Origin of the sequence: Pseudomonas sp. CH235, assembly GCF_004368175.1 — a bacterium.
GTDB lineage: Bacteria > Pseudomonadota > Gammaproteobacteria > Pseudomonadales > Pseudomonadaceae > Aquipseudomonas > Aquipseudomonas paraglycinae.
The window spans coordinates 115,344-172,227 of record NZ_RRZJ01000007.1; the positions used below are offsets into that span (position 1 = coordinate 115,344).

At 61.4% G+C, this 56,884-nt stretch carries 51 protein-coding genes, 1 tRNA gene and 1 pseudogene (2 of these 53 only partly in view); 32 read left to right on the plus strand and 21 right to left on the minus strand.

From position 1 onward, the window contains the following. Positions 1–1,124: pseudogene (locus tag EIY71_RS10270) on the plus strand (methyl-accepting chemotaxis protein); it begins 809 nt to the left of the window's first position. A gap of 41 nt (positions 1,125–1,165) precedes the next feature. Here the strand turns inward: EIY71_RS10270 and EIY71_RS10275 are convergent. From EIY71_RS10275 to EIY71_RS10285, 3 genes are all read right to left on the minus strand, one after another. Beyond that, positions 1,166–2,731 (minus strand): iron ABC transporter permease, encoded by a 1,566-nt coding sequence (locus EIY71_RS10275; protein ID WP_134021619.1) that lies wholly within the window; start codon positions 2,729–2,731, stop codon positions 1,166–1,168. Beyond that, entirely contained in the window at positions 2,731–3,741 is a 1,011-nt protein-coding gene (locus EIY71_RS10280; RefSeq protein WP_085746511.1) for an extracellular solute-binding protein, read from the minus strand. Before EIY71_RS10280 ends, EIY71_RS10275 begins: the two co-directional genes overlap by 1 nt. A gap of 192 nt (positions 3,742–3,933) precedes the next feature. Beyond that, positions 3,934–4,020, minus strand: a tRNA-Leu gene (locus EIY71_RS10285). A 224-nt stretch (positions 4,021–4,244) separates the two neighbouring features. On the opposite strand from EIY71_RS10285, the gene rnr reads away from it, so the two are divergent. From rnr to EIY71_RS10340, 11 genes are all read left to right on the plus strand, one after another. Then, entirely contained in the window at positions 4,245–6,875 is a 2,631-nt protein-coding gene (gene rnr, locus EIY71_RS10290) for a ribonuclease R (protein WP_102716970.1), read from the plus strand. Then, positions 6,872–7,639, plus strand: coding sequence for a 23S rRNA (guanosine(2251)-2'-O)-methyltransferase RlmB (gene rlmB, locus EIY71_RS10295; RefSeq protein WP_007950704.1), 768 nt, complete (start codon positions 6,872–6,874; stop codon positions 7,637–7,639). Before rnr ends, rlmB begins: the two co-directional genes overlap by 4 nt. Positions 7,640–7,946: 307 nt before the next feature. Then, positions 7,947–8,375, plus strand: a complete 429-nt coding sequence (rpsF, locus tag EIY71_RS10300) for a 30S ribosomal protein S6 (protein ID WP_007950702.1) — start codon at positions 7,947–7,949, stop codon at positions 8,373–8,375. A 28-nt stretch (positions 8,376–8,403) separates the two neighbouring features. Then, on the plus strand, positions 8,404–8,634 hold the full coding sequence (gene rpsR / locus EIY71_RS10305) for a 30S ribosomal protein S18 (protein WP_002551829.1): 231 nt from the start codon (positions 8,404–8,406) through the stop codon (positions 8,632–8,634). A gap of 36 nt (positions 8,635–8,670) precedes the next feature. After that, complete coding sequence (locus EIY71_RS10310) at positions 8,671–9,561, plus strand: hypothetical protein (RefSeq protein WP_039766674.1); 891 nt, start codon at positions 8,671–8,673, stop codon at positions 9,559–9,561. 19 nt (positions 9,562–9,580) lie between these two features. Then, a complete protein-coding gene (rplI, locus tag EIY71_RS10315) occupies positions 9,581–10,027 on the plus strand; it encodes a 50S ribosomal protein L9 (protein ID WP_003186385.1) in 447 nt (148 codons plus the stop codon). 120 nt (positions 10,028–10,147) lie between these two features. Continuing rightward, positions 10,148–11,545, plus strand: a complete 1,398-nt coding sequence (gene dnaB, locus EIY71_RS10320) for a replicative DNA helicase (RefSeq protein WP_011332193.1) — start codon at positions 10,148–10,150, stop codon at positions 11,543–11,545. Between the two features lie 112 nt (positions 11,546–11,657). After that, complete coding sequence (locus EIY71_RS10325) at positions 11,658–13,961, plus strand: YgiQ family radical SAM protein (RefSeq protein ID WP_011332195.1); 2,304 nt, start codon at positions 11,658–11,660, stop codon at positions 13,959–13,961. A 311-nt stretch (positions 13,962–14,272) separates the two neighbouring features. Continuing rightward, positions 14,273–17,548 carry a DUF2126 domain-containing protein gene (locus tag EIY71_RS10330; protein ID WP_134021621.1) on the plus strand — a complete coding sequence of 1,092 codons (3,276 nt, stop codon included), beginning with the start codon at positions 14,273–14,275 and terminating at the stop codon, positions 17,546–17,548. Positions 17,549–17,651: 103 nt separating this feature from the next. Then, a complete protein-coding gene (locus tag EIY71_RS10335; RefSeq protein ID WP_134021622.1) occupies positions 17,652–20,138 on the plus strand; it encodes a circularly permuted type 2 ATP-grasp protein in 2,487 nt (828 codons plus the stop codon). Beyond that, positions 20,138–21,028 carry a transglutaminase family protein gene (locus tag EIY71_RS10340; protein ID WP_134021624.1) on the plus strand — a complete coding sequence of 297 codons (891 nt, stop codon included), beginning with the start codon at positions 20,138–20,140 and terminating at the stop codon, positions 21,026–21,028. Before EIY71_RS10335 ends, EIY71_RS10340 begins: the two co-directional genes overlap by 1 nt. A gap of 64 nt (positions 21,029–21,092) precedes the next feature. On the opposite strand, the gene EIY71_RS10345 is transcribed toward EIY71_RS10340, so the two are convergent. Together EIY71_RS10345 and EIY71_RS10350 are read right to left on the minus strand one after the other, a co-directional pair. Continuing rightward, complete coding sequence (locus tag EIY71_RS10345) at positions 21,093–21,272, minus strand: hypothetical protein (protein ID WP_007950694.1); 180 nt, start codon at positions 21,270–21,272, stop codon at positions 21,093–21,095. A gap of 68 nt (positions 21,273–21,340) precedes the next feature. Next, the gene (locus tag EIY71_RS10350; protein ID WP_039766689.1) at positions 21,341–21,928 is read right to left on the minus strand and encodes a TIGR00730 family Rossman fold protein; all 588 of its coding nucleotides are present in this window, start codon (positions 21,926–21,928) and stop codon (positions 21,341–21,343) included. Positions 21,929–22,269: 341 nt separating this feature from the next. On the opposite strand from EIY71_RS10350, the gene azu reads away from it, so the two are divergent. Further along, positions 22,270–22,716, plus strand: coding sequence for an azurin (azu, locus tag EIY71_RS10355; protein WP_134021626.1), 447 nt, complete (start codon positions 22,270–22,272; stop codon positions 22,714–22,716). 55 nt (positions 22,717–22,771) lie between these two features. Here azu and nadE read toward each other — a convergent pair whose 3' ends face one another. The 3 genes from nadE to EIY71_RS10370 all read right to left on the minus strand — a co-directional run bounded on the left by nadE (position 22,772) and on the right by EIY71_RS10370 (position 25,840). Continuing rightward, positions 22,772–23,599, minus strand: coding sequence for an ammonia-dependent NAD(+) synthetase (nadE, locus tag EIY71_RS10360; RefSeq protein ID WP_007950678.1), 828 nt, complete (start codon positions 23,597–23,599; stop codon positions 22,772–22,774). A 4-nt stretch (positions 23,600–23,603) separates the two neighbouring features. After that, positions 23,604–24,827 carry a nicotinate phosphoribosyltransferase gene (pncB, locus tag EIY71_RS10365; protein ID WP_085685119.1) on the minus strand — a complete coding sequence of 408 codons (1,224 nt, stop codon included), beginning with the start codon at positions 24,825–24,827 and terminating at the stop codon, positions 23,604–23,606. Positions 24,828–24,934: 107 nt separating this feature from the next. Beyond that, positions 24,935–25,840, minus strand: a complete 906-nt coding sequence (locus EIY71_RS10370) for a LysR family transcriptional regulator (protein WP_134021628.1) — start codon at positions 25,838–25,840, stop codon at positions 24,935–24,937. 161 nt (positions 25,841–26,001) lie between these two features. On the opposite strand from EIY71_RS10370, the gene EIY71_RS10375 reads away from it, so the two are divergent. The 7 genes from EIY71_RS10375 (at position 26,002) to EIY71_RS10405 (ending at position 34,471) form a co-directional block, all read left to right on the plus strand. After that, entirely contained in the window at positions 26,002–27,492 is a 1,491-nt protein-coding gene (locus EIY71_RS10375; RefSeq protein ID WP_007950668.1) for an aldehyde dehydrogenase family protein, read from the plus strand. Between the two features lie 166 nt (positions 27,493–27,658). After that, on the plus strand, positions 27,659–28,942 hold the full coding sequence (locus EIY71_RS10380) for an FAD-binding oxidoreductase (RefSeq protein WP_129973461.1): 1,284 nt from the start codon (positions 27,659–27,661) through the stop codon (positions 28,940–28,942). A gap of 364 nt (positions 28,943–29,306) precedes the next feature. After that, positions 29,307–30,440 carry an ABC transporter substrate-binding protein gene (locus EIY71_RS10385; RefSeq protein WP_011332206.1) on the plus strand — a complete coding sequence of 378 codons (1,134 nt, stop codon included), beginning with the start codon at positions 29,307–29,309 and terminating at the stop codon, positions 30,438–30,440. Positions 30,441–30,669: 229 nt separating this feature from the next. Then, a complete protein-coding gene (locus EIY71_RS10390; RefSeq protein ID WP_007915894.1) occupies positions 30,670–31,584 on the plus strand; it encodes a branched-chain amino acid ABC transporter permease in 915 nt (304 codons plus the stop codon). 3 nt (positions 31,585–31,587) lie between these two features. Next, complete coding sequence (gene livM / locus EIY71_RS10395; protein WP_085746519.1) at positions 31,588–32,889, plus strand: high-affinity branched-chain amino acid ABC transporter permease LivM; 1,302 nt, start codon at positions 31,588–31,590, stop codon at positions 32,887–32,889. Then, positions 32,886–33,758 carry an ATP-binding cassette domain-containing protein gene (locus EIY71_RS10400; RefSeq protein WP_007950657.1) on the plus strand — a complete coding sequence of 291 codons (873 nt, stop codon included), beginning with the start codon at positions 32,886–32,888 and terminating at the stop codon, positions 33,756–33,758. The genes livM and EIY71_RS10400 overlap by 4 nt, the downstream gene beginning before the upstream one ends. Then, entirely contained in the window at positions 33,755–34,471 is a 717-nt protein-coding gene (locus tag EIY71_RS10405) for an ABC transporter ATP-binding protein (protein ID WP_102716973.1), read from the plus strand. Before EIY71_RS10400 ends, EIY71_RS10405 begins: the two co-directional genes overlap by 4 nt. 61 nt (positions 34,472–34,532) lie before the next feature. Here the strand turns inward: EIY71_RS10405 and EIY71_RS28540 are convergent, their stop codons facing one another. Next, positions 34,533–34,901: a hypothetical protein gene (locus tag EIY71_RS28540; RefSeq protein ID WP_166673420.1), complete on the minus strand. Its 369-nt coding sequence runs from the start codon at positions 34,899–34,901 to the stop codon at positions 34,533–34,535. 312 nt (positions 34,902–35,213) lie between these two features. Here EIY71_RS28540 and EIY71_RS10415 point away from each other — a divergent pair, with 312 nt between their 5' ends. Then, the gene (locus tag EIY71_RS10415; RefSeq protein WP_134021635.1) at positions 35,214–35,978 is read left to right on the plus strand and encodes an SDR family oxidoreductase; all 765 of its coding nucleotides are present in this window, start codon (positions 35,214–35,216) and stop codon (positions 35,976–35,978) included. A 129-nt stretch (positions 35,979–36,107) separates the two neighbouring features. After that, positions 36,108–37,013: a cation diffusion facilitator family transporter gene (locus tag EIY71_RS10420; protein ID WP_134021637.1), complete on the plus strand. Its 906-nt coding sequence runs from the start codon at positions 36,108–36,110 to the stop codon at positions 37,011–37,013. 38 nt (positions 37,014–37,051) lie between these two features. On the opposite strand, the gene EIY71_RS10425 is transcribed toward EIY71_RS10420, so the two are convergent. The 7 genes from EIY71_RS10425 to EIY71_RS10455 form a co-directional block, all read right to left on the minus strand. After that, entirely contained in the window at positions 37,052–38,179 is a 1,128-nt protein-coding gene (locus EIY71_RS10425; protein WP_134021639.1) for an AGE family epimerase/isomerase, read from the minus strand. 100 nt (positions 38,180–38,279) lie between these two features. After that, the gene (locus EIY71_RS10430) at positions 38,280–38,852 is read right to left on the minus strand and encodes a HupE/UreJ family protein (protein ID WP_064379124.1); all 573 of its coding nucleotides are present in this window, start codon (positions 38,850–38,852) and stop codon (positions 38,280–38,282) included. 27 nt (positions 38,853–38,879) lie between these two features. Further along, positions 38,880–39,494, minus strand: a complete 615-nt coding sequence (ureG, locus tag EIY71_RS10435) for an urease accessory protein UreG (protein ID WP_007950645.1) — start codon at positions 39,492–39,494, stop codon at positions 38,880–38,882. 22 nt (positions 39,495–39,516) lie between these two features. Beyond that, on the minus strand, positions 39,517–40,191 hold the full coding sequence (locus tag EIY71_RS10440) for an urease accessory protein UreF (RefSeq protein ID WP_134021641.1): 675 nt from the start codon (positions 40,189–40,191) through the stop codon (positions 39,517–39,519). Further along, positions 40,188–40,688, minus strand: a complete 501-nt coding sequence (gene ureE / locus EIY71_RS10445; protein WP_129973467.1) for an urease accessory protein UreE — start codon at positions 40,686–40,688, stop codon at positions 40,188–40,190. The genes EIY71_RS10440 and ureE overlap by 4 nt, the downstream gene beginning before the upstream one ends. Positions 40,689–40,892: 204 nt before the next feature. Next, complete coding sequence (locus EIY71_RS10450) at positions 40,893–41,525, minus strand: TetR family transcriptional regulator (protein ID WP_007950628.1); 633 nt, start codon at positions 41,523–41,525, stop codon at positions 40,893–40,895. Positions 41,526–41,699: 174 nt separating this feature from the next. Then, positions 41,700–42,206: a hypothetical protein gene (locus EIY71_RS10455; protein ID WP_102688377.1), complete on the minus strand. Its 507-nt coding sequence runs from the start codon at positions 42,204–42,206 to the stop codon at positions 41,700–41,702. 382 nt (positions 42,207–42,588) lie between these two features. Here EIY71_RS10455 and EIY71_RS10460 point away from each other — a divergent pair, with 382 nt between their 5' ends. Further along, positions 42,589–44,664: an AsmA family protein gene (locus EIY71_RS10460; protein WP_102688376.1), complete on the plus strand. Its 2,076-nt coding sequence runs from the start codon at positions 42,589–42,591 to the stop codon at positions 44,662–44,664. A 155-nt stretch (positions 44,665–44,819) separates the two neighbouring features. On the opposite strand, the gene EIY71_RS10465 is transcribed toward EIY71_RS10460, so the two are convergent. Both EIY71_RS10465 and EIY71_RS10470 read right to left on the minus strand, forming a co-directional pair. After that, on the minus strand, positions 44,820–45,350 hold the full coding sequence (locus EIY71_RS10465; protein WP_085746527.1) for a bacterioferritin: 531 nt from the start codon (positions 45,348–45,350) through the stop codon (positions 44,820–44,822). 98 nt (positions 45,351–45,448) lie between these two features. Then, on the minus strand, positions 45,449–46,351 hold the full coding sequence (locus EIY71_RS10470; RefSeq protein WP_134021643.1) for a LysR substrate-binding domain-containing protein: 903 nt from the start codon (positions 46,349–46,351) through the stop codon (positions 45,449–45,451). 119 nt (positions 46,352–46,470) lie between these two features. Here EIY71_RS10470 and EIY71_RS10475 point away from each other — a divergent pair, with 119 nt between their 5' ends. The 3 genes from EIY71_RS10475 to EIY71_RS10485 all read left to right on the plus strand — a co-directional run bounded on the left by EIY71_RS10475 (position 46,471) and on the right by EIY71_RS10485 (position 48,397). Then, entirely contained in the window at positions 46,471–47,109 is a 639-nt protein-coding gene (locus tag EIY71_RS10475; protein WP_085746529.1) for an FMN-dependent NADH-azoreductase, read from the plus strand. After that, positions 47,110–47,415 (plus strand): multidrug efflux SMR transporter, encoded by a 306-nt coding sequence (locus EIY71_RS10480; RefSeq protein ID WP_011332220.1) that lies wholly within the window; start codon positions 47,110–47,112, stop codon positions 47,413–47,415. Positions 47,416–47,506: 91 nt separating this feature from the next. Further along, positions 47,507–48,397: a triacylglycerol lipase gene (locus tag EIY71_RS10485; protein WP_134021645.1), complete on the plus strand. Its 891-nt coding sequence runs from the start codon at positions 47,507–47,509 to the stop codon at positions 48,395–48,397. On the opposite strand, the gene EIY71_RS10490 is transcribed toward EIY71_RS10485, so the two are convergent. Then, on the minus strand, positions 48,394–49,287 hold the full coding sequence (locus EIY71_RS10490) for a DMT family transporter (RefSeq protein ID WP_134021647.1): 894 nt from the start codon (positions 49,285–49,287) through the stop codon (positions 48,394–48,396). The genes EIY71_RS10485 and EIY71_RS10490 overlap by 4 nt on opposite strands. Before the next feature lie 98 nt (positions 49,288–49,385). On the opposite strand from EIY71_RS10490, the gene EIY71_RS10495 reads away from it, so the two are divergent. From EIY71_RS10495 to EIY71_RS10505, 3 genes are all read left to right on the plus strand, one after another. Beyond that, entirely contained in the window at positions 49,386–50,180 is a 795-nt protein-coding gene (locus EIY71_RS10495; RefSeq protein ID WP_085746532.1) for a helix-turn-helix transcriptional regulator, read from the plus strand. Between the two features lie 63 nt (positions 50,181–50,243). Continuing rightward, entirely contained in the window at positions 50,244–50,549 is a 306-nt protein-coding gene (locus tag EIY71_RS10500) for a PsiF family protein (protein WP_085746533.1), read from the plus strand. Positions 50,550–50,881: 332 nt separating this feature from the next. Beyond that, entirely contained in the window at positions 50,882–51,895 is a 1,014-nt protein-coding gene (locus EIY71_RS10505) for an AI-2E family transporter (RefSeq protein ID WP_007950612.1), read from the plus strand. A gap of 108 nt (positions 51,896–52,003) precedes the next feature. On the opposite strand, the gene EIY71_RS10510 is transcribed toward EIY71_RS10505, so the two are convergent. Continuing rightward, the gene (locus EIY71_RS10510) at positions 52,004–53,272 is read right to left on the minus strand and encodes an Hsp70 family protein (RefSeq protein WP_129973473.1); all 1,269 of its coding nucleotides are present in this window, start codon (positions 53,270–53,272) and stop codon (positions 52,004–52,006) included. A 293-nt stretch (positions 53,273–53,565) separates the two neighbouring features. Here EIY71_RS10510 and EIY71_RS10515 point away from each other — a divergent pair, with 293 nt between their 5' ends. Together EIY71_RS10515 and EIY71_RS10520 are read left to right on the plus strand one after the other, a co-directional pair. Continuing rightward, positions 53,566–54,519 (plus strand): DnaJ C-terminal domain-containing protein, encoded by a 954-nt coding sequence (locus EIY71_RS10515; protein ID WP_102688381.1) that lies wholly within the window; start codon positions 53,566–53,568, stop codon positions 54,517–54,519. Positions 54,520–54,542: 23 nt separating this feature from the next. Further along, complete coding sequence (locus EIY71_RS10520; protein ID WP_134021649.1) at positions 54,543–54,848, plus strand: chaperone modulator CbpM; 306 nt, start codon at positions 54,543–54,545, stop codon at positions 54,846–54,848. A 4-nt stretch (positions 54,849–54,852) separates the two neighbouring features. On the opposite strand, the gene EIY71_RS10525 is transcribed toward EIY71_RS10520, so the two are convergent. Beyond that, on the minus strand, positions 54,853–55,980 hold the full coding sequence (locus tag EIY71_RS10525) for a sensor histidine kinase (RefSeq protein WP_085746537.1): 1,128 nt from the start codon (positions 55,978–55,980) through the stop codon (positions 54,853–54,855). Positions 55,981–56,158: 178 nt separating this feature from the next. Between EIY71_RS10525 and EIY71_RS10530 the strand changes: the two genes are divergently transcribed. Further along, on the plus strand, positions 56,159–56,884 hold the beginning of the coding sequence (locus tag EIY71_RS10530; protein ID WP_166673421.1) for an NEL-type E3 ubiquitin ligase domain-containing protein. The gene runs 6,327 nt beyond the window's last position; only the first 726 of its 7,053 coding nucleotides appear in the window; its start codon is at positions 56,159–56,161; its stop codon lies off the right edge, out of view.

Here is a 56,884-nt window from a genome sequence, read left to right on the forward strand (position 1 = left end):
CTGAAATGAAGGCCAACACCACCAGTACAGTGCAGGACGCAGCAGCAACTCTGCGCTGGCGTATCGGCATGGGCCTGGCGCTGGTCGGTGCCGGGGTGCTGTTGCTGCTGGCGGTGGTGCTCGGTCATCGAGTGGTCAATCGCCTGAAGATGCTCAACGCCGCCATGGATGATCTGGCAGCAGGTGAGGGCGATCTGACCAAACGCGTGCAGATCAACAGCAAGGACGAAATCGGCGACATGGCGTCGGCGGTCAACCGCTTTGTGGACAAGTTGCAGCCGATCGTGCGCGAGGCCGGGGATGTGGCTCAGCGTACCGGTGTGGAAATCGGTGCGATGACCTTGCGCAATGCCGGTGCCGATGCGGCGGCCGGGATGCAGCGTGATGAAGTGGCCGAAAGTCTGCGGGCACTGTCGCAAATGGCCGATGAAGCTCAATCGGAAAGCCATGCGATGCAGGCTGCGTTGAAGCAGGTGGTGGATATTCGCCAGGCCACCGACGAGAACACTCGCACTTCGGCCAAGGTCGGCAGCCTGATCGAGGCGCTGGCGGGGCAGGTCGATACCGGGGCGAAAGTCATCGAGCGGCTGGCGCAGCAGAGCGAGCAGATCGAAGTGGTGCTGACCGTGATTCACGGCATCGCCGAGCAGACCAACCTGCTGGCGCTCAACGCGGCCATCGAAGCGGCCCGGGCCGGCGAGACCGGTCGCGGGTTTGCAGTGGTGGCGGATGAAGTCCGCGCGTTGGCGAGCAAGACCCAAAGCTCCACGGGCGACATTCAGGCGCATATCGTGGCGCTGCAGCAGGGTGCCCGTGAGGCGGTCGAGGCGATCGGTCAGGCCGGGCGTCAGGCCAGCGAAGGTTTGCTGGTGCTGCGTGACAGCGCACGGTTGCAGCAATCGGTGCAGGCGTCGGTCGAGCAGGTGCATGCGGCGATTGGCCTTGCGACTCAGGCAGCGGCGCATCAGGCGCGAGGCGCGCAGGCCGTGCGTGGGCGGGTCGAGACGATTCATGCCCAGGCCGAGAAAGCCGCTCAGGCGGTGGTCGAGACCACGGCCAGCGGCAAGGTGCTGGATGGTCTGGCGGCGCAGCTCAAGGCGAGTCTGGGGCAGTTCCGGGCCTGATAGTCCGGGCAAAAAAAATCGCAGCCTCGGCTGCGATTTTTTTATCGGCTCAAATACATCCGGGTCGTCAGCAGGTACACCGGCAATCCCGACACCACAATCAACAACGCCGCATAAGGCGCCGCTGCTGCGAACTCGACATTCGCGGTGTACGCCCAGACTTCCGTCGCTAATGTGTTGAGCCCCGTCGGACTCAACAGCAGTGTCGCTGTCAGTTCTTTCATGGCATCCAGAAACACCAGAGCGAACGCCGCACCCAGTGCCGGGAAGATGATCGGCAAGGTCACTCGGCAGAACGCCGTGAACGAAGATGCACCCAGCGTGCGGGCGGCTTCTTCGAGTTGCGGTGCGGCCTTGTTCAGCGCCGTGCGGATCGGCGCCTGAGCGAGCGGCAGAAACAGCAGCGCATAAGCGATCAGCAACAGCGCGGAGGTCTGGTACAGCGCCGGCACGTAATGCAGGGCGAAATACACCAGCGTCAGGGCGATCACCAATCCCGGCAGGGCGTGCAGCAGATAGGGCAAGCGCTCGGCCCAGATCGCCAGTTGGCCTTTGTAGCGCACCACCAGCAGTCCGACCGGCACTGCCAGCACCAGACACAATCCCGCGCCACCCAGCGATAGCGCCAATGAAGACAGCAACGCTTCGGTGATCGCCGCAATCGGGAATGCCGCTGACGATCCCACTGCGAGCCAGTAAGCCAGCATGCCCAGCGGAACCCCGCTGCCGACAATTGCCAGCATCAGGCAGTACAGCTGGCCGGCGATCGACCAAGGCCCGAGTCGCACTTGTTCAGCCCGACGCGCCGCACCTTGGCCGGTGCGCACGTGACGGCCCTTGCCGCGAACGCGCAGCTCCAGCCACAACAGCATCAAGCACAGCGCCAGCAATACCGCTGACAGCATCGCCGCATTGGCATTGCTGAATTCCAGTTCGAACTGCTGGTAGATCGCGGTGGTGAAGGTTTGCAGGCCAATGATCGACAGTGCGCCGAATTCCACCAGCATGTGCAATGCAATCAGCAGCGATCCCGCCAGCAGCGAAGGCCAGAGCAGCGGCAGGGTGACGCGGAAAAACACGCCCCAGCGATTCTGTCCCAGTGTGCGAGCCGACTCTTCAAGGGAGGGATCAAGATTGCGCAGCGTGGCGGCCACCGGCAGAAAGATCAGCGGGTACTTCGACAGGCTCATCACAAGAATCGCCCCGCCGAGTCCTTCGAACTGCGCGCTGAGCGAAACCCAGGTGAAGCTGCTGACAAATGCCGGCACCGCGAACGGCAGGCAAAGAATCACGCCCCACAGCCGTCGGCCCGGCAGATTGCTGCGCTCCAGCAACCACGCCAGTGACAGGCCGATCACGCCACAGGTCACGGTTACGCCAACCATCAGCGCCAGCGTGTTGCGCAGCAGGCTGAACACATACGGGCGCCACAGCAAGTGCAGCGCCTCGGACCAGCCTGCTTGCCAGGCTTTGAGCCCGACGTAGGCCAGCGGCAACAGGCTCATGACCACCAGCAACAACACCGGCAGCACCAGCCAGATCGACGGCCGCTTGCGCCGTGGCACGTAACCCCCGCGTGTAGCGGGGGCGGATAACGATGCGGTCATCAGTTCAGGCCAACTTCGCGTTCCAGCTCCAAAGCTTCTTCGGCATTACCGAGATCGGCCGGCGTGACGTCCGGCGCTTCCAGTTCACTGAAAGGCTTGAGGCCGCGATCCGATTCCATGCCTTTATGCAGCGGGTATTCGGCGGTGGTCTGGGTGATCACGCGCTGGCCTTCTTCGCTGGCCATGTAGGCGAGGAATTGCTGGGCTTCTTTTGGATGTTTGCTGGATTTCAGCACGGCTGCGCTGGACACGGTGATCAGGCCGCCAACGTCACCGCCGGTGAAGTAATGCAGTTTCGAATCAAGCTGGCCTTTTTCCCGTTGCAGGGCGAACCAGTAATAGTTGTTCACCAGCACGGTGGCGACTTCGCCGTTTTCCACAGCCTTGAGGGCGACCATGTTGTTGCTGTAGGTCTTGCCGAAGGCGCGCAGACCGGTCAGCCATTCTTCGGCGGCTTCGCGGCCGTGTTTCTTGATGATGGCGACAGCCTGTTCCTGGAACGCGCCGCTGGTCGGTACGAAACCGACCTTGCCTTGCCACTGCGGGTCGGCGAAATCCAGTACCGATTTCGGCAGGTCCTTTTCATCGACCAGTTTCGGGTTGAAGGCCACTACACGAACCCTGGCGGTGACGCCGATCCAGGTGCCGTTACCGGCGACGTATTCTTTCGGCAGAACGGCGAGGGTCGCGTCGTCGGCCTTGGCCAGCAGGCCTTGCTCGCCGAGGTTGTTCAGCGGCGGGGATTCTTCGGTGTAGATGACGTCGGCGGGGGAGCGGTCGCCTTCTTCGATGATCTGGCTGGCCAGCTGATTGCTGCTGCCCTTGCGGACATTGACGTGAATGCCGGTCTTGGCTTCGAAGGCTTTGGCGATCGCGTCGCCGACTTCCTTGTGTTGACCGTTGTAGAGAGTCAGGGAAACCGCGTCGGCAGCCTGGGTGAGGGGAGTGGCGAGTGCCAGGCCGAGCAGGGTGAAGGTCAAGCCGCGGCGCAGGGTATTTCGAAACATCATTCGCAGGGTTCCTCACTGTCGCATTGCAAAAACTTGCAACAATGATAAACGATATTGTTTCTCAAGTGCGCCTTGCGGGGAGGGAGTTGGTCTGGTAGGCGTTGGGGCTCAGACTTTTCCAGCCCCCGAAAACGCAAAAACCCGCTTTCGCGGGTTTTTGTGAGATTCAAGATCGTGACCTTGAATTTGAATTGGTGCCCAGAAGAAGACTCGAACTTCCACGACCGTAAGGTCACCAGCACCTGAAGCTGGCGTGTCTACCAATTTCACCATCTGGGCTTCATCTTCAGCGTTGCCGCTGTTGATGTGGCGCACTATACGGAGCGCCTTTTGATCTGTAAACCCCTGCCAGCAAAAAAAATGATTTTTTTTACCAGCGGTGTTCAAAACGCCCTCCAAGCGTCGATACAAGGCTCCAGACGCGTCTTATATAGTCGGAAATTTCCCGTTTGATGGCGCCTATGCCAAACTAACCCGCATATAGACAAGGTGAAAACTCTCTAATGGCCGATTGGCAGTCCCTCGATCCCGAGGCCGCTCGTGAAGCGGAAAAATATGAAAACCCTATTCCCAGCCGCGAACTGATCCTTCAGCACCTTGCTGATCGGGGTTCGCCTGCTGCCCGCGAGCAACTGGTCGAAGAGTTTGGTCTGACCACAGAAGACCAGATCGAAGCCCTGCGCCGCCGCCTGCGCGCCATGGAGCGCGACGCTCAACTGATCTACACCCGCCGTGGCACGTATGCGCCGGTGGACAAGCTCGACCTGATCCTCGGTCGCATCAGCGGTCACCGTGACGGCTTTGGCTTCCTGGTGCCGGATGACGGTTCCGACGACCTGTTCATGAGCCCGGCGCAAATGCGTCTGGTGTTCGATGGCGACCGTGCCCTGGCCCGTGTGTCCGGCCTGGACCGTCGCGGTCGTCGCGAAGGCGTGATCGTCGAAGTGGTGTCCCGTGCCCACGAAAGCATCGTCGGCCGCTATTTCGAAGAAGGCGGTATCGGCTTTGTCGTCGCGGACAACCCGAAGATCCAGCAGGAAGTGCTGGTGACGCCGGGCCGTAACGCCAACGCCCAGATCGGTCAGTTCGTCGAGGTGAAAATCACCCACTGGCCGACCCCGCGCTTCCAGCCGCAAGGCGATGTGATCGAAGTCGTCGGCAACTACATGGCGCCGGGCATGGAAATCGATGTCGCCCTGCGCACCTACGACATTCCCCACGTCTGGCCTGAAGCCGTGCTGAAGGAAGCCGGCAAGCTCAAGCCGGAAGTCGAAGAGAAAGACAAAGAGAAGCGCGTCGACCTGCGCCATCTGCCGTTCGTCACCATCGACGGCGAAGATGCCCGCGACTTCGACGACGCGGTTTACTGCGAAGCCAAACCAGGCAAGCTGCGCCTGTTCTCCGGCGGCTGGAAGTTGTACGTGGCGATTGCCGACGTTTCCAGCTATGTGAAGATCGGTTCGGCTCTGGACAATGAAGCCCAGGTGCGCGGCAACTCGGTGTACTTCCCCGAGCGCGTGGTGCCGATGCTGCCGGAGCAGCTCTCCAACGGCCTGTGCTCGCTGAACCCGCACGTCGATCGTCTGGCCATGGTTTGCGAGATGACCATCTCCAAGTCCGGCGAAATGACCGACTACTGCTTCTATGAAGCGGTGATCCATTCCCACGCTCGTCTGACCTACAACAAGGTCAGCGCGATGCTGGAAACGCCGAAAGCCACCGAAGGTCGCAAGTTGCGCGGTGAATACACCGACGTCTTGCCGCATCTGAAGCAGCTCTACGCGCTGTACAAGGTATTGCTGGCTGCCCGTCACGTGCGTGGCGCGATCGATTTCGAAACTCAGGAAACCCGGATCATCTTCGGTTCCGAGCGCAAGATTGCCGAAATCCGTCCGACCACCCGTAACGATGCACACAAGCTGATCGAGGAATGCATGCTGGCGGCCAACGTGGCCACTGCCGAGTTCCTGAAAAAGCACGAAATCCCTGCGTTGTACCGCGTCCACGATGGCCCGCCACCGGAGCGTCTGGAAAAACTGCGCGCGTTCCTCGGTGAGCTCGGTCTGTCCCTGCACAAAGGCAAGGATGGTCCATCGCCGAAGGACTATCAGGCCCTGTTGGCCAGCATCAAGGACCGTCCGGATTTCCACCTGATCCAGACCGTGATGCTGCGTTCCCTGAGCCAGGCGGTGTACAGCGCCCAGAACGAAGGCCACTTCGGCCTGAATTACGAAGCCTATACCCACTTCACCTCGCCGATCCGTCGTTACCCGGACCTGCTCACGCACCGGGCGATCCGCAGCGTGATCCATTCGAAACAGGATACTCCGCACGTTCGTCGTGCCGGGGCGATGACCATTCCGAAGGCGCGCATCTATCCGTACGACGAAGCAGCGCTGGAGCAACTCGGCGAGCAGTGCTCGATGAGCGAGCGCCGTGCCGATGAAGCGACCCGCGACGTAGTGAACTGGCTCAAGTGCGAGTTCATGAAAGACCGCGTGGGCGAATCGTTCCCGGGCGTGATCACCGCCGTGACCGGTTTCGGCCTGTTCGTCGAGCTGACCGATATCTACGTCGAAGGTCTGGTGCACGTTACGGCGCTGCCGGGCGACTACTACCACTTCGACCCTGTGCATCACCGCCTGGCGGGCGAGCGCACCGGTCGCAGCTTCCGTCTTGGCGATACCGTTGAAGTGCGCGTGATGCGCGTCGATCTCGACGAGCGCAAGATCGACTTCGAGATGGCTGAAAAAACCATCAGCGCGCCGATCGGCCGCAAGAAGCGTGGCGCCGAAACGACTGCTCCTGCAGCCAAGGTTGTGGAAGAAAAAGCTCCGGCAAAATCCACCAGCCGTCGTCCGGCCAAGGAAAAGGTTGCCGAGGCTTATCGCCCGAGCGACGCCGTGGCGAAAAACGCCGAGCTGCGCAAAAGCCGTGAAATGAAGAAGGCCTTGCTGGCCGACGCCAAAAACGGTGGTAAAGCGGCGTCCGGGGGAAAGACCGGACGGTCGGCGCCTGAAAAGGCCTCCGGCGGCAAGCCAGCCAAACCGAGCAAACACCGTAAAGGCCCGCCGAAAGCGGGTTCCGCTCCAGCCAAAAGTGGCGGGGCGCGTAAACCGAAGGCGAAGTCATGAGTCAGTTGGAAAAAATCTACGGCGTTCACGCGGTAGAAGCGTTGCTGCGTCACCACCCTAAACGCGTCAAGCAGATCTGGCTGGCTGAAAGCCGCAACGATCCGCGCGTGCAGACGCTGATCGAGCTGGCCAACGAAAACCGGGTTCAGATCGGTCAGGCCGAGCGCCGTGAAATGGATGCCTGGGTCGAAGGCGTGCACCAGGGCGTGGTGGCGGACGTCAGTCCGAGCCAGGTCTGGGGCGAAGCGATGCTCGACGAGCTGCTCGATCGCACCGAAGGCGCACCGCTGTTGCTGGTGCTCGACGGCGTGACCGACCCGCACAACCTTGGCGCCTGCCTGCGTTCGGCGGATGCTGCCGGTGCGCTGGCGGTCATCGTGCCAAAAGACAAGTCGGCCACCCTGACCCCTGTGGTGCGTAAAGTGGCTTGCGGCGCGGCGGAAGTGATTCCGCTGGTGGCCGTCACCAACCTTGCGCGCACCCTGGAAAAGCTTCAGCAGCGTGGGTTGTGGATTGTCGGCACGGCGGGTGAGGCCGAGGTCAGCATCTATGACCAGGACCTGACCGGCCCGACCATCCTGATCATGGGCGCAGAAGGCAAAGGCATGCGTCGCCTGACCCGCGAGCATTGCGATTACCTGGTACACCTGCCGATGGCTGGTAGCGTCAGCAGTCTCAACGTCTCGGTTGCGACCGGCGTGTGCCTGTTCGAAGCCCAGCGCCAACGCGGTGCGAAGGCCAAGGCAGCTGCCAAAAAAGCTTAAGCATCACGCCTTTCAAAATGTGGGAGCGAGCCTGCTCGCGAAGCGGAGTTACATTCAGCATCATTGTTGGATGTTAAGCCGCCATCGCGAGCTGGCTCGCTCCCACAGTGCTTTGTGGGGTGACCCGGATTGGTGACTGTTCAAATAATCACCAATTGCCTTGCACCTCTTCAGTCCCTTCTCTACAATTGCGCCCCTTGCTGTGGCGGCAGGCATGCATGTGCCCCGCGCCAGCAAGTCCATAAGTGTCATTCACTCCTTGTCTGACCGTTTTTGAGCGGCAGGCTACAACCCGTAAGGAGCATTCATGCGTCATTACGAAATCATCTTTCTGGTCCACCCTGACCAGAGCGAGCAAGTCGGCGGCATGGTTGAGCGTTACACCAAGCTGATCGAAGAAGACGGCGGCAAAATCCACCGTCTGGAAGACTGGGGCCGTCGTCAACTGGCCTACGCAATCAACAATGTTCACAAGGCTCACTACGTGATGCTGAACGTTGAGTGCACCGGCAAGGCCCTGGCCGAGCTGGAAGACAACTTCCGCTACAACGATGCTGTGATCCGTAACCTGGTCATCCGTCGCGACGAAGCCGTTACCGGCCAGTCCGAGATGCTCAAGGCTGAAGAAAACCGCAGTGAGCGCCGTGAGCGTCGCGAACGTCCTGAGCACGATGGCAGCGCCGATGGCGATGACAGCGATAGCGACAGCGACAACAGCGATAACGCTGACGAGTAATCCACGGACCTTTTAAGGAGCCTATCAAATGGCACGTTTCTTCCGTCGTCGTAAATTCTGCCGCTTCACCGCTGAAGACGTGAAGGAGATCGATTACAAAGATCTCAACACTCTGAAAGCCTACGTATCCGAGACCGGCAAAATCGTTCCAAGCCGCATCACCGGTACCAAAGCTCGTTATCAGCGTCAGCTGGCCACCGCTATCAAGCGCGCCCGCTTCCTGGCCCTGCTGGCCTACACCGACAGCCACGGCCGCTGAGACCGGGCAGTCGACAAGTAGCAAAGGATTGAATGCATGCGTGCCTTAGCTGAGTTCATCATGCGCGGCCGTATGCAGGCCACTCTCGTAGTGGCCGGGTGTGCAACATTGCCGTTGTTGTATTGGTTGGGTGCTGCCGCCGGGAGCCTGGTGCTTCTGCGGCGCGGATTGACCGACGCCCTGGGCGTCGTGTCGCTGGGACTGCTGCCGGCATTGATATGGTGGTTGTATGCCGATGACCCACGGGCACTTCTGGTGCTGCTGGGGTCTTCGGGGCTTGCGCTGGTGTTGCGCGCAAGCGAGTCCTGGGTCCGCACGCTGCTGGTCAGCGTAGCCATGGGGCTGGTGTTTTCAGTGGTGCTCGGGGCGGCGTTTGCGCCCCAGATCGAGATGCTGGCGCAGGCCTTGGTAAAGGTCATGCCCGCGCTTCTCGGTGATGCCTACCAACAATTGTCGGTAGACGAGCAGGCGCGTTTCGCGTCGCTGATCGCACCGGTCCTGACCGGCCTGATTGCGGCCTTGTTGCAGATCGTCAGCGTGCTGAGCCTGATTGTCGGGCGTTACTGGCAGGCGTTGTTGTACAACCCGGGTGGTTTTGGTCGCGAGTTTCGCGCCATCCGGATCCCGCTGGGACCGGCGATGTTACTGCTGGCGTTGATGCTTCTGGGCCCGAATCTCGGTGCACAGATGGCCATGTTGACGCCGTTGTGCAGTGTACCGCTGGTGTTCGCCGGGCTGGCCCTGATTCACGGGCTGGTGGCGCAAAGGCGACTGGCCGGTTTCTGGCTGGTGGGGTTGTACGTGACGCTGTTGCTGTTCATGCAGCTGATCTATCCGTTGCTCGTGGTTCTGGCCATTGTCGACAGCCTGATTGATTTTCGCGGTCGGGTGTCGAAAGACACCGATAACGCGAACGGTGAAGGTTAAAAGTTAAGAGGATTTCCACATGCAACTGATCCTTCTGGAAAAAATCGCCAACCTGGGCAACCTGGGCGACAAAGTAAACGTTAAGGCCGGTTACGGCCGTAACTACCTGCTGCCTTTCGGCAAAGCCACCGCTGCGACCGCTGCCAACCTGGCTGCGTTCGAAGAGCGTCGCGCTGAGCTGGAAAAAGCCGCCGCAGACCGTAAAGCATCGGCTGAAAGCCGTGCTGCCCAACTGGCCGAGCTGGAAGTGACCATCACTGCCACCGCTGGCGACGAAGGCAAGCTGTTCGGTTCGATCGGTACTCACGACATCGCTGACGCACTGACCGCCTCCGGCGTTGAAGTTGCGAAAAGCGAAGTTCGTCTGCCGAACGGCACCATCCGCAACGTGGGTGAATTCGACGTGGCTGTGCACCTGCACGCCGAAGTTGAAGCCACCGTACGCGTTGTCGTGGTAGCAGCTTAAGCAACACCCTGATCGACTGGCGGCTTGTCCGTCAGACGGTTAACATCGGGCACGATCCTGTTTACAGGTCGTGCCCTTTGTCTTTCTGCACTCCCTGCTTTTCCTGATTAAAAAGTGGCCATGAACGAAATCTCCGCTCCCGAGCAATACGATCTGCAAACCGCCGCGCTGAAGGTGCCGCCGCATTCCATCGAGGCCGAACAGGCCGTGCTCGGTGGTCTGATGCTGGACAACAACGCATGGGAACGTGTGCTCGATCAAGTCTCCGACGGCGATTTCTACCGACATGACCACCGTCTGATTTTCCGTGCGATCGCCAAACTGGCCGATCAGAACCTGCCGATCGACGTCGTGACCCTTGCCGAGCAACTGGACAAGGAAGGTCAGACCTCGCAGGTCGGCGGCCTCGGTTACCTTGGCGAGCTGGCGAAAAACACGCCGTCCGTCGCCAACATCAAGGCCTATGCGCAGATCGTCCGCCAGCGTGCGACGTTGCGTCAGCTGATCGGTATCAGCACCGAAATTGCCGACAGCGCCTTCAACCCCGAAGGCCGCACCGCCGAGGAAATCCTCGACGAAGCCGAGCGGCAGATTTTCGCGATTGCCGAGGCCCGGCCAAAAACCGGCGGTCCGGTGGGCGTGAATGACCTGTTGACCAAGGCCATCGACCGCATCGACACCCTGTTCAACACCGCCGACTCGATCACCGGCCTGTCCACCGGCTACACCGACCTCGACGAGAAGACCAGCGGCCTGCAACCGGCCGACTTGATCATCGTCGCCGGCCGTCCGTCGATGGGTAAGACCACCTTCGCGATGAACCTGGTGGAAAACGCCGTACTGCGCAGCGACAAGGTGGTGCTGGTGTACTCCCTCGAGATGCCAGGTGAATCGCTGATCATGCGTATGCTGTCGTCCCTCGGTCGTATCGACCAGACCAAGGTGCGTTCCGGCCAGCTGGAAGACGACGACTGGCCGCGCCTGACCTCGGCGGTCAACCTGCTCAACGACCGCAAGCTGTTCATCGATGACACCGCCGGCATCAGCCCGTCGGAGATGCGTGCCCGGACCCGGCGTCTGGTGCGCGAGCACGGCGACATCGGCCTGATCATGATCGACTACCTGCAGCTGATGCAGATCCCCGGCTCCAGCGGTGACAACCGGACCAACGAGATTTCCGAGATCTCCCGATCCCTGAAAGCCCTGGCCAAGGAATTCAACTGCCCGGTAGTCGCCCTGTCACAGCTCAACCGTTCCCTGGAACAACGTCCCAACAAGCGTCCGGTGAACTCCGACTTGCGGGAATCCGGAGCGATCGAGCAGGACGCCGACGTGATCATGTTCGTGTACCGGGACGAGGTGTATCACCCGGAAACCGAACACAAGGGCATCGCCGAAATCATCATCGGCAAGCAGCGGAACGGCCCGATCGGCTTCATCCGCCTGGCCTTCATTGGCAAGTACACCCGCTTCGAAAACCTCGCGCCGGGCAGCTATAACTTCGACGACGACGAGTAAGTCTGTCGTCGTCTGAAAGCCCCTGATATTTCCGACCACAGCCGTCGGAATTGGTCATTTTTTGTGCTATATTCCGCGCCCGCGATTTTGCACCTCAACACCGGTCATCGACATGCAAGCAGCCAAGCCGTTATTTGACTATCCAAAATACTGGGCCGAATGTTTCGGGCCGGCGCCATTCCTGCCGATGAGCAGGGAGGAGATGGATCAGCTTGGCTGGGATTCCTGCGACATCATCATTGTTACGGGAGATGCCTACGTCGATCACCCGTCGTTCGGCATGGCGATCATCGGCCGGCTGCTGGAGTCGCAAGGCTTCCGCGTCGGGATCATCGCGCAGCCTAACTGGCAGTCCAAAGACGACTTCATGAAGCTCGGCGAGCCGAACCTGTTCTTCGGCGTCGCGGCCGGCAACATGGACTCGATGATCAACCGCTACACCGCGGACAAGAAAATCCGTTCCGACGACGCCTACACCCCGGGTGGCATGGCGGGCAAACGTCCGGATCGCGCGAGCCTGGTCTATAGCCAGCGCTGCAAGGAAGCCTACAAGCACGTGCCGATAGTGCTCGGCGGCATCGAAGCCTCCCTGCGCCGCATCGCCCACTACGACTACTGGCAGGATCGCGTGCGCAACTCGATCCTGATCGACGCCAGCGCCGACATCCTGCTGTACGGCAACGCCGAGCGCGCGATTGTCGAAGTCGCCCAGCGTCTGTCCTACGGTCACAAGATCGAAGACATCACCGATGTGCGCGGCACCGCGTTCATCCGTCGCGACACGCCGGCGGGCTGGTACGAAGTCGACTCCACGCGCATCGACCGTCCGGGCAAGATCGACAAGATCATCAACCCGTACGTCAACACCCAGGACACTCAGGCCTGCGCGATCGAGCAGGAGAAGGGTCCGGTTGAAGATCCGGAAGAAGCCAAGGTCGTGCAGATCCTGGCCAGCCCGAAAATGACCCGCGACAAGACCGTGATCCGCCTGCCGTCGATGGAAAAGGTGCGTAACGATCCGGTCCTGTACGCCCACGCCAATCGCGTGCTGCACCTGGAAACCAACCCGGGCAACGCCCGTGCGCTGGTACAGAAGCATGGCGAGATCGACGTCTGGTTCAACCCGCCTCCGATTCCGATGACCACCGAAGAAATGGACTACGTGTTCGGCATGCCTTACGCACGTGTTCCGCACCCTGCGTACGGCAAGGAAAAAATCCCGGCCTACGACATGATCCGCTTTTCGGTGAACATCATGCGTGGCTGCTTCGGTGGCTGCACCTTCTGCTCGATCACCGAGCACGAAGGCCGGATCATCCAGAACCGTTCCGAAGAGTCGATCATTCGCGAAATCGAAGAGATCCGCGACAAGGTGCCGGGTTTCACAGGCGTCATTTCCGACCTCGGCGGCCCGACCGCGAACATGTACCGCATCGCCTGCAAGAGCCCGGAAATCGAATCCGCGTGCCGCAAGCCGTCCTGCGTGTTCCCGGGCATCTGCCCGAACCTGAACACCGACCACTCGTCGCTGATTCAGCTGTACCGCAGCGCCCGTGCCTTGCCGGGTGTGAAGAAGATTTTGATCGCCTCCGGCCTGCGTTACGACCTCGCGGTCGAATCGCCGGAGTACGTCAAGGAGCTGGTGACCCACCACGTCGGTGGTTACCTGAAGATCGCCCCGGAACACACCGAGGAAGGTCCGCTCAACCAGATGATGAAACCGGGGATCGGCACCTACGATCGCTTCAAGCGCATGTTCGAGAAGTACACCAAGGAAGCCGGGAAAGAGCAGTACCTGATTCCGTACTTCATCGCCGCGCACCCGGGCACCACCGACGAAGACATGATGAACCTGGCCCTGTGGCTCAAGGGCAACGGCTTCCGTGCCGACCAGGTGCAGGCGTTCTACCCGTCGCCGATGGCCACCGCTACCGCGATGTACCACTCGGGCAAGAACCCGCTGCGCAAGGTCACCTACAAGAGCGACGGCGTGACCATCGTCAAGAGCGAGGAGCAGCGTCGTCTGCACAAGGCGTTCCTGCGTTATCACGACCCGAAAGGCTGGCCGATGCTGCGTGAAGCGCTGACCCGCATGGGCCGCGCCGACCTGATCGGGCCGGGCAAGCACCAGTTGATCCCGCTGCATCAGCCGGCCACCGACAGCTACCAGAGTGCCCGTCGCAAGAACTCGACGCCGGCCGGCAGCCACAAGGTCGCGAAAGAGAAGACCACCAAGATCCTCACCCAGCACACCGGTCTGCCTCCACGCGCCAGCGACGGCGGCAATCCTTGGGACAAGCGTGAACAGGCCAAGGCCGCGGCATTCGCCCGCAACCAGCAGGCCGCCAAGGAGCGCAAGGAAGCCGCGAAAGGCAAAGGGCCGAAACCGGCACGCAAGCCGGTCGTACCGCGCTAAAGAGAACGCCAACCTTCGGGTTGGCGTTTTGCATTTAGGAGCTAAATGATCGTTCCCACGTCGAACCGTCTGCGTGGGAATGCCTCCAGGGACGCAGAGCGTCACGGGCTGCATTCCTACGCGGGAGCGTGGGAACGATCAAGTATCCGGCCGCTTTCGCAACATTTGCGTGCAACTGTGCCAAACCATTTCAACGCATCGCCCGATTTTGGTGCTGTACTGCCCTAAGCATTCCGGGAAAGCGCCCAAGCCTCTGCATGGCATAAGTCTTGCGCGCTTTCGAATACGCTTGGGCTCGCAGGAGGCACGCCGTGTCGATTCATGTCGCATTGCATCACGTCACGCATTACCGCTACGACCGCGCTGTCGAACTCGGCCCGCAGATCGTGCGTTTGCGCCCGGCTGCCCACAGCCGCACGCGGATTCTGTCCTATTCACTGAAAGTCTCGCCCGAGCAGCACTTCATCAACTGGCAGCAGGACCCCCAGGGCAACTACCTCGCACGGCTGGTGTTCCCCGAGAAAACCGCCGAACTGCGGATCGAGGTCGATCTGCTGGCCGAGATGGCGGTGTTCAACCCGTTCGACTTTTTCCTCGAGCCCTACGCCGAGAAAATCCCCTTCGCCTACGCCGCCGATGAACGCAAGGAGCTGGCGCCGTACCTCGAAACCCTGCCGCTGACGCCGAAATTCAAGGCCTATCTGGATGCCATCGACCGCACGCCGTTGCCGGCCGTGGATTTTCTGGTGGCGCTCAATCAGCGCCTGAGCGAAGACATCAATTACCTGATCCGCATGGAGCCGGGGGTGCAAACCCCGGAACACACTCTTGAACACGCCTCCGGCTCCTGCCGGGATTCGGCGTGGCTGCTGGTGCAACTGCTGCGCAATCTCGGGCTGGCGGCGCGTTTCGTCTCCGGTTATCTGATTCAACTGACCGCCGACGTGAAAAGCCTCGACGGCCCGTCCGGCACCGAAGTGGATTTCACCGACCTGCACGCGTGGTGCGAGGTGTATCTGCCCGGCGCCGGCTGGATCGGCCTTGATGCGACCTCCGGACTATTCGCCGGAGAGGGGCATATCCCGCTGGCCTGCAGTCCCGATCCGTCCTCGGCGGCGCCGATCAGCGGTCTGGTGGAACCTTGCGAATGCGAGTTCAGCCACGAAATGTCCGTGCAGCGGATCTGGGAAGCGCCGCGGGTCACCAAGCCCTACACCGATGAGCAATGGCTGGCGATCCAGACGCTGGGCCGGCAGATCGATGCCGATCTGCTGGAAGGCGATGTGCGCCTGACCATGGGCGGCGAACCGACCTTCGTGTCGATCGACGACCCCGACGGCGCCGAGTGGAACACCGCCGCGCTGGGCCCGGACAAGCGCCGGCTCTCCGCCGAACTGTTCCAGCGCATGCGCAAACATTACGCGCCCAAGGGGCTGGTGCATTTCGGCCAGGGCAAGTGGTATCCGGGTGAGCAACTGCCGCGCTGGTCGCTGAATTGCTACTGGCGCCGCGACGGCGTGCCGATCTGGCATAACAATGCACTGATCGCCGATGAGCAGCAGGATTACGGCGCCACGGGTGAACTGGCCGGGCGCTTTCTGGCGAGCGTCGCCGAACGCCTGAAATTGCCGACACGCTTCGTCTTCCCGGCCTACGAAGACAATTTCTATTACCTCTGGCGCGAGGGCGCCTTGCCGAGCAACGTCAGCGCCGAAGACTCGCGCCTGGAGGAGCCACTGGAGCGTGCGCGGCTGCGCAAGGTGTTCAGTCAGGGGCTGGACAAGGTCATCGGCCAGGTGCTGCCGCTGGCGCGCACCGCCAAGGGCGATCAATGGCAGAGTGGGCGCTGGTATCTGCGTGATGAGCATTGCCGGTTGGTGCCGGGAGATTCGCCGCTCGGCTATCGCCTGCCATTGGGTTCGCAACCTTGGGTGAAGGCGGCAGAGTATCCGTTCATTCATCCGAACGATCCGAATCAGGACTTCCCCGGGCTGCCCGAAACATCGCAGCTCAACGATCACCGTGAGCCCGCTCCGGCAGACGAGCGTGTGCCGAAGATCGACGAGTCCGCCGACTGGCTGACCCGCACCGCGTTATGCGCGGAGGCCCGGGAAGGCCGGTTGTATCTGTTCATGCCGCCTCTGGAGCGGGTCGAGGATTATCTGGAGCTGGTGGCCGCCATCGAAGCCACCGCCGAGGAGCTGCATTGCCCGGTATTGCTGGAGGGCTACGAGCCACCGAGTGATCCGCGCCTGAGCAATTTCCGCATCACCCCGGATCCCGGCGTGATCGAGGTCAACGTGCAGCCGTCGGCGACCTGGGACGAGCTGGTCGAGCGCACCGAATTTCTGTACGAAGAGGCGCGCCAGACCCGACTGTCCACCGAGAAATTCATGGTCGACGGGCGACATACCGGAACCGGCGGCGGCAACCATTTCGTCCTCGGCGGCGCGACACCGGGCGATTCACCGTTTCTGCGCCGTCCGGATCTGCTGCGCAGCCTGATCAGTTACTGGCACAACCATCCGTCGCTGTCCTACCTGTTTTCCGGGCTGTTCATCGGCCCGACCTCTCAGGCGCCGCGGATCGACGAAGCGCGCAACGATGCGCTGTATGAACTGGAAATCGCTTTCGCGCAAATGCCAGCGCCGGGAGAAGACTGCCCGCCGTGGTTGGTCGACCGTTTGCTGCGCAATCTGCTGATCGACGTTACCGGCAACACCCATCGCGCCGAGTTCTGCATCGACAAGCTGTATTCACCGGATGGCGCCACCGGGCGCCTCGGGTTGCTGGAGTTGCGTGGTTTCGAGATGCCACCCCATGCGCGCATGAGCCTGGCGCAGCAGCTGTTGTTGCGAGCGCTGGTGGCGCGGTTCTGGCGCGAGCCCTATGCGCCACCGAAACTGGCGCGCTGGGGTACGGAGCTGCACGACCGCTTCATGCTGCCGCATTTCATCGAGCAGGACTTCGCCGACGTCATCGTCGAACTCAACAATGCCGGTTATCCACTGCGCGCCGAATGGTTCGCGGCGCACCTTGAATTTCGTTTCCCCAAGGTCGGCGATTACGCCGTCAACGGTATCGAGCTGGAATTGCGTCAGGCCCTTGAACCCTGGCATGTCTTGGGCGAGGAGGGCGCGGCGGGCGGTACGGTGCGCTACGTCGACTCATCGCTGGAGCGCTTGCAGGTCAAACTCACGGGGCTGCCGCCGCAGCGTTATCTGCTGACCTGCAATGGAATACCGGTGCCGCTGCAATCGACCGGCCGGGTGGGCGAGTTTGTCGCCGGTGTGCGTTTCCGCGCGTGGCAACCGGCCAACTGCCTGCAACCGACGATCCCGGTGCATGCGCCGCTGGTGTTCGACCTGCTCGATACCTGGATGCAGCGCTCGCTGGGCGGCTGCCAGTACCACGTCGCCCATCCGGGCGGGCGCAATTACGAAACGCTGCCGGTCAACGCCAACGAAGCGGAGAGCCGGCGCATGGCGCGTTTCTTCCGCATCGGACATACGCCGGGGAAACTTCCTATACCGAACCTGACAACCTCCGACGAACTACCGATGACACTCGATTTACGACGCTTCTAAATCGGCTGTTTTATTTAGGAGCGTGACGCCCGGATTTTTCGTATATCCGGGCGTCATGTGCCTGCGTTAGTCTGACCGTTCCTTGCCGGCTGCCGAGCTTTCCATGCCTGACCTGCTTGACCGCTACCCGCTGACGGCGGGCACCTATCACGAACTGCTCGACGACAGCGGGGCGGTGCGCCCGCACTGGCGGCGACTGGTCGACCAATTGCAGCGCAGCACCCCGGCGCAACTGGTGCAGCGTCAGGCGTTGCTGACCCGGCAGATTCAGGAAAACGGTGTCACCTACAACGTCTATGCCGACCCCAAGGGCGCGGATCGTCCGTGGGAACTGGATCTGCTGCCCCACGTGATCGCCGCTGACGAGTGGCAACAACTGTCCGCCGGAATCGCCCAGCGCGCGCGGCTGCTCAATGCGGTGCTGGCGGATCTGTACGGCCCGCAGCGGCTGATCAGCGAAGGGCTGCTGCCGGCAGAACTGGTGTTCGGCCATAACAACTTCCTCTGGCCCTGTCAGGGCATTGCGCCGCCGGACGGGGCCTTTCTGCATCTTTATGCCGTCGATCTGGCGCGCACGCCGGACGGGCGCTGGTGGGTGACGGCGGATCGTACCCAGGCGCCATCCGGCGCCGGTTACGCGCTGGAAAATCGCACCATCGTGTCCCGCGCCTTTCCCGAGTTGTACCGGGATCTGAAAGTGCAGCATCTGGCCGGCTTCTTCCGCACCTTGCAGGAAACCCTGGCCCGTCAGGCCCCCTGCGACGATGACGCGCCGCTGGTGGTGTTGCTGACCCCGGGGCGTTTCAACGAAAGCTATTTCGAGCATCTCTATCTCGCCCGCCAGCTCGGTTATCCGCTGGTGGAGGGTGGAGACCTGACGGTGCGTGATGCCACGGTCTACCTGAAAACCCTCAGCGGCCTGCGCCGGGTGCACGCGATCATGCGTCGGCTCGACGATGACTTCTGCGATCCGCTGGAATTGCGCACGGATTCGGCGCTCGGCGTTCCGGGATTGCTGGAGGCGGTGCGTCAGGGCCGGGTGCTGGTGGCCAACGCGCTGGGCAGTGGCGTGCTGGAGTCGCCGGGGTTGCTGGGTTTCCTGCCGAAGATCAATCAGTACCTGTTCGGCGAAGAGCTGATTTTGCCGTCCATTGCCACGTGGTGGTGCGGCGAAGCGCCGGTGCTGTCACAGGCCCTGGAGAAACTGCCTGAGCTGTTGATCAAACCGGCGTTTCCGTCGCAAAGTTTTGCGCCGGTGTTTGGTCGGGATCTGAGCGAAAAACAGCGTGAAAGTCTCGCCGCGCGCATGCAGGCCCGGCCTTATGCTTATGTCGCGCAAGAACTCGCCCAGTTGTCCCAGGCGCCGATCTGGCAGCCCGAGGACGGGCAACTGCAACCCCGGGCAATCGGCATGCGCATGTACGCAGTGGCGAGTCACGACGGTTATCGGGTGCTGCCCGGTGGCCTGACACGGGTCGCGGCAGAAGCCGATGCCGAAGTGGTGTCGATGCAGCGCGGTGGCGCGAGCAAGGACACCTGGGTGCTGGGGGATCGACCGCCCAGCGGTGAACAGTGGAAAGCCCAGCGGAACATCGGTGTGCCCGATCTGGTGCGACGCGATCCGTATCTGCCGTCGCGGGTGGTGGAAAACCTGTTCTGGTTCGGCCGTTACTGCGAGCGTTGCGACGACAGCGCGCGGCTGTTGCGCATCATGCTCGCGCGTTACGTCGACGGCGATGACCCGCAAGCCCTGCAGGCTGCGGTGGATCTGGGCGAGCGGCTGATGCTGCTACCGGACGAAGGCGAGCTGCCGGAGCGCTTGCTTGCGGCACTGCTCGGCGAGGACTGGTCGTTCAGCCTGCGCTCCAACCTGCAGCGCTTGCAGTGGGCGGCTTCGCAAGTGCGCGGCAAGTTGTCCCGGGAAAACTGGCAGGCGCTGGTGGAGCTGCAACGTGAGGCTGCGGAACTGGACACCGACGAACCGGACTTCGGCGAGCTGCTGGATTTTCTCAACCGGCTGGTGATGTCGCTGGCGGCGCTGTCCGGGTTTGCCCTTGATGACATGACCCGCGACGAAGGCTGGCGCTTCCTGATGATCGGGCGGCGGATCGAGCGCCTGCAATTTCTCAGCAGCAGCCTCGCGGGTTTCTTGCGCGGCGCTGGCGCGTTCGATCAGGCCGGGCTTGAGTGGTTGCTTGAGCTGGGCAACAGCAGCATCACCTATCGCTCGCGTTATCTGGCGGTGGCGCAGTTGATTCCGGTGCTCGACCTGTTGCTGCTGGATGAGCAGAACCCCCATGCGGTGCTGTTCCAGTTGAAGCTGGTGACTCGCACCTTGAAGCGGCTGAATGATGACTTCGGTGTGCCGAGGGAGGCAGGATTGCCGCCGCTGGTCGAGCGTCTGGCGCGCTTCGATCTGAGCTGTCTGGAGAATCCGCTGTTCGGCGAATCCAGCGTGCGCGCGGCCCTCGACGGTCTGGCGGACCTGCTGCAGGAAATCGCCGACGCCAGCAGTCAGGTGTCGGATCGACTGGCCCTGCGCCATTTCGCCCATGTCGATGATGTCAGCCAGCGCACGGTGTCCGTCTGATGAGTGCCCATTACCAGATCCTTCACGACACCTGCTATCGCTACGACAGCCCGGTGTCCCTGGCCCAGCAACTGGCGCATCTGTGGCCGCGCGAATGCGAGTGGCAGCGCTGCAGCGAGCAGCAATTGCTGATCAGTCCGGAGCCGACCGCCCGCCGTGACGAGCAGGATGTGTTCGGCAATCCGCTGACTCGCCTCGCCTTCGAACGACCCCACGATGAATTGCAGGTCAACGCACGGCTGACGGTGGAAGTGCTGGCGCGACCCGTGGTGGATTTCCAGCAGTCACCGGCCTGGGAACTGACGCGCAACGCGCTGACCTACAGCAGTCAACCGCTGTCCGCCTCGTTGCTGGAAGCCTGTCGCTATCGATTCCAGTCGCCCTACGTGCATCTGAAGCGCAGTTTCGTCGAGTTCTCGGAGAGCTGTTTCCCGGCCGGCAGACCGTTGATGCTGGGCGTGCAGGCCCTGATGCAGAAGATCTTCAGCGAATTCACCTTCGATGCCGAAGCGACACAGGTCGCGACGCCGCTGGTGGAAGTGCTGGAGCGCCGGCGCGGGGTCTGTCAGGACTTCGCGCACCTGATGCTCGCCTGTGTGCGCTCACGCGGGTTGGCGGCGCGTTACGTCAGCGGCTACCTGCTGACCCAGCCGCCACCGGGGCAGCCACGGTTGATCGGCGCCGATGCGTCCCATGCCTGGGTCTCCGTGTTTTGCCCGGTGCTGGGCTGGGTGGACTTCGATCCGACAAACAATGTGCAGCCGGCACTGGAGCACATCACCCTGGCCTGGGGCCGGGATTTCTCCGATGTCTCGCCATTGCGCGGGGTGATTCTGGGGGGAGGGAGCCATGATCCGGAGGTGCGGGTCACGGTGATGCCACTGGAGTAAGTGCGATCCATCGTGGGAGCCAGTCAGCTCCCACAATGGAGGGTGTTCAATTTCGCGATTCAGCTCAGGCGTCGGGTGCCTGGTCTTTCGGTGCCTCAACATCATCATCGGTCGCCACTTCACCGTCAGGGTTCAGTGCCGCTTCTTCAGCCATCTGTTTCTTGCGCTGAAGCTTTTCCTCTTTCTTCTGTTCCTTGGCCAGGTCACGTTGACGTTTGGCGAAGGAGTAATTGGGTTTGGCCATGGGCGATCCTCTGGGGTCGAAGGTGAGGTTGAGCGGCGCGTATTCTGCCCTGTATCGGTGCCCGGCGGTTAACCGGGTTTCTGGTCGACCCATTTTGGCGTGACGGTGGGCTTCCAGTTATCGAGGGCTTCGAGCAGCGTTTGCGGCGATTCGCTCACTTGCAGCATGTCACGGTGCGGCGCGCGAACGAAGCCTTCGCCGACGATGTGATCGAGAAATGCAGTGAGTTTGCTGTAGAAACCGTTCACTTCCAGCAGGCCCAGCGGCTTGCCGTGGTAGCCGAGCTGGCCCCAGGTCCAGACTTCGAACAACTCTTCCAGGGTGCCGAGGCCACCGGGCAGGGCGATGAACGCATCGCTGAGTTCGGCCATCCGCGCCTTGCGCGCGTGCATGCCGTCGACTACTTCCAGACGGGTCAGGCTCTTGTGACCGATTTCCTTGTCCATCAGGCTCTGCGGGATGATGCCGATCACTTCGCCACCGGCCGCCAGCGCGGCGTCAGCGACAATCCCCATCAGGCCGACGGCGCCACCGCCGTAGACCAGCGTCAGCTTACGCTCGGCGATAGCCGTGCCGAGGGCAATGGCGGCTTCGGTGTACGCCGGGGTGGTGCCGGCGTTGGCACCGCAAAATACACAAACGGATGTGAGAGACATGCCTTCCTCCTGGGTCAATCGGTCACAGGGTAATGGCTGGCACGCCTTGATCCAAGGGCTAGACTTCGCGTTTCGGGGTTTCATAGGTGCCGCTGGCACCACAGGCGTAAGCGGCGAGCAGACTGCACAACAGGCTGTTGAAGGACATGACGGATGCTCCAGATGAACGTTGAACCCTGAAGATACGGCCCGGCCAAACGTCTGGCTGTTAGATTGTTTCGATGAGTGTCATAGCCTGAAAGTTGTATACAATTTTTGACTCAAGTCATAGGAACTTGCGAAGATTTCAGGCAGTCTTCCAACCATTCGTGTTTTTGTTAACCCTGCCTTGGAGATTCACCATGTTTTCCAAAGTTGTTGCGGTATCCCTGCTGGCGCTGGCCAGCAGCCAATTGATGGCTGCCGAGTGCAAAACCACCGTTGATTCCACCGACCAGATGTCCTTCAACACCAAGGCCATCGAAATCGACAAGAGCTGCAAGACCTTCACCGTCGAACTGACCCACTCCGGCAGCCTGCCGAAGAACGTCATGGGCCATAACCTGGTGATCAGCAAAGAAGCCGACATGCAGCCGATCGCCACCGACGGCCTGGCCGCCGGCATCGACAAGAACTACCTGAAGGACGGTGACGAGCGCGTTATCGCTCACACCAAGATCATCGGCGCCAAGGAAACCGACTCGCTGACCTTCGACGTGTCCAAGCTCAAGGCTGACGAGAAGTACGGCTTCTTCTGCTCGTTCCCGGGCCACATCTCGATGATGAAAGGCACCGTGACCCTGAAGTAAGCAATACAAGGTCAAAAAAAAGCGTCCCGAAGGACGCTTTTTTTATGCCCTGGATTCAAGGCGCAAACGGCATGACCCGCTTGTGATGAGTCTTTTTGTAGGTGTTGACGATGATGTCGAACGCTTCCTGACGCACCGGCTCGCCGTGCAGGAACGCGTCGATCTCGGCGTAGGTCACGCCGTGGGACGCCTCGTCCGGCTTGCCTGGCGAAAGGTCTTCCAGATCCGCCGTCGGCACTTTTTCCACCAGCGATTCCGGTGCGCCGAAGCTGCGGGCGATGGCCCGGACCTGGTTTTTCACCAGACCGCTGAGCGGGGCCAGGTCGCAGGCGCCGTCACCGAACTTGGTGAAGAAACCCATCACAGCTTCCGCTGCGTGGTCGGTGCCGATCACCAGACCGTGGGCCGCGCCGGCGATGGTGTACTGGGCGACCATGCGCATCCGCGCCTTGGTGTTGCCGAGCACGAAATCCACCGACACCGCGTGCTTGCCTTCGAAGGCTGCGACTTCGCTGGCCAGGGATTTGACTGCCGGGCCGATGTTGACGGTGTGGCGCTCGTCCGGGGCGATGAAGTCCACCGAGGCCTGGGCATCGTGTTCATCGAACTGCACGTCGTACGGCAGGCGCACGGCGATGAACTTGTAAGCCTCGTCACCGGTGCGCTCGCGCAGTTCACGCATGGCGCGCTGGGCCAAAAGGCCTGCGGTCAGCGAATCGACGCCGCCACTGATGCCCAGCACCAGGGTCTTGAGTCCGGAACTGGTCAGGCAATCCTGGATGAAGGTGATGCGTCGGGCGACTTCCGCTTCGAGGGCCTGGTAATCGGCGAACGGCGGCTGAACGTTGAGCTGTTCAGCAATCTCACGCTGTACGGCTTGCATGAATTCACTCCTTGCTAGAAAGGCTGGAAACGGCAGGAACCTGGAAAACGTGTCGCAAATAGGCGACGAAATTCGGGTCTTTGCAGTGGGTCTTGCCCGGCTCGTCGGAGATCTTCGCCACCGGTTGGCCATTGCAGGCGGTCATTTTAAGCACGATGCTCATCGGTTCGACACCCGGAATGTCACAGGTCAGGTTGGTGCCGATGCCGAAGCTGACATTGATCCGGCCGCGCAGCGCCCGGAAGATCTCCAGCGACTTGGGCAGCGTCAGGCTGTCGGAGAACACCAGGGTCTTGCTCATCGGGTCGATGCCGAGCTTGTGATAGTGGGCGATGCATTTTTCGCCCCACTGCACCGGATCTCCGGAATCGTGACGCAAACCGTCGAACAGCTTGGCGAAGAACAGATCGAAGTCGCCGAGGAACGCGTCGGTGGTGATGCAGTCGGTCAGGGCGATCCCCAGCAGCCCGCGATACTCGCGAACCCAGCAATCGAGGGCGGCGATCTGGCTGTCGATCAGCCGTGGACCGAGTTGCTGGTGGGCCATGATCCACTCATGAGCCATGGTGCCCAGCGGTTTCATGTCCAGTTCGCGGGACAGGTGGACGTTGCTGGTGCCGACGAAACGCCCGGGGAAATCGTGCTTGAGCACGTTCACCACTTCCTCTTGCACGCGGTAGGAAAACCGCCGGCGTGTGCCGAAATCGGCGACCTGCAACTGCGACAATTCTTCCGCCGAGGCGTTGGCGGTCAGCCAGTCGAATTTGCGATACAGCTGTTCGCGGGCCTGTTCCAGCACCGTTTCACGGTAGCGATAGCGGTTGCGCACTTCGCTGACGATCGCCAGCAGCGGCACTTCAAACAGGATCACATGCAGCCACGGCCCGCGCAGGCGGATGAACAACTCGCCGTTCTCGATGCCGGTGTGCAGGTAGCGCAGGTTGAAGCGGAACAGGCCGAGGAAGCGCAGGAAATCCGGCTTGAGGAACGAGATGCGCTCGAGAAAGCTCAACTGATCGGCGCTCAGGCTCAACTCGGCCAGACGCTCGACCTGGAACCGGATCTCCGCCAGATACGGGCGCAGATCTTCACTGTTACGGCAACGGAACTCCCATTCGACTTCGACGTTGGGGTAGTTGTGCAGCACCGCCTGCATCATCGTCAGTTTGTAGAAGTCGGTGTCGAGCAGGTTCTGCACGATGCGATCGGCAAACACACTCTCGCTCATAACGGGGTCTCCAGGCGGGCCGCGCGTTGGCGCGGTATCAATCAATGGCGCTAGTGGCGCATATCCGGGGTGGGGATTGCCAGCGATTTTTATCCCGGCACAGCGCCTCAGACCGCATCGGGACTGTCGATCTGCTCCAGCATCCACTTCACGAAATCACGCACCTTGGGCACTTCTGCCGCGTGTTCCGGGTAGGCCAGGTAATAGGCATCGGTGCTGGGCATTGCATGCTGCCAGGGAATGACCAGTTTGCCGTCGGCCAATTCCTCTTCCACCAGAAACCTCGGCAGCAGGGCGACGCCGCAGCCGACCTGCGCGGCGCGGATGCACATATAAAAGGTTTCGAAACGCGGGCCATGGTAGCTGTGTTCGGTCTGGTAGCCCTGGCTGTCGAACCAGTCGTGCCACGCTTGCGGGCGCGAAGCATTCTGCAGCAGGACCAGATCGGTGAGTTGCGTTGGATCAGACAACGGAGTGTCCGGCAGGCTGCTCGGTGCGCAGACCGGCACCAGCTCTTCGCCGAACAGCTTCAGGCATTCGGTGCCGGGGCGTGAACCCTGGCCGAAATAGAACGCCAGGTCGCTGCGCCCTTGCAGCAGGTCATCGGCTTCCTGCTCGTTGCACAGGTCCAGATGAATCGCCGGATGACGCAGACGCCAGCCCTTGAGGCGCGGCACCAGCCAGCGGGCGCCGAAGGTCGAGGGTGTGGAGACGCGCAGGACTTCGGTTTCGCCGCCGTAGGAGCGCAGGTAATGGGTCGACATCTCGACCTGGGTCAGGATTTTTCTGACTTCCACCAGGTACAGATCGCCGGCGGGGGTCATCTGCAATCGGCGGCGCACCCGGCGGAACAACAAGTGCTGCAGCAATTCTTCGAGCTGCGCCACCTGCTTGCTGACAGCGCTCTGGGTCAGGTTCAATTCCTCGGCGGCCCGGGTGAAACTCAGGTGCCGGGTCACGGCCTCGAAGCACTGCAACGCGGTGATCGACGGCAAGTGGCGTTTGTTCAGCATGGGCGATCCTTTTCTTGTCTTTCTGCGCAGCATGAATAAACGGAATGATATCTCGCGTAAAGGTCGTTTGTTGCACAGCCTTCCTGACGCTACAACTAAAGGTCTGCCCGGTCGTGAAAACGCGCCCGCACACATTCAGTTTTTTGCTCGAGGAGTGACCCATGGTTGCCGCATTGCTTGATCGTCTAGGTGTGAACCCGGCCCTGTACCAGAACGGCAAAGTGCCGGTGCATTCGCCCATCGACGGCAGCCGCATCGGCGCCGTGAACTGGGAAGGCCCGGCCGAAGTCGAGCAGCACATCAGTCGCGCAGATCATGCGTTCGAACAATGGCGCAAGGTACCGGCCCCGCGTCGCGGCGAGCTGGTGCGTCAGTTCGGCGAAGTGCTGCGTGAATACAAGACCGAACTCGGTGAACTGGTGTCCTGGGAAGCGGGCAAGATCACCCAGGAAGGCCTCGGTGAAGTGCAGGAGATGATCGACATCTGCGATTTCGCCGTCGGGCTGTCCCGCCAGTTGTACGGTTTGACCATCGCCTCCGAGCGCCCGGGCCACCACATGCGTGAAACCTGGCACCCGCTGGGCGTGGTCGGCGTGATCAGTGCGTTCAACTTCCCGGTCGCGGTGTGGGCGTGGAACACCACGCTGGCGCTGGTCTGCGGCAACCCGGTGGTATGGAAGCCGTCGGAGAAAACCCCGCTGACCGCGCTGGCCTGTCAGGCGCTGTTCGAACGCGTACTGAAGAATTTCAGCGATGCCCCGGCGCACCTGAGCCAGGTGATCATCGGCGGTCGCGATGCCGGCGAAGCGCTGGTGGATGACCCGCGTGTCGCGCTGATCAGTGCCACCGGCAGCACCCGCATGGGCCGCGAAGTGGCGCCGAAAGTCGCCGCGCGCTTCGCCCGCAGCATCCTCGAACTGGGCGGCAACAACGCGATGATCCTCGGCCCGAGCGCCGATCTGGACATGGCCGTGCGCGCCATTCTGTTCAGCGCCGTCGGCACTGCCGGCCAGCGTTGCACCACGTTGCGGCGCCTGATCGCCCATGAATCGGTGAAAGAAGAAATCGTCACCCGACTGAAGGCCGCGTATTCCAAGGTCCGTATTGGCCATCCGCTGGAAGGTAACCTGATCGGCCCGCTGATCGACAAACACAGCTTCGAAAACATGCAGGACGCGCTGGAACAAGCGTTGAGCGAGGGCGGTCGGGTATTCGGCGGCAAGCGCCAACTGGAAGATCAATTCCCCAATGCTTACTACGTGGCGCCGGCCATTGTTGAAATGCCGGAGCAGAGCGACGTGGTGTGCAGCGAAACTTTCGCTCCGATCCTGTACGTGGTCGGCTACAGCGATTTTGAAGAGGCGCTGCGCCTGAACAACGCCGTGCCGCAAGGCCTGTCGTCGTGCATCTTCACCACTGATGTGCGCGAGGCCGAGAAATTCATGTCGGCGGTCGGCAGCGACTGCGGCATCGCCAACGTCAACATCGGCCCGAGCGGCGCGGAAATCGGCGGCGCGTTTGGCGGTGAAAAAGAAACCGGTGGTGGTCGTGAGTCGGGCTCGGATGCATGGCGCGCGTACATGCGCCGGCAGACCAACACCGTGAACTACTCGCTGGAGTTGCCGCTGGCGCAAGGCATTACTTTCGACTGACAGTTTTCTCAAAAGCTATTGATCGTTCCCACGCTCTGCGTGGGAATGCTGCACCGAACGCTCCGCGTTCGCTTTCGGGACGCAGAGCGTCCCTGACTGCGTTACCACGCAGAGCGTGGGAACGATCTTTTAGGTGTGTTTGGCAGGTTTCTGTTGGAGTCTGGCAATGCCGTTACGCGAAGAATGTCTGTGGGAAAAACTCACGCCGCAACGACCGGATAACACGGCGCTCAGGGGCGAGGTCGAAGTCGATGTCTGCGTGATCGGCGCCGGGTTCACCGGGTTGTCGGCGGCGCTGCATCTGCTGGAAAAGGGCAAGAGCGTTTGCGTGCTCGAAGCCCATCGCGCCGGGCATGGAGGCTCCGGGCGCAACGTCGGGCTGGTCAACGCCGGGATGTGGATTCCGCCGGACGAGATCGAAGCCGGCTTCGGCGAGGCGGTCGGCAGCCAGCTCAACCGCATGCTCGGTGCGGCGCCGGCGCTGGTGTTCAGCCTTGTGGATAAATACAACATCGATTGCCAGTTGCGCCGCGAAGGCACCCTGCACATGGCGCACAACGCCAAGGGTGAGGCGGATCTGCGCAGTCGCGAAGAACAATGGAAACGCCGGGGTGCGCCGGTCGAACTGCTGACCGGCAAGGCCTGTGAACAGGCGACCGGTACGCAGAAGATTGCCGCCGCACTACTCGACCGGCGCGCCGGTACGCTCAATCCGATGGCTTATGTCACCGGGCTGGCCAATGCGGTCATCAGTCTTGGCGGACAGATGTTCGATCACTCCCCGGTCGCGCGTCTTGAACGGCAAGGGCAGAAATGGTCGGTGCAGACCGAGCAGGGTTCGGTGCTGGCCGAACAAGTGGTGATCGCTTCCAACGCCTACACCGAAGGCGACTGGACCGAACTCAAGCGCAACTTCTTTCCCGGTTACTACTATCAGGTCGCTTCGGTGCCGCTCACCGAAGACGCTGCCCATGAAATCCTCCCGGGAGGGCAGGGCTCGTGGGATACCCGCCAGGTGCTGAGCAGCATCCGCCGCGACAAGGACGGCCGTCTGTTGCTGGGCAGCCTCGGCAACGGCAATCAGAAACCGACCTGGTTCCTCAAGGCCTGGGCCGACCGGGTGCAGCAGCATTACTTCCCCAACCTCAAACCCGTGGAGTGGGAATGCACCTGGACCGGGCGCATCGCTTTCACTCCCGATCACCTGATGCGCCTGTTCGAGCCGGCGCCCGGACTGGTGGCCGTCACCGGTTATAACGGCCGTGGCGTGACCACCGGCACCGTGGTCGGCAAGGCCTTCGCCGATTACCTGTGTAACGGAAATCCTCAGGCATTGCCGATTCCCTTCGCACCGATGCAGCCCCTGGCGGGTGTGGGCTTGCGCAGTTGTCTGTACGAGGCGGGGTTCTCGCTGTATCACGCGGGCCAGTGCCTGCGGATCGTCATTTGAGTGTTGAAATATGTTGCCGGAAGCGGCGCTTTTCGATGTAGCGACTAGCCTGTAATGGTGCGGGTTGTAGCAGTCCCGCACCAGCAGTGTGCAGTTCGGTGACGCGGGCTGTTACAGGCTGGTTGCACGTCGTTTGGCGCCGCGGTTGCAATGATGGCGCGTGCGGGTTGCGCCTGAAAAAATAAATGGTTTCACCTTCCGCGGTTTAGACGGTTGCACGCCCAATGAAAATGGGAACGAAACAGTCGAAATAACAAGAAAGCAGCGACTTTTTGAAGAATAAAAAACCGATGGCACGGCCCTTGCTCTGAGCATTCAAGTGAAGTCGCAGTGCCAACTAAAAAAAACCTTGGAGCACCACCTCATGTCCCAGACGTTTTACAAGAAAGGCTTTCTGGCCCTCGCAGTGGCTACTGCGCTGGGTGTTTCTGCGTTTGCACAAGCTGATGTGAAAATCGGTGTGGCGGGTCCGATGACGGGCGCCAACGCGGCATTTGGCGAACAGTACATGAAAGGGGCACAAGCGGCGGCCGACGCGGTCAACGCGGCGGGCGGCGTCAACGGGGAGAAGATCGTCCTGGTCAAGGGCGATGACGCTTGCGAGCCGAAACAGGCGGTGACGGTCGCCAAGGACCTCACCAACCAGAAGGTCGCCGGTGTGGTCGGCCACTTCTGCTCGTCCTCCACCATTCCTGCGTCCGAGATCTACGACGAAGCCGGGATCATCGCCATCACGCCGGGCTCCACCAACCCGCAAGTGACCGAGCGCGGCCTGAGCGCCATGTTCCGTATGTGCGGCCGTGACGACCAGCAAGGCATCGTCGCCGGCGATTACATCGTCGACGTGCTCAAGGGCAAGAAAGTCGTCGTGCTGCACGACAAGGACACCTACGGTCAGGGCCTGGCCGACGCGACCAAGGCTCAGCTGGAAAAACGCGGCGTGAAACCGGTGCTGTACGAAGGCCTGACCCGTGGCGAAAAAGACTTCAGCACCATCGTCACCAAGATCCGTGGCGCCGGCGCCGATGTCGTCTACTTCGGTGGCCTGCACCCGGAAGCCGGCCCGCTGGTTCGCCAACTGCGTGAACAAGGCCTGAAAGACGTCAAGTTCATGTCCGATGACGGCATCGTGACCGACGAGCTGGTGACCACCGCCGGTGGCCCGCAGTTCGTCGACGGCGTGCTGATGACCTTCGGTGCCGACCCACGCCTGCTGCCAGACAGCAAGACTGTGGTAGATGCGTTCCGCAAGGCTGGCACCGAGCCTGAAGGCTACACCCTGTACGCCTATGCATCGGTTCAGGCCCTGGCCGCCGCCTTCAACGGCGCCAAGTCGAACAAGGGCGAGGAGGCCGCTGCCTGGCTGAAGAAAAACCCGGTCAAGACCGTCATGGGTGAGAAGACCTGGGACTCCAAAGGCGACCTGAAGGTCTCCGACTACGTGGTCTACCAGTGGGACAAGGATGGCAAATATCACCAGCTGGAAAAACAGAAATAACGGCACCTGATCAACCGGACGCCACATTCCCTGTGGGAGCGTGCTTGCCCGCGATGACGGCCTGACAGTCGACAACTTTGTTGAATGTTCTACCGCTATCGCTGGCAAGCCAGCTCCCACAAGGGGGCTGCGGTTTCCTGTCTGACATTGCCCCGACGTAAATCTGTATTTTTCCTAGAAGAACCGCGCGCCCCAGGGTGTGCAGGTTCTCACTGCGTGAGATTGCGTTATGGATGGTATTTTCCTGCAGCAACTGGTCAACGGCCTGACCCTCGGGTCGGTCTACGGCCTGATCGCCATCGGCTACACAATGGTCTACGGCATCATCGGCATGATCAACTTCGCCCACGGCGAGGTTTACATGATTTCCGCTTACCTCGCGGCAATCAGTCTGGCTCTGCTGGCTTACTTCGGTATTGAATCCTTCCCGCTGCTGATGCTTGGCACCCTGATATTCACCATCGTGATCACGGCGGTGTATGGCTGGGTCATCGAGCGAGTCGCTTACAAACCCCTGCGCAACTCCACCCGACTGGCACCGTTGATCAGCGCCATCGGCATCTCCCTGATTCTGCAAAACTACGCACAGATCGCCCAAGGCGCCAAACAACAGGGCGTACCCACGCTGCTGACCGGTGCATGGCGTGTCGAAGTCGGTACCGGCTTCGTGCAGCTGACCTACACCAAAGTCTTCATCCTGGTGGCCGCATTCGTCGGCATGGGCCTGCTGACCTATGTCATCAAGTACACCAAACTCGGGCGCATGTGCCGTGCGACCCAGCAAGATCGCAAGATGGCTTCGATCCTCGGCATCAACACCGACCGGGTCATTTCCTACGTGTTCATCATCGGTGCGGCCATGGCGGCGTTGGCCGGCGTGCTGATCACCATGAACTACGGCACCTTCGACTTCTATGCCGGCTTCATCATCGGCATCAAGGCATTTACTGCGGCGGTACTGGGCGGGATCGGTTCGCTGCCTGGCGCCATGCTCGGCGGGATCATCCTCGGGATCTCCGAGTCGCTGTTCTCGGGCCTGGTCAACTCCGACTACAAAGACGTGTTCAGCTTCTCGCTGCTCGTACTTGTTCTGGTCTTCCGGCCTCAGGGCCTGCTGGGCCGTCCTCTTGTGTCGAAGGTGTAAGCGATGTCTTCAACCACTACAAAATCCATTGATGTCAAAAAAAGCCTGGTTGAGGCGATTCTCGCCGGTCTGATCGCCCTGATCGTGTTCGGGCCGATCGTCGGCGTGGTACTCGACGGCTACAGCTTCAACCTCGAACCGACCCGCGTGGCGTGGATCATTGCCATCGTCATGGCCGGCCGTTTTGCCCTCAGTCTGTTCCTGCAAACCCCGAAGGGCCTGCGCATTCTCGACGGATTCGAGAGCACCGGTTCCGGCGTGCATGTGCTGCCCCCGGACTACAAATCGCGCCTGCGCTGGATCATCCCGCTGATGATCGCCGTCGCCGTGGCGTTGCCGTTCTTCTCCAACTCCTACCTGCTGGGCGTGGTCATCCTCGGACTGATCTACGTGCTGCTGGGTCTGGGCCTGAACATCGTGGTCGGTCTGGCCGGCCTGCTCGACCTGGGTTACGTGGCGTTCTACGCCATCGGCGCCTACGGTCTGGCGCTCGGTTATCAGTACCTCGGCCTGGGCTTCTGGACCGTGCTGCCGCTGGCGGCGATCACTGCCGGGCTGGCCGGTTGCATCCTCGGTTTCCCGGTGCTGCGCCTGCACGGCGACTACCTGGCGATCGTGACCCTGGGCTTCGGTGAAATCATTCGTCTGGTGCTCAACAACTGGCTGTCCCTGACCGGCGGCCCGAACGGTATGCCGGCGCCACTGCCGACCTTCTTCGGTCTGGAGTTCGGCAAGCGTGCGAAGGATGGCGGGGTACCGTTTCACGAGTTCTTTGGCATCGCCTACAACCCGGACGTGAAGTATTACTTCATCTATGCGGTGCTGTTCCTGGTGGTACTGGCCGTGCTGTACATCAAGCATCGCCTGGTGAAGATGCCGGTCGGCCGCGCCTGGGAAGCCCTGCGTGAAGACGAAATCGCCTGCCGCTCGATGGGCCTCAACCACGTGCTGGTCAAGCTCTCGGCGTTCACCATCGGTGCGTCCACGGCGGGTCTGGCGGGTGTGTTCTTCGCCACCTATCAAGGTTTCGTCAACCCGACCTCGTTCACCTTCTTCGAATCGGCATTGATCCTCGCCATCGTGGTACTCGGCGGTATGGGCTCGACCATCGGTGTGGTGATCGCAGCGTTCGTGCTGACCGTCGCTCCGGAACTGCTGCGCGGCTTCGCCGAATACCGCGTGCTGCTGTTCGGGATCCTGATGGTGTTGATGATGATCTGGCGACCTCGCGGGCTGATCCGCATCAGCCGTACCGGGGTCACTCCACGCAAAGGTGCCATTCACTATGAGAGGACTGCGCCATGAGTGAAGTCGTACTCTCTGTTGAAAAACTGATGATGCACTTCGGTGGCATCAAGGCCTTGAGCGATGTCAGCCTGAAGGTCAAGCGCAACTCGATCTTCGCCCTGATCGGCCCCAACGGCGCCGGCAAGACCACGGTGTTCAACTGCCTGACCGGGTTCTACAAGGCTTCCGGCGGCAAGATCGAACTCAACGTGCGCGGCCAGCAGACCAACGTCATCCAGCTGCTGGGCGAGTCGTTCAAGCCGACCGACTTCGTCTCGCCGAAAAACTTCGCCAGCCGTCTGTATTACAAGATGTTCGGCGGCACCCACCTGGTGAACCGCGCGGGCCTGGCCCGGACGTTCCAGAACATTCGCCTGTTCAAGGAAATGTCGGTGCTGGAAAACCTGCTGGTGGCCCAGCACATGTGGGTCAACCGCAACATGCTGGCCGGCATCCTCAACACCAAGGGCTATCGCAAGGCTGAAAGCGACGCGCTGGACTGCGCGTTCTACTGGCTGGAAGTGGTGGATCTGGTGGACTGCGCCAACCGTCTGGCCGGTGAGCTTTCCTACGGCCAGCAACGCCGTCTGGAAATCGCCCGGGCCATGTGCACGCGGCCGCAGATCATCTGCCTCGACGAACCGGCCGCCGGCCTCAACCCTCAGGAAACCGAAGCGCTGAGCGCGATGATCCGGCTGCTGCGCGACGAGCACGATCTGACCGTGGTGCTGATCGAACACGACATGGGCATGGTAATGAGCATTTCCGATCACATCGTGGTGCTGGACCACGGCATCGTCATCGCCGAGGGCGGTCCGGATGCCATTCGAAACGATCCGAAAGTGATCGCTGCCTACCTGGGCGCCGACGAAGAGGAAGTCGTATGACGCAACCCATCCTCGAACTCAAGGATCTGGACGTGTTCTACGGCCCGATCCAGGCCCTCAAAGGCGTTTCACTGCAGATCAACGAAGGGGAAACCGTCAGCCTGATCGGCTCCAACGGGGCCGGCAAATCCACCCTGCTGATGTCGATCTTCGGCCAGCCACGGGCGGCGGGCGGGCAGATCCTCTATCAGGGCGTGGACATTACCCACAAGTCATCTCACTACATCGCTTCCAACGGCATTGCGCAATCGCCGGAAGGGCGGCGGGTGTTCCCCGACATGACCGTCGAGGAAAACCTGCTGATGGGCACCATTCCGATCGGCGACAAGTACGCCAAGGAAGACATGCAGCGCATGTTCGAGCTGTTCCCGCGGCTCGAAGAGCGCCGCACGCAGCGGGCGATGACCATGTCCGGAGGCGAGCAGCAAATGCTCGCCATCGCCCGGGCGCTGATGAGCCGGCCCAAGCTGTTGCTGCTGGATGAACCAAGCCTGGGGCTGGCGCCGATCGTGGTGAAACAGATCTTCGCCACCCTGCGGGAACTGGCGAAAACCGGCATGACCATTTTCCTCGTCGAGCAGAACGCCAACCATGCGTTGAAACTGTCCGACCGGGCGTACGTGATGGTCAACGGCGAGATCCGCCTGACGGGCACCGGCCAGGAATTGCTGGTGAACGAGGAAGTGCGCAACGCTTACCTCGGCGGTCACTGATCGTTTGAAGTTGTCCACAAGCCCCGATGCGTGAGTGTCGGGGTTTTTTTTCTGCGTCTGCTCATTCACTGAAAACCACGACTTTCGGGAAATTGTGGAAAACAAAATCGCCAACCTGCCAAAGCGCGACATAAAGCCGCTGCAAATGGCTGTTTTTCCACAGTTTTGACTTGTCCCCGTTTGCTGTGGAGCTGGCTGTGAATAACGTGGGTGTAGCTGGCTGGAAGCCTTTGAATCCGTGGCTTGCAGCGCTGTGGTTGTTTTTTGAACAGTGTGTTTTTGCTGAGGGGAAGGCCTGTTTGTCAACCTTTTTATGGGGGCGCAAAACAGCGCTGATGGCTGTGGTCAATCCTGTGGATAAGTCTGTGACTAAACTCTGGAAAGACTCGGCTAAGGGCCGTAATTGCTGGCCTCGCGCAATCATGGCCATGACCGGTCGGTCGTGCAAAATGCCCTGCCCGGCACAATTGGTTGTTCAGGGTCAAGCAAAAAACTTTCTGAATCGCTCGCAAAGCCTTGTGTGGCGCGGCTTTGCGCTTTTCCACTTGCCCCCGGAAACTGTGGAAGGGCTTGTGGATAACGTGCGTGCACATGGCTACAGGCCACGGCGCATATGGCGTAGCGGCCGTTGATCAATTAATGAGCAGGATTCGGTGGTTGCCGGTTAAAGCGGGGCCGGGCATGCTGCCCGCTGATTTTCTATTCCAATGGCTGCCCCGGCGGCCGAAGCAAGGAGAACACGATGTCCAACACCCTGTTTATCACCGGCGCGACCTCCGGTTTTGGTGAAGCCTGTGCCCGTCGTTTTGCCGAGGCCGGCTGGAAACTGGTGCTGACCGGTCGTCGTGAAGAACGCCTCAACGCGCTGTGCGCCGAACTGTCGAAGCAGACCGAAGTGCATGGCCTGGTGCTGGACGTGCGTGATCGCAAGGCGATGGAGGAGGCGATTGCCAACCTGCCGCCATCGTTCGCCAAGCTGCGCGGCCTGATCAACAACGCCGGCCTGGCGCTGGGCGTGGACCCTGCACCGAAGTGCGACCTCGACGATTGGGACACCATGGTCGACACCAACGTCAAAGGCCTGATGTACAGCACCCGTCTGCTGCTGCCACGCCTGATCGCCCACGGTCGCGGCGCCGGCATCGTCAACCTCGGCTCCATCGCCGGTAACTACCCGTACCCGGGCAGCCATGTCTATGGCGCTACCAAGGCGTTCGTCAAACAGTTCTCGCTGAACCTGCGCTGCGACCTGCAGGGCACCGGCGTGCGGGTCAGCAACATCGAGCCGGGCCTGTGCGAGAGCGAGTTCTCGCTGGTGCGTTTCGCCGGCGATCAGGCGCGTTACGACGCGACCTACGCCGGTGCCGATCCGATCCAGCCGCAGGACATCGCCGAGACGATCTTCTGGGTACTGAATGCGCCGGCGCACATCAACATCAACAGCCTTGAGCTGATGCCGGTGAGCCAGACCTGGGCCGGTTTTGCCATCGAGCGTAACAAGGCTTGATACGGTTTTGCCCTCTTTGCCAGTCTGCTGGCGAAGAGGGCAAATCGGCCAAATTCTGGCAGTAAGGTAGACTCACTCCTCAACGACCCCACCGCACCCTGCGGTTTTCAAGGTTTTCGAGGAGTCAAAGTGAGTAACCGAGGTGAGCAGTCGCTGCTCAAACAATCGACCATCCTGATGTTGGCCGTGTCGATCGCCGGGATCGCCACCGGTTTTGTTTCGGGTTCCCAATCCATCCTGTTCGATGGCTTTTTTTCGCTGATCGCAACCTTCATCAAAGTCCTGATGCTGATCACCGCGAAGCTGATCGCCAAGCAAAGCAACCAACGTTTCCAGTTCGGCTTCTGGCACCTGGAGCCGATGGTGCTGCTGATCGAGGGCAGTTTTCTGTTGTTGATCGCGATCTACGCGTTTCTCAACGGTGTGTTCGGCATCATCAACGGCGGTCGTGAGATCGAACTGGGGCTGGTGATCATCTACGCGGCGGTGTTCACCGTTGTCGAGTTCGCCTACTTCTTCTACGTGCGCCACCGTAATCGCAAGCTCAAGTCGAGCCTGATCCAGTTCGACAACATCAGCTGGCTGGTGGACGCGATGCTGTCGGTGGGCCTGTTGATCAGTTTCCTCGCGGCGCTGCTGCTCAAGTCTCAGGGGTATGGCGAGTGGGCGAAGTTCGTCGACCCGCTGATTCTCATCGTGCTGGCCCTGACCATGCTGCCGCCGGCCTTCAAGATCCTCGGCCCGGCGCTGCGGGACGTGCTCGGCATTGCGCCGGACACGCTGGACGATCAGGTGCGCCAGGTGATGGACGCGGCCAAGATTGAGCATGGTTTCGACGATTACGTGTCCTACGTGCAGAAACACGGGCGGGCGCGGTTCATCGAAATTCATGTGGTATTGCCGGCGGATTACCGGCTGCAGAGCGTCGGTCAGCTGGACGTGCTGCGTGAGGAGATTTCCGCGAAGCTGGGCAAGCCGGACGCGGCGCGCTGGCTGACCATCAGTTTCACTGGCGACCGGAAGTGGATTGCCTGATGTTTGCGGCGAGGGAGCCTGCTCCCTCGCCACAGCTGTCAGCTCAGATAGTCGGCGATGCCGCGATAGCAGGTCGCCAGGTGATACGGCGTGGTCGACGGCATGTCCTTGCGGCTGACCTCGCCCTGATCGTCACGGCATTCGTGCCAGCCGCCGGCATGCAGGAAGCGCTGTTGCAGCGCCTGCAACTGGCGCAGCACCGCGCTTTCACTGCCCGGACGCAAGGTCAGGGCGCGCAGGTATTCGGCCTGTGCCCAGATGCGCTGGGTCGAATCCTTCCCGTGTCCTTGCGGATCGAGCATGGCCAGCACCGCACCGGTGTCGGCTTCTACGCCCTGTTGTTCGGTGAAGGCAACCGCACGATCCAGTGCCGCGTGCAGCTTCGACCCGCGCAACAGCGGTGAGGATTCGAGCAGGAAATACCATTCGAACTGATGCCCCGGTTCAAACCAGTTATCCACAGCCCCCAGCGGCTTTTCCATCAACACGCCTTGTTGCGGTTCGATGAAGCACCTGTGCATGGCTGTGCATAACTCGCTCAGCGCCTGCCGGGTCTGGGGATCTTCGCGCACGGCCAACGTGGCCAGGAAGGCTTCGGCCAGGTGCATCAGCGGGTTTTGCAACGGGCCGGTTTCCAGCGTGACCCAGTCGCGGTCGAGGCAGGCTTCGTAGAGGCCGTCACCGGTGGCGAAACGTCGGCCGATGACTTCCAGCGCGGCATTCAGGGTCGATTCGACCAAGGGCTCGCGGGACTTTTCCCAGTAATGCGCGCAGGCAAACAGGATGAAGGCGTGGGTGTAGAGATCCTTGCGCTTATCCAGCGGTTTGCCCTGCGGATCGATGCTGTAGAACCAGCCGCCGTGCTCGGCATCGTGGAAGTGCCGTTGCAGGGAACGGAACAACGCAGCCGCGCGGACTTCGGCGTTATCCACAACCCCGATCAGGCTTGAGAACAAGTACAGCTGCCGTGCGCAGGCCATCGCCCGGTAGCGCTGTGGTGGCAGCGGCTGATGTGCAGCGTCCAGCGCCTCATAAGGCAACGCCATGTCGGCGTTCCAGCCCGGCCCTTGCCAGAGGGGCACGATCACGTCGAGAAAGTGCTGTTGCACTTCACCGAACAGGGCGGTCAGTTCAGGCAGGGAGGTGGAGCGGGAGGCGTGGGGCATGGGCGGACGTCGTCACGGCAGGGGCGATTGCGCGACATGGTAGCAGAGAGTGGCGATCGATCGTTCCCGCGCCATACGCGGGAACGATCAGAGGTACAATTCAGCCGGCCAGCAACCACGCGCCCGTCACCGCCGAAGCGGCGCCGGCCAGTCGCACCAGCGGCGCGGCCGCCTGAGGCAGAAAACGCACGACCGCATAACCCGCCGCATGCAGCGCAGCCGTTGCGACCACGAATCCGGCGGCATACGCCCATGGGCTCGACATGTCCGGCAACTCCAGACCATGGGCCACGCCATGGAACAGCGCAAACAGTGCCGTCGCCGCCACCGCCATCACCAACGGCGGACGCACCGCCAGTGCCACCGCCAGGCCCAGCGCCAGCACCGAGGCGGCAATCCCGCTTTCCAGCGCCGGCAGCTCCAGCCCTTCAAAACCGAGCAAACCGCCGATCAGCATGGTGCCGACAAAGGTGCACGGCAGCGCCCAGCGCGCGGCGCCTTGCTGCTGCGCAGCCCACAGACCGACGGCCACCATCGCCAGCAAATGGTCGAGACCGCCGATCGGGTGGCTGATGCCGGCCACCAGGCCAGAGTCGCCGTGGCCAGGGTGAGCGAAGGCCAGGGCCGGGGTCAGCAGCAGCGCGACGGCGCCGAGAATGCGTTTGAGTGTCATGGATAAGCTTCCTTGTTGATCAGTGAATCAGGCTGCGGTCAGCAGGCCCTGGCGTTCGATGAAGGCAATTATGTCTTCCAGGCCCTGACCGGTTTTCTGGTTGCTGAACACGAACGGCTTGCCGTTGCGCATGCGTTGGGTGTCGCTGTTCATCATCTCCAGCGAGGCGCCGACCAGCGGCGCAAGGTCGATCTTGTTGATCACCAGCAGGTCGGATTTGCAAATGCCGGGCCCGCCCTTGCGCGGCAGCTTGTCGCCGGCCGACACGTCGATCACGTAGATGGTCAGGTCAGACAGTTCCGGGCTAAAGGTCGCGGACAGGTTGTCGCCGCCGGACTCCACCAGAATCAGGTCCAGCCCCGGAAAACGCCGGTTCAGTTGATCCACCGCTTCGAGGTTGATCGAAGCGTCTTCGCGGATCGCGGTGTGCGGGCAGCCGCCGGTTTCCACGCCGATGATGCGTTCTGGCGCCAGCGCTTCGTTGCGCACCAGAAAGTCGGCGTCTTCGCGGGTGTAGATGTCGTTGGTGACTACGGCCAGGTTGTAGCGTTCGCGCAGCGCCAGGCACAGGGCCAGGGTCAACGCGGTTTTCCCGGAACCGACCGGGCCGCCGATGCCGACGCGCAGGGGTTGTGTGTTCATGTGATTCTCCAGATAAAAGGCCCTAGGAACGGAACAGGCGGCTGTACTGGCGCTCATGGGCCATGCACGCCAGGGACAGACCGAACACGGCGCTGCCGAGGTGTTCGGGATTGATTCGGGTGGCATCCTGCTGCGCCTGTTGCAGCAGCGGCAGCAGTTCGCTGGTCAGGCGCTGGGCGGCTTGCTGGCCCAGCGGCAAGGTTTTCATCAGCACCGCGAGCTGGTTTTCCAGCCAGCTCCACAGCCACGCGGCGAGGGCGTCCTGCGGGCTGATCTGCCAGGCGCGCGCGGCCAGTGCCCAGCACAGGGCCAGATGCGGCTCGGCGCATTGTTCGAGAAAATCCCGCGCGGGCTGATCGAGTTCGGGCAGGCCGTTGAGCAATTGCTGCAACGAATAGCCCATCTGCCGGCTCTCTAGATGCAGCTCGCGGGTTTCGCGGCTGGCGCGATGGCTTTCGCAGAGCTTGCGCAATTCATCCCAGTTTTCATCCGCTGCGGCTTGGCAATGGGCAAGCAACATGGGCGCCTCGAACCGCGCTAGGTTGAGCAGCAATTGATCGCTGATCCAGCGGCGGGCGCTGTCCGGGCTGTCGACGCGACCGTTATCCACCGCCATTTCCAGGCCCTGGGAATAGCTGTAGCCGCCAATCGGCAATTGCGGACTGGCCAGGCGCAGCAGCGCCCAGGCCGGGTTCACAGACGGACGCCGAACTGATGGAGTTTCGGCGCGTAGTTGAAGTCTTCGTCACCGTGCCGCGAATGATGATGGCCGCCCCCGTAGGCGCCGTGTTCCGGCTGGAACGGCGCTTCGATCGATTCCACGGCGGCGCCGAGCTGTTCGAGCATCGCCTTGAGCACGTAATCGTCGAGCAGTCGCAACCAGCCGTCACCGACTTGCAGCGCCACATGGCGGTTGCCCAGGTGATAGGCCGCACGGGTCAGTTCAAAGGCGTTGGCGCAGGTGACGTGCAGCAATTGTTCGGGGCGGGCGCAGACTCGGACGATCCGGCCATCTTCGGCTTGCAGGCATTCGCCGTCATATAGCGGCGGTTGACCGCGCTCCAGAAACAGTCCGACGTCCTCGCCTTCGGCACTGAAACAGCGCAAGCGGCTTTTGCTCCTGGCTTCAAAGGTCAGGTGCAACTCGGCGGCCCAGACGGGGTGGGGCTCGATTCTGCGATGAATCACCAGCATCGGAAAGCTTCCAGCAATGGACAATGCTCAGGCTAGAGCAAGGGGCTTGCCAATCGGACGAAGCGTAGGAAAACCCTGTCGGAGCCTAGTGGATGTTTCAAGATGTTGCAGGATTGTGGGGTGTTTTGGTGCATGAAGTTTTTTTCATGCACCAATTTGCAGCGCAAAAAAAATCGCAGCTCCAGGCTGCGATTTTTTGCTTTCTCACTCGGTACTGCCGAGCCCTTGCCAGTGCTTCAACCCGATAAAGATGAAGCGCAACTGCTGGGTGATCTTCGCCTGGGGCGTCAGATGCTCGGGCAGGGCTTCGGCGGGCGGGTCGATGATGTCCGGCAGGGTGGCGAACACCGATTTGACAATCAGGTCGGCCATTACGCTCAGGCCTTCGCGATTGAGGTGCTGGAGCTTGGGCATCAAGGCCAGATCCGCCGCCAGGTCGGAGCTGATGTCCTCCCGCAAACGGCCAATGGCCTGACGCACCGGCAACGATCCACCGTACTGCTCGCGGGCCAGAAACAGGAATTGCGAACGGTTGGCGCTGACCACGTCGAGGAAAATCCGCACCGACGCATCGATGATGCCGCCCATGACGAATTCGTTGTGGCGTACCAGGCGGATGGTTTCGCGGAAGGTCTGGCCGACTTCGCTGACCAGTACCAGGCCGAGTTCGTCCATGTCGGCGAAATGCCGGTAGAAACCGGTGGGCACGATGCCGGCGGTTTTCGTCACTTCACGCAGGCTCAGGCTGCCGAATCCTCGGCCGCTTTCCATCAAGTGGCGGGCAGCGTCCATCAGGGCGTTGCGGGTCTGTTGTTTCTGTTCGGCGCGGGGCAGCATCGCAAGGGTGTGTTCTTAGGCAAGACAAGCGCCGCACTCTAGCAAATCGGCTTTGTCGGCGTCGAACGGCAGCGGGGGAGATGGAGCAGGGAAATCGCGACTTCTTTATACAGGCTGCTGAAAAGTCAAAAGCCCAATCCGGGGATTGGGCTTTTTTTCCAGGCCGCCATGGGCTTAGCTCAAAGCGCTGTTGCGTTCGATCACACGGTCACCACCACCTTCGGCCAGCGTTTGACCTTGTGGGGTGCGATCGGAACCGTCGGCTGCCAGGGTTTGGCCCTGTGGAGTGCGATCGGAACCGTCAGATGCCAGGGTTTGGCCTTGTGGGGTGCGTTCAGAACCGTCAGATGCCAGGGTTTGACCTTGTGGAGTGCGGTCCGAACCGTCTTGAACCAGACCTTTCTGTTCCAGACGATCACGGCCGCCTTCAGCTACGGTTTGACCTTGTGGGGTTTTGTCATAGCCATCTTGAACCAGACCTTTTTCTTCCAGACGGTTACGACCGTTTTCAGCCAGGGTCTGGCCTTGTGGAGTGCGGTCCGAGCCATCAGCGGCAACAGTCTGGCTGAACACCGAGTGGCTGGTTTTGACTTGCGGAGTCGCTTGATCGGCAGCTGGCAGGGCGAAAGCGGTGCTGGCCAGCATCGAGAGGGTAAGACTGAACAGAAGTTGGCGTTTCATGATGGGTTGCTCCTTGGGAGGGCGATAAAGTGGGTACGAGGGCAATGCTACTCTCGATAAGTCGATATAAAAGTTCATAAACACAATGGTAATAATCAACAGAATTGATTGTTCGCTTGAGAGGCTCTAGCTCGGGCGTTTCAGGCGGGCGGTTTTGCACTGCGGTGGGTATTTTCCACCCACTCGCGCCCCGCAAAAGTGCGGGTCCGGTAACGCCAATTCGACCGATCGGTCAGAATGGCGACCGTTTTTTCCCCTCGCTGGGGCTTTGGATTAAACCTGCGGGCTGTTTGTCAGTCACAGATTTCATGAGGGCCATCACGGCCCGTCGTTTCAGCTGCGTCGTGCCAATGGATGCAGTCGTCTTCAGGAGCTTTGTGCAATGACGCGCACGCGTAAAATCTTCGCCTGGACCTTCGCCACCCTCGTGCTGTTACTGGCAGTGCTGGTATTGATCATCGTGTTCTTCGACTGGAACCGCATCAAACCGCCGCTCAACGCCAAAGTCTCGGAAGAACTGCATCGACCGTTCGCCATCAACGGCAACCTGTCGGTGGTCTGGCGGCGTGAGCTCGACGAGGGCGGCTGGCGCGCCTGGGTGCCGTGGCCGCATGTGGTTGCCGAAGACCTGACGCTGGGCAATCCCGACTGGTCGAAGCAACCGCAGATGGTCACCCTCAAACGGGTCGAGCTGCGCATTTCGCCACTGGCCTTGCTGGCGCAACGGGTCGCGATCCCGCGCATCGACCTGACCGAACCCAACGCGCAACTGCAGCGTTTGGCCGACGGCCGCGCCAACTGGACCTTCAAGTTCGATCCCAAGGACCCGAATGCCGAGCCCTCGAACTGGGTGGTCGACATCGGCGCCATCGGTTTCGACAAGGGCCACGTCACCCTCGATGATCAGACCCTCAAGACCAACCTCGACCTGTTGATCGATCCGCTGGGCAAGCCGATTCCGTTCAGCGACATCGTCGGCGACAAAGCCGCAAAAACCGCGCAGGACAAGGGCGGCGCACCGCAGGATTACGCCTTCGGCCTGAAAGTCACCGGCCAGTATCACGGCCAGAAACTCGCCGGCCAGGGCAAGATCGGTGGCTTGCTGGCTCTGCAGGACGCGAGCAAACCGTTCCCGTTGCAGGCCCAGGCGAAGATCGGCGATACCAGCGTCGAACTCGCCGGCACCCTGACCGATCCGCTGAATCTCGGCGCCCTCGATCTGCGCCTGAAACTGGCCGGCGCCAGCCTCGGCAACCTGTATCCGCTGACCGGCGTGACCCTGCCGGACACCCCGCCGTACGCCACCGACGGCCATTTGATCGCCAAGCTGCATGAGCCGGGCGGCGCGCAGTTCCGCTACGAACAGTTCAACGGCAAGATCGGCAGCAGCGACATCCATGGCGATTTGGCCTACGTCGCCAGTCAGCCACGGCCCAAGCTGAGTGGCGCGCTGCTGTCCAATCAATTGTTGTTTGCCGACCTCGCGCCGCTGATCGGTGCCGATTCCAATGCCAAGCAGAAGGCCCGTGGCGGCGAGAGCAAGCAGCCGGCGGACAAGGTGTTGCCGGTGGAAGAGTTCAAGACCGAGCGCTGGCGCGACATGGACGCCGACGTCGAATTCACCGGCAAACGCATCGTCCACAGCGAAGAACTGCCGTTCACCGACCTCTATACCCACCTCAAACTCAACGACGGCGAGCTGAGTCTGGAGCCGCTGCGCTTCGGCGTGGCCGGTGGCAACCTCGATGCGCAGATTCGCCTCAACGGTCGCACCGAACCGCTGGAGGGCCGGGCCAAATTGACCGCGCGCAAGTTCAAGCTCAAACAGCTGTTCCCGACCTTCGAACCGATGAAGACCAGTTTCGGCGAGCTCAACGGTGATGCCGATATCGCCGGTCGCGGCAACTCGGTGGCCAAACTGTTGGGCGGTGCCAACGGCAACCTGAAGATGCTGATCAACGACGGCGCGATCAGTCGCGAGTTGATGGAGCTGGCCGGGCTCAACGTCGGCAACTACGTGGTCGGCAAGATCTTTGGCGACAAGGAAGTGAAGATCAACTGCGCGGCGGCGGACTTCGACATCAAGACTGGCCTGGCGAACACGCGGCTGTTTGTGTTCGATACCGAGAACGCAATCATCTACATCGACGGCACGGCGAACATGGCCACCGAGCAACTGGACCTGACGGTGACGCCGGAATCCAAGGGCTGGCGCCTGATTTCCCTGCGCTCGCCGTTGTATGTACGGGGCAAGTTCATCAAGCCGGATGCCGGGGTGAAAGCGGTGCCGCTGATGTTGCGCGGGGCGGGGATGGTGGCCTTGGGCGTGATCGCTGCGCCGGCGGCAGGGTTGCTGGCGCTGGTGGCGCCGAGTGGTGGCGAGCCTAACCAGTGCGCGCCGCTGCTGGAGCAGATGAAGGCGGGCAAGGCGCCGGTGACTGTCAAACCTACCAAGTAATCGCAGCAACCCGATCATTCCCACGTCGAGGCGTCGAACCGTCTGCGTGGGAACGTCGCCATGGTCGCTCTGCGTCCGCTCTTGGGACGCGGAGCGTCCCGGGATGCATTCCCACGCGGAGCGTGGGAACGATCGGTCAGCGGGGGGAGCGGGGATTAGAGGTCCTTCAGAATATCCGCCATGTCATCCGCATGCTCTTCTTCCTGAGCCAGGATGTCTTCAAAGATCCGGCGGGTGGTCGGATCCTTGTCACCGATGTACTGGATGATCTCGCGGTAGCTGTCGATGGCGATCCGCTCGGCCACCAGGTCTTCGTAGACCATTTCCTTCAAGGTGTTGCCGGCCACGTATTGCGCGTGGGACATCTTCGACAGCAGGTCAGGGTTGAACTCGGGCTCGCCGCCCAGTTGCACGATGCGCTCGGCCAGACGGTCGGCGTGTTCGGCTTCCTGAGTGGCGTGCTCGAGAAACTCGTCGGCGGCGACGTTGGCTTTCAGGCCGTTGGCCATGAAGTAGTGGCGCTTGTAGCGCAAGACGCAGACCAGTTCGGTGGCCAGCGATTCGTTGAGCAGGCGCAGCACTTCTTCACGGTTGGCGCTGTAGCTTTCGGTCACTGCGCCGTTTTCCACGTGCTGGCGTGCGCGCTCGCGCAGGGTTTGAACATCAGACAATTGCAGGTCACTCATTTCAGTCTCCTGGAGGCTAATCCGATTGGCGTCACGTTCTGCTGACGTGATCGTTACCTGGTTGTGAGTGATGAACGTTGCAAAAAGTTTTGTCGGATTCAGCGCGGGGCATGCCCGGAGAGCTGCGCCTCTTCGCGCAGCCAGGCAAAAAACGCCTTTACCGGCGTATGCCGCTCGCGGCCCGGTACACAAAGCGCGCTGTAACCGGCGCCGTCGACCTGGACTTCGTCCTTGTACGGCACCAGCAGACCGCTGGCGACGCTTTGCGACACCAGGATGTTGCTCGCCAGCACCAGCCCCTGTCCGGCAATGGCCGCTTGCAGGGCGTAATGCTCTTCGTCGTATTCGCGGACGGCCGGGTGCTGATTCAGCCAGTTCTCGCCTGACTGCGCGCACCAAGCCTCCCAGCCGTGGGCGTAGAGCTTCGAATTGTGCCAATGCACGCTGATCAGTGCCGGGGTGCGACGGGCGGCCAGCGCCACCTGCTCCGGCGAGCCGTACACGCCGAACGATTCATCGAACAGGCACAACCCATAGAGGTTCGGGTAATCGTCGAGGCTGTAGCGCAACACCAGATCGACGCTGGCGTCCTGGTGCAGATCGATCACCTCGCAGTGGGTGTCCAGACGCACATTTATGTTCGGATGCTTCGCGTAAAAACGCCCCAGGCGCGGCACCAGCCACAGCGCGGCAAATGCAGCGGTGGTCGACAGCGTCAGGCTGCTGCCACTGCGTTGCGGGCGCAGGGTGTCGACGCTTTGCGCCACCTCCAGAAATGCGCCGTGCAAGCTGCGAAACAGCCGCTCGCCACCCTCGGTCAGGCGCACCTGACGCGGCAGGCGTTCGAACAGCGCCACGCCGAGCCAGTCCTCCAGCGAGCGGATCTGATGGGAAATCGCCGTCGGCGTCACCGCCAGTTCTTCAGCGGCCGCCTTGAAACTCAGCAGGCGGGAGGCGGATTCGAACGCGCGCAGGGCGGTCAGCGGCAATGAAGCGAACATGGAAACTCCACGGATGAAATCAATTCATCCCGACTGATTTTTGCTCATTTGAGGCGATGACGTGGGTGCTGCAATCTGGCGCCACACCGTCACTCAAGTCTAGTCCCAAGGAGATTCAGATGAGCAAGATTCTTGTGATCCATGCCAGCCCTCGCGGTGAGCGTTCCCATTCGCGGCGTCTGGCAGAAACCTTTCTCAGTGCCTGGCAAGTCCGTCATCCACAGGCTCAGGTCACTCGCCGTGAAGTCGGCCGGGCGTTGATTCCGGCGGTGAACGAGGCGTTTGTCGCGGCGGCGTTTTATCCGGATCCCGAGGCTCGGCCGCTGACGATGCAGGCCGATCTGGCGCTCAGCGATCAACTGGTGGGCGAGTTGTTCGATCACGACCTGCTGCTGATTTCCACGCCGATGTACAACTTCAACGTGCCCAGCGGCCTCAAGGCCTGGGTCGATCAGATCGTGCGGTTGGGTCTGACGTTCGACCATACGCTGGACAACGGCATCGCCCAATACACGCCGCTGCTGCACGGCAAAAAGGCGCTGATCGTCACCAGTCGCGGCGGTTTCGGTTTCGGCCCGGGCGGTGAGCTGGAGGCGCTTAACCACGCCGACCCTTGGTTGCGCACCGCGCTTGGCTTCATCGGCATCAACGATGTCACGGTGGTCGCCGCCGAGGGCGAGGAATCCGCCGAGCGCACCTTCGCGGTGTCGGTGGCCGAGGCCGAGCAGCGCTTGCTCGACCTCGCCCGGGAGCTCTAGGTGGCCTGGCTGTTTCTGCTGATCGCAGCGGGGTTCGAGGTCACCTTCGCCATGGGCATGAAGTACGCCGAGGGTTTCACCCGGCTCTGGCCGTCGCTGATTACCGTGGTCGCGGCGGTGGGCGGGGTGTACTTCCTGACCTTGGCGATGCGCGAGTTGCCGGTGAGCATCGCCTACCCGATCTGGACCGCCATCGGTTCGCTTGGCACGGTGTTTCTCGGATTCGCCCTGCTGGGCGAGAGCCTGACGCTGGTGAAGTTGCTGTCCGTGGGGCTGATTGTGGCGGGGGTGGTGGGGCTGAAGTAGGCTGGTCGTGGAGTTGTCATCATCGAGGCGGATGCTTGGCGGGCGTTTTGCACGCCCTGCATCCACTCACCGACCACAAGGATGTTTGCCCATGTCGCAAGATTCGGCCACACGTTATCCACTGGTGCTGGTGCCGGGAATGCTCGGTTTCATCCGTCTGGTGCTGTACCCGTACTGGTACGGAATCATCAAAGCGTTGCGCCGGGGTGGTGCGACGGTGATTGCGGTGCAGGTGTCGCCGCTCAACTCCACCGAAGTGCGCGGCGAGCAGTTGCTGACGCGCATCAATGAAATCCTGCGCGAGACCGGCGCCGCCAAGGTCAATCTGTTCGGCCATAGCCAGGGTTCGCTGACGGCACGTTACGCGGCGGCCAAGCGACCGGATCTGGTGGCGTCGGTGACGTCGGTTGCCGGGCCCAATCACGGTTCGGAACTGGCCGACTATCTGGCGAAACACTATCCGGCGGACAGCGCCAAGGGCCGAATCCTCGAGGCGCTGTTGCGTTTTGTCGGCTGGCTGATGGCGCTGCTGGAGACCGGCTACCACGGGCCGAAACTGCCGGTGGATATCCACGCTTCGCACCATTCCCTGACCACTGAAGGCGTGGCACTGTTCAACCAGCGTTATCCACAGGGCCTGCCCGAAACCTGGGGCGGGCACGGGCCGGAAGAGGTCAATGGCGTGCGTTATTACTCGTGGTCCGGCACCTTGCAGCCGGGCAAGACCGATCGCGGCGGCAACCTGTTCGACGGCACCAACCGCAGTTGCCGGTTGTTTGCCAAAACCTTCGTGCGCGAGCCGGGGCAGTGCGACGGCATGGTCGGACGCTACAGCTCGCACCTGGGCACGGTCATCGGCGATGACTACCCGATGGATCACTTCGACATCGTCAACCAGTCACTGGGACTGGTCGGCAAAGGGGCGGATCCGGTGCGGCTGTTCGTCGAGCATGCGGCGCGATTGAAAGCCGCCGGGGTCTAGGCGGCGCTCGGGGTGCGGGAGCGACCGAGGGCGGTGGTCCAGCGCTCGGAAAGAATCACCCCGCCCAGCGTCAGCAAGCCACCGACCAGGTGATACATCGCCAGTTGTTCCTTCAGTACCACTGCGGCAATCAGCGCGGTGATCAGCGGCAGCAGGTTGAAGAACAGCGTGGTCCGGCTCGGGCCCAGACGCTGCACGGCCTGCATCCACGCCAGCGGCGCAAGCATCGAGGCCAGCAGGCACGCGTACAGCACCAGCGGAATGTTCTGCAGGGTCAGGCCGATTTTCGGTGAAGTCGCGTACAGCGGAAACAACACCACCACCGCCACCAGCACCTGCAAGTACAGCAACACCAATGGCGGCAGGCGCAGCTGCCATTTTTTCAGCAGGGTGCTGTAGATCGCGTAGGCGAGGGTGGCGATCAGCATCATTGCGTCACCCAGGTTCACCCCGTGTTGCAGCAGCGCGCCTAGGCTGCCGGACGACACCACCACCAGCACGCCGGCGAACGATAGCACCGCACCGACCAGCGCACCGGCGGTCAGGCGCTGGCCGAGGCTGATGATCGCCATGGCCAGCGACATCAGCGGCATCAACGACAGGATGATGCCCATGTTGGTGGCGCTGGTCATGGTTGCGGCGAAGTAGGCCAGGCTCTGATAGACCGCCATGCCGAGCACGCCGAGGATGAAAATCTTGCCCAGATTCGGGCGGATCTGCGGCCAGTGCGCGATCACCTTTTTGAGCATGAACGGCGTGAACAGCAGGCCGGCGAGCAGCCAGCGGTAGAAGCCGATCTCGGCGGGAAAGATCGCACCGACCGCAAGCTTGTTGATCACGGTGTTGCCGGCCCAGATGAAAATCGCCAGCAGGGGAAACGCGTATTGCATGGGAGGAGAAACCAGTACGTTGATGAACGGTGATTATCCCCTGTCTGGATGCAGGCCTATACTGCGAACCGGACAACCCGCCCCTGATTCCGGACAGCATGAACAGTAAACACATCGATCTGCTGGATTTCAGCGAACTGCCGTCGGCGGTGTATTTCCGCTATGCCGACTTCAACGCCCACGAATACGCCGCGCCGCACCGCCATCCGTGGGGCACGCTGGAGTACGCGGCCCACGGCGTGCTGCACATGGATGTCGACGGCAGCCGCTTCATGTCGCCGCCGCAATACGCGGTGTGGGTGCCGCCGCAGGTCGAGCACAGTTTCTACAGTCATCAGCCGGTCAACTATCGGGCTGTGTGTCTGGCGCCGGATGTCTGTTCCGATTTGCCGACGCAGGCCTGCACTCTGGCGATCAGCGACATTCTCAAGGCGATCCTCAAGGACTTTGCCGCCCGTGATGTGAAGATCCCGGCGTTCGAAGCCGACCAGCGCCTGGCCCAGGTGCTGGTGGATCAATTGCGCCAGGCGCCGGTTCACCAATGCTATTTGCCTTACGCCAGCAGCCCCGGTTTGCTGACCATTCTCGAAACCCTGCAGGCCGAGCCCGGCAACAATCAGCCGCTGGCGCACTGGGCGGCGCAGGTGCATGTCAGCGAGCGCACTCTGGCCCGGCAATTCGTGCGGGAATTGGGGATGAGTTTTGGCGAATGGCGCCAGCGGCTGCGCTATCTCGCGGCCATAGAGGCGCTGGAGTCGGCGCGCAGCGTGCAGGAAATCGCTTTCGATCTCGGCTACAGCAGCGGCTCGGCCTTCATCGCCATGTTCGCCCGGCAGGCCGGATGTACCCCCGAACAATACCGGCGCAGCCACCTTGAAGGCAGGAAGGTGTAACAAGTTTTGACTACACTCAGCCGGAGGCCGCCTCCATCGAGGCGGCGCCAAGGAGAAAACTCCATGAAGATGCTGCGTGTCCCTTTGTTGATGATCGGTCTGCTGCTGTGCTCCCAGGGTTTCGCCGCCACGGCGCAACAGAACAAAATGACCACCTGCAACGCCGACGCCACGGCCAAGAGCCTCAAGGGCGACGAGCGCAAAGCCTTCATGAGCACCTGCCTCAAGGCAACCCCGGCAGCAAACGACGCCAAGGCCCTGACCCCGCAGCAACAGAAAATGAAAACCTGCAACGCCGATGCGGCCACCAAGGCGCTGACGGGTGATGCGCGCAAGACCTTCATGAGTGATTGCCTGAAGAAAAAATAAAGCGGGTTTGAGTGGTGACTGGCAGATGTGTCCGGCTTGGGATCCAGGCCCTCACCCTAACCCTCTCCCAGAGGGAGAGGGGACTGACCGCGTTGTTTCCAGGCATTCTTCGACCTGAAACATCCGGTCGATTATGGATTCGATACAGAGCTTTCAGGTCGCCGGATCACCCGAGCATCCCGCAATCAGTTCCCTCTCCTTCCGGGAGAGGGCTAGGGTGAGGGGTGGTTCTCAAGCCGAGCCCCAAACCTACAAACACCGCATATCCCTAGTGCTCCCCAAGGATCGCTGGCAGACTGCCAATCCTTTTACGCCGTTCGTTTTGAGGCTGTATGCCAACGTTTTCTGAGCGTCATGTAGTGTTCTGGGTCAGTTGCATCATCATTTTCGGCGGTCTGTTGCTGGTGTTGCCATTGCGTCTGCTGCCCAGCCTGCTGGCCGGGTTGCTGGTGTTCGAACTGGTCAACATGCTCACCCCGCAACTGCAACGGCTGATCGAAGGTCGCCGTGCGCGGTGGCTGGCGGTGGCGCTGCTGGGCACGCTGGTAGTGAGTGTGCTGGCGTTGATCTTTGCCGGGGCCATCAGTTTCCTGTTGCACGAGGCGGAAAACCCCGGCGCTTCCCTCGATAAATTCATGGGCGTGGTCGACCGCGCGCGCGGGCAGCTGCCGCCGTTTCTCGACAGCTACCTGCCGGCCAGTGCCGCCGAATTCCGGGTGGCCATCGGTGAATGGGCGAGCAAGCATTTGTCCGACCTGCAACTGGTGGGCAAGGACGCGGCGCACATGTTCGTGACGCTGCTGATCGGCATGGTGCTGGGCGCGATCATCGCCTTGCAGCGGGTGCCGGACGTCACCAAGCGTAAACCGCTGGCGGCTGCACTGTTCGACCGTCTGCACTTGCTGGTTCAGGCGTTTCGCAACATCGTCTTCGCGCAGATCAAGATTTCCCTGCTCAACACCTTCTTCACCGGGATCTTCCTGGCGGTGATCCTGCCGATGTTCGGGATCAAGCTGCCGCTGACCAAGACCCTGATCGTGCTGACCTTCCTGCTCGGTCTGCTGCCGGTGATCGGCAATCTGATGTCGAACACGCTGATCACCATCGTCGGCCTGTCGCTGTCGATCTGGGTGGCGATTGCGGCGCTGGGCTATCTGATCTTTATCCACAAGCTCGAATACTTTCTCAACGCGCGCATCGTCGGCGGGCAGATCAGTGCCAAGTCCTGGGAGTTGCTGCTGGCAATGCTGGTGTTCGAGGCCGCGTTCGGCTTGCCGGGGGTAGTGGCGGGGCCGATTTATTACGCGTATCTGAAGAGTGAGCTGAAGCTGGGCGGGATGGTTTAAAAGCAGCTGCGAGTTTTGAGCTGCAAGCCGCAAGAAAAAGGCAAGAGCGGTGGTCGCTCTTGCCTTTGCTTTTACTTGTAGCTTGAAGCTTGCAACTTGAGGCTGGCGTTAAACGCCGTAGCGCTTCATGGCTTCAATCGCCAGACCGCTACCGATACTGCCAAAGATATTCCCTTCCACATGCCGCGCGTTCGGCAGCATCGCCGAGACGCTGTTGCGCAGTGCCGGAATACCGCTGGAACCGCCAGTGAAGAACACCGTATCAACCTGACCCACCGCCACGTTGGCGTCTGCCAGCAACTGGGTGACGCTGCCGCGCACGCGCTCGAGCTGCGACTCGATGGCCGACTCGAACAGCGCCCGGGTCAGTTCCACGCTCAGGCCCGGCTCGATGCGATCCAGCGGCACATGACGGCTGTCGTTGTGGGTCAGGTGGATCTTGGTTTCTTCCACTTCCATCGCCAGCCAGTGCCCGGCGCGCTGTTCGATCAGCTTGAACAGACGGTCGATGCCGCCGGTGTCTTCGATGTCGTAGCGCATGCTGCCCAGGGCCAGGGTCGATTTCTGCGAGTACACCGAGTTGATGGTATGCCAGGTCGCCAGGTTCATGTGGTGGCTGGTCGGCATGAACGCGCCGCTTTTCATGCGGCTGCCGTAGCCGAACAGCGGCATCAGGCCTTGCAGGCTCAATTGTTTGTCGAAGTCGGTCCCGCCGATGTGCACGCCGCCTGTGGCGAGGATGTCGTCGTGACGGTTATCCACACCACGACGCTCTGGCGACAGGCGCACCAGCGAGAAGTCTGACGTACCGCCGCCGATGTCGACGATCAGCACCAGTTCTTCCTTTTCGATGGTCGACTCGTAGTCGAAGGCTGCGGCAATCGGCTCGTACTGGAACGACACGTCCTTGAAACCGAGTTTGCGCGCCACTTCCACCAGGGTGTCTTCGGCTTCCTGGTCGGCCAGCGGATCGTCGTCGACGAAGAACACCGGGCGGCCCAGCACCACTTGCTCGAACTCACGACCGGCGGCAGTTTCCGCGCGGCTCTTGAGCTGGCCGATGAACAGCCCGAGCAGGTCCTTGAACGGCATCGCGGTGCCGAGGACGCTGGTGTCGTGCTTGATCAGCTTGGAACCGAGCAGGCTCTTGAGCGAGCGCATCAGCCGGCCTTCATAGCCTTCCAGGTACTCGTGCAGCGCCAGACGGCCGTAAACCGGGCGGCGCTCTTCGATGTTGAAAAAGACCACCGACGGCAGGGTGATCTTGTCGTCTTCCAGCGCGATCATCGTTTCCATGCCGGGGCGCAGCCAGCCGACGGTGGAGTTGGACGTGCCGAAGTCGATGCCGCAGGCACGGGCTGGAGAGGCGTCTTTCATGGTCTTTCGGTTCCGGTCAAAAAAACGGCCGCGCAGTGTATGTCAGTGCGCGACAGATTCGAAGGCCGGTCATCTGCTATTTCACGACTAAGCTTGCTTGAAACTCGGCGCTTTGCCCCAAACTTGCTGGCATGGGCCGGCAGAAATACCGGCGGTCGCAAGAACCGCCGTCCACTGCCGATAAACTTCTGCTGCGCCACCCGGTCACAAACTTGAGATCGGTCAACCCGGCACGCGCGAATAGGCGCATGCTGGGATCGGCGCGAAATCGATAACGGATGGTGATTCCTTCGATGGACTTCAAAGACTATTACAAGATACTCGGCGTGGAGCCGACGGCTGACGACAAGGCAATCAAGGCTGCCTATCGCAAGCTGGCGCGCAAATACCACCCCGATGTCAGCAAGGAAAAGGACGCCGAGGCCAAGTTCAAGGACGCCTCGGAAGCCTATGAAGCGCTGAAAAGTGCCGACAAACGCGCCGAATACGATGACCTGCGCCGTTACGGCCAGCACGGTCAGCCGTTCCAGGGCCCGCCGGGCTGGCAGAGCCGTGGCGGCTTTGGCAACAGTGGCGGTCAGGACACCGGTGACTTTTCGGACTTCTTCAGTTCGATCTTCGGCAATCGCGGCCCCGGTTTCGGTGGTGGCGCTGGCCGGCAATCCCGCAGCGCCGGACGGCGAGGGCAAGACGTGGAACTGGAACTGCCGATCTTTCTGGAAGAGACGCTTTCGAACGAATCGAAAAAGATCAGCTTTCAGGTGCCGCAATACAACGGTTCGGGCCAGCACGTCAGCAACACCAGCAAGAGCCTGAACGTGAAGATCCCGGCCGGCGTGGCCGACGGCGAGCGCATCCGCCTCAAGGGTCAGGGCGCACCGGGCATTGGTGGCGGCGCCAATGGTGATCTGTACCTGACCATCCGTTTCGCGCCGCACCCGAAATTCGACGTCGAAGGCGAAAACCTGATCATCACCTTGCCGCTTGCTCCCTGGGAGCTGGCGCTGGGCGCCGAAGTGGCCGTGCCGACCCTGACCGGCAAGATCAACCTCAAGGTCCCGGCCGGCAGCCAGAATGGCCAGCGCATGCGAGCCAAGGGCCACGGCCTGCAGAACAAGGCCGGCGAGCGCGGTTATCTGTTCGTCCAGCTCAAGGCCGTGATGCCCAAAGCCAACGGCGATGACGTCAAGGCGCTGTGGCAGGAACTGGCGAAGAAGGCCGCCTTCAATCCGCGAGAGAACTTCTGATACTGACGACGGAGTAGCCCATCATGAGCAGCCCCCTGATCGTTCAACTGGACATGGCAGAATTCTGTGAGGCGGCCGACCTGTCGGACGTCTACGTGATCGAAATCGTCGAACACGGCATCCTCGAACCTCACGGCGCGCAGCCCCGGGAATGGCGCTTCACCGACTACGAACTGGCCCTGGCAAAACGCGCCGCCAAGCTGCGGCGCGACCTTGACCTGGAATGGGAAGGCGTCGCCCTGGCGCTGGACCTGCTGGAAGAAGTGCAGGAGTTGCGATCCGAGAACCGCATGCTCCGTCAGCGTCTGGCGCGGCTGGTGGTCGAGTAGCGCTTCAAACCTGTCTGGGCAGCGTCACGCTGAACAGCGTTCCGTCGGCTTCGCTTGAACTGACTTCGATCGTCCCGCCGTGGGCGGTCACCACTTCCTTGATGATGAACAGGCCCAGACCGAGGCTGGTCGACGGCTGGCCGAGTTCTTCGTCGGCACTGCGCACCAATGGATCGAAAATCGTACCGATGGCTTCTGCGGGAATGGGGTTGCCGCAGTTGTGCACGGTCAGAAGCACGTGCCCGGCTTCTCCCTTCAACGTCACGATCACTTCGCGCGGATCAGACCCATGCTGCAAGGCATTGCCGATCAGATTCTGCAGCAGTTGATCGATCCGTCCGGCATCCCAGTTGCCACGGGTGTCACCCTCGGTTTTCAGTGTCGGATCACTTTCCGGATTGCCGGCGCAGGCTTCGGCGATGGCCGCGCGCGCCGCGTCGGCCAGGTCCATCGGTGCCGGTTCGATCGGCAGGCTCTTGCCCAGGCGGCTGCGCACCAGTTCCAGCAGGTCGCTGACCATCGCTGCCATATGCCGCGCGCCCTGTCTGATGTTCAGCGCGCAGGTCAGCGCATCGCCTTCCAGCGCCGTTTTACGCATCAGCAATTCGGTGGACATGCTGACCGCTTGCAACGGTGCGCGCAGGTCATGGCCGAGGATGGCGAGAAAGATATCCCGTGAATGAGCAACCTGTTCGGCGTAAGCGGCCGTCGATTCGGCCAGGGCTTCATCAACGGCTTCGTTGAAACGGATCATGTCCTGAAAGTACGCGATGTCCGGTGATTCCAGACTGTTGACCCAGAGGCGGATCACACAGGCACGCAAATGACGGAACTCGGACGTCATCTGCACCAGATCGAAACCCACTGTATGGCGCAACTCTCCGTGGCTGGCACCGGCCTCGTCCAGGCTCGGGGTTTTCTCCGGGCCTTCGCCTTTGGCTTTGGCAATCTGCTCGCTGGCGGTCTGTGCGGTGTCCATGTCGCGGGCGGCGGCCAGCAGAATCTCTCTGGCATGATCGCGCAGCGCCGTTCTGTCCATGGTCTCGGCCGCCGGGGTGATGGTCCTGGCGAACTGTTCCCACTCCTCGACGATGTGATCCGCGTGTTGCCGGATAAATTCGGATAAACGCATGTCCGGGTTCCTGGAAATTCAAGTCGGGGCGTTCGAATATTAGCCCCTTTGGGCGGGAATGAAAGTGCCGCTCGGGCCTGAAATCTCCGCTGACAAGACGCCGTGCCGCGATACCTATGTACCGCCGCCGTTGAGGCTCGCCATGGTCTGCTTTCGCTCCATTTCAAGGAGTGAAACCATGCCCGAAATCCCTGTCTCCCTCTCTTCAACCGATAACGTCACCTCCTCGCCGGGGCCGCTCGCGACGCAAAGTCTGCACGCCGATTTCCTGCACAAGGCCAGCCCGGACTGGTTGGTCAACGCACCGGTTCGGCAGCAGGACGCGCTGAAAAATGCCAATGCCGCCACGCCGGACTGGTACAGGCGCGCATCGCGCGATCAACGCAAAGCCGTGGGCGATGCCGTGACCGCCAGCGTCGCCGCCCAGACCCGCCTGGATAACGCCATGTCAACCTTTCAGGACATCGACAGCTTCGCCGCGCCGTTGTTGACCAGGGCCCTCAAGGACCGCTTCAACGTGACGCTGGACGTCAGCAAGACCTGGCTGGTGCTGAACAAACCGGTGGAGATGGGCATCTTCGCCATCGACATCGATTACTTTGAGGTATTGAAACTGCCTCTGCTACAGGCGGCGCTGCACAACTTCGAAGCCCGCGAATGCAAAAGCGGGGCTTTTCATGAAACATCGGGATTTCGCAGTGAAAGCCTGGAACCCGGCACCCTTGCGCCGTTGAGCACTTCCCTGACGGTCGAGCAGTTCACCGGCCTGTGCCGCTCGCTGGATATCGGGGCGAAATACCAGGCTTACCTCAAGGATTTCCTGCACCCCAGGGACGCGGTGGCCGAGCACGCGCTGCGCGATAAATTCATCGACGCCCATAAAACCGCATTGCGTGCGGCTGCC

What these genes read in the sequence shown, in the direction of transcription:
- EIY71_RS10275 (WP_134021619.1), bottom strand. Translation starts at nt 2,731, where the DNA reads ATGACCGCATCGTTATCCGCCCCCGCTACACGCGGGGGTTACGTGCCA.
- EIY71_RS10280 (WP_085746511.1), bottom strand. Translation starts at nt 3,741, where the DNA reads ATGATGTTTCGAAATACCCTGCGCCGCGGCTTGACCTTCACCCTGCTC.
- rnr (WP_102716970.1), top strand. Translation starts at nt 4,245, where the DNA reads ATGGCCGATTGGCAGTCCCTCGATCCCGAGGCCGCTCGTGAAGCGGAA.
- rlmB (WP_007950704.1), top strand. Translation starts at nt 6,872, where the DNA reads ATGAGTCAGTTGGAAAAAATCTACGGCGTTCACGCGGTAGAAGCGTTG.
- rpsF (WP_007950702.1), top strand. Translation starts at nt 7,947, where the DNA reads ATGCGTCATTACGAAATCATCTTTCTGGTCCACCCTGACCAGAGCGAG.
- rpsR (WP_002551829.1), top strand. Translation starts at nt 8,404, where the DNA reads ATGGCACGTTTCTTCCGTCGTCGTAAATTCTGCCGCTTCACCGCTGAA.
- EIY71_RS10310 (WP_039766674.1), top strand. Translation starts at nt 8,671, where the DNA reads ATGCGTGCCTTAGCTGAGTTCATCATGCGCGGCCGTATGCAGGCCACT.
- rplI (WP_003186385.1), top strand. Translation starts at nt 9,581, where the DNA reads ATGCAACTGATCCTTCTGGAAAAAATCGCCAACCTGGGCAACCTGGGC.
- dnaB (WP_011332193.1), top strand. Translation starts at nt 10,148, where the DNA reads ATGAACGAAATCTCCGCTCCCGAGCAATACGATCTGCAAACCGCCGCG.
- EIY71_RS10325 (WP_011332195.1), top strand. Translation starts at nt 11,658, where the DNA reads ATGCAAGCAGCCAAGCCGTTATTTGACTATCCAAAATACTGGGCCGAA.
- EIY71_RS10335 (WP_134021622.1), top strand. Translation starts at nt 17,652, where the DNA reads ATGCCTGACCTGCTTGACCGCTACCCGCTGACGGCGGGCACCTATCAC.
- EIY71_RS10340 (WP_134021624.1), top strand. Translation starts at nt 20,138, where the DNA reads ATGAGTGCCCATTACCAGATCCTTCACGACACCTGCTATCGCTACGAC.
- EIY71_RS10345 (WP_007950694.1), bottom strand. Translation starts at nt 21,272, where the DNA reads ATGGCCAAACCCAATTACTCCTTCGCCAAACGTCAACGTGACCTGGCC.
- EIY71_RS10350 (WP_039766689.1), bottom strand. Translation starts at nt 21,928, where the DNA reads ATGTCTCTCACATCCGTTTGTGTATTTTGCGGTGCCAACGCCGGCACC.
- azu (WP_134021626.1), top strand. Translation starts at nt 22,270, where the DNA reads ATGTTTTCCAAAGTTGTTGCGGTATCCCTGCTGGCGCTGGCCAGCAGC.
- nadE (WP_007950678.1), bottom strand. Translation starts at nt 23,599, where the DNA reads ATGCAAGCCGTACAGCGTGAGATTGCTGAACAGCTCAACGTTCAGCCG.
- pncB (WP_085685119.1), bottom strand. Translation starts at nt 24,827, where the DNA reads ATGAGCGAGAGTGTGTTTGCCGATCGCATCGTGCAGAACCTGCTCGAC.
- EIY71_RS10370 (WP_134021628.1), bottom strand. Translation starts at nt 25,840, where the DNA reads ATGCTGAACAAACGCCACTTGCCGTCGATCACCGCGTTGCAGTGCTTC.
- EIY71_RS10375 (WP_007950668.1), top strand. Translation starts at nt 26,002, where the DNA reads ATGGTTGCCGCATTGCTTGATCGTCTAGGTGTGAACCCGGCCCTGTAC.
- EIY71_RS10380 (WP_129973461.1), top strand. Translation starts at nt 27,659, where the DNA reads ATGCCGTTACGCGAAGAATGTCTGTGGGAAAAACTCACGCCGCAACGA.
- EIY71_RS10385 (WP_011332206.1), top strand. Translation starts at nt 29,307, where the DNA reads ATGTCCCAGACGTTTTACAAGAAAGGCTTTCTGGCCCTCGCAGTGGCT.
- EIY71_RS10390 (WP_007915894.1), top strand. Translation starts at nt 30,670, where the DNA reads ATGGATGGTATTTTCCTGCAGCAACTGGTCAACGGCCTGACCCTCGGG.
- livM (WP_085746519.1), top strand. Translation starts at nt 31,588, where the DNA reads ATGTCTTCAACCACTACAAAATCCATTGATGTCAAAAAAAGCCTGGTT.
- EIY71_RS10400 (WP_007950657.1), top strand. Translation starts at nt 32,886, where the DNA reads ATGAGTGAAGTCGTACTCTCTGTTGAAAAACTGATGATGCACTTCGGT.
- EIY71_RS10405 (WP_102716973.1), top strand. Translation starts at nt 33,755, where the DNA reads ATGACGCAACCCATCCTCGAACTCAAGGATCTGGACGTGTTCTACGGC.
- EIY71_RS28540 (WP_166673420.1), bottom strand. Translation starts at nt 34,901, where the DNA reads ATGGCCATGATTGCGCGAGGCCAGCAATTACGGCCCTTAGCCGAGTCT.
- EIY71_RS10415 (WP_134021635.1), top strand. Translation starts at nt 35,214, where the DNA reads ATGTCCAACACCCTGTTTATCACCGGCGCGACCTCCGGTTTTGGTGAA.
- EIY71_RS10425 (WP_134021639.1), bottom strand. Translation starts at nt 38,179, where the DNA reads ATGCCCCACGCCTCCCGCTCCACCTCCCTGCCTGAACTGACCGCCCTG.
- EIY71_RS10430 (WP_064379124.1), bottom strand. Translation starts at nt 38,852, where the DNA reads ATGACACTCAAACGCATTCTCGGCGCCGTCGCGCTGCTGCTGACCCCG.
- ureG (WP_007950645.1), bottom strand. Translation starts at nt 39,494, where the DNA reads ATGAACACACAACCCCTGCGCGTCGGCATCGGCGGCCCGGTCGGTTCC.
- ureE (WP_129973467.1), bottom strand. Translation starts at nt 40,688, where the DNA reads ATGCTGGTGATTCATCGCAGAATCGAGCCCCACCCCGTCTGGGCCGCC.
- EIY71_RS10450 (WP_007950628.1), bottom strand. Translation starts at nt 41,525, where the DNA reads ATGCTGCCCCGCGCCGAACAGAAACAACAGACCCGCAACGCCCTGATG.
- EIY71_RS10455 (WP_102688377.1), bottom strand. Translation starts at nt 42,206, where the DNA reads ATGAAACGCCAACTTCTGTTCAGTCTTACCCTCTCGATGCTGGCCAGC.
- EIY71_RS10460 (WP_102688376.1), top strand. Translation starts at nt 42,589, where the DNA reads ATGACGCGCACGCGTAAAATCTTCGCCTGGACCTTCGCCACCCTCGTG.
- EIY71_RS10465 (WP_085746527.1), bottom strand. Translation starts at nt 45,350, where the DNA reads ATGAGTGACCTGCAATTGTCTGATGTTCAAACCCTGCGCGAGCGCGCA.
- EIY71_RS10470 (WP_134021643.1), bottom strand. Translation starts at nt 46,351, where the DNA reads ATGTTCGCTTCATTGCCGCTGACCGCCCTGCGCGCGTTCGAATCCGCC.
- EIY71_RS10475 (WP_085746529.1), top strand. Translation starts at nt 46,471, where the DNA reads ATGAGCAAGATTCTTGTGATCCATGCCAGCCCTCGCGGTGAGCGTTCC.
- EIY71_RS10485 (WP_134021645.1), top strand. Translation starts at nt 47,507, where the DNA reads ATGTCGCAAGATTCGGCCACACGTTATCCACTGGTGCTGGTGCCGGGA.
- EIY71_RS10490 (WP_134021647.1), bottom strand. Translation starts at nt 49,287, where the DNA reads ATGCAATACGCGTTTCCCCTGCTGGCGATTTTCATCTGGGCCGGCAAC.
- EIY71_RS10495 (WP_085746532.1), top strand. Translation starts at nt 49,386, where the DNA reads ATGAACAGTAAACACATCGATCTGCTGGATTTCAGCGAACTGCCGTCG.
- EIY71_RS10500 (WP_085746533.1), top strand. Translation starts at nt 50,244, where the DNA reads ATGAAGATGCTGCGTGTCCCTTTGTTGATGATCGGTCTGCTGCTGTGC.
- EIY71_RS10505 (WP_007950612.1), top strand. Translation starts at nt 50,882, where the DNA reads ATGCCAACGTTTTCTGAGCGTCATGTAGTGTTCTGGGTCAGTTGCATC.
- EIY71_RS10510 (WP_129973473.1), bottom strand. Translation starts at nt 53,272, where the DNA reads ATGAAAGACGCCTCTCCAGCCCGTGCCTGCGGCATCGACTTCGGCACG.
- EIY71_RS10515 (WP_102688381.1), top strand. Translation starts at nt 53,566, where the DNA reads ATGGACTTCAAAGACTATTACAAGATACTCGGCGTGGAGCCGACGGCT.
- EIY71_RS10520 (WP_134021649.1), top strand. Translation starts at nt 54,543, where the DNA reads ATGAGCAGCCCCCTGATCGTTCAACTGGACATGGCAGAATTCTGTGAG.
- EIY71_RS10525 (WP_085746537.1), bottom strand. Translation starts at nt 55,980, where the DNA reads ATGCGTTTATCCGAATTTATCCGGCAACACGCGGATCACATCGTCGAG.